Annotated in this window: 49 protein-coding genes and 3 riboswitches; of the genes, 8 read left to right on the forward strand and 41 right to left on the reverse strand. The window is 40.9% G+C overall.

Annotated elements, in window-relative coordinates; all coding sequences use genetic code 11:
- Positions 1-44 precede the first annotated feature (44 nt).
- Positions 45-1,427: an alanine/glycine:cation symporter family protein gene (locus DES38_RS06780; RefSeq protein ID WP_110251355.1), complete on the forward strand. Its 1,383-nt coding sequence runs from the start codon at positions 45-47 to the stop codon at positions 1,425-1,427.
- Positions 1,428-1,518: 91 nt separating this feature from the next.
- Here the strand turns inward: DES38_RS06780 and DES38_RS06785 are convergent, their stop codons facing one another.
- From DES38_RS06785 to DES38_RS06815, 7 genes are all read right to left on the reverse strand, one after another.
- Complete coding sequence (locus DES38_RS06785; RefSeq protein WP_110251356.1) at positions 1,519-1,725, reverse strand: YwbE family protein; 207 nt, start codon at positions 1,723-1,725, stop codon at positions 1,519-1,521.
- 15 nt (positions 1,726-1,740) lie between these two features.
- Positions 1,741-2,499 carry a DUF2087 domain-containing protein gene (locus DES38_RS06790; protein ID WP_110251357.1) on the reverse strand — a complete coding sequence of 253 codons (759 nt, stop codon included), beginning with the start codon at positions 2,497-2,499 and terminating at the stop codon, positions 1,741-1,743.
- Positions 2,500-2,614: 115 nt separating this feature from the next.
- Positions 2,615-3,352 carry an alpha/beta hydrolase gene (locus tag DES38_RS06795; protein WP_170114357.1) on the reverse strand — a complete coding sequence of 246 codons (738 nt, stop codon included), beginning with the start codon at positions 3,350-3,352 and terminating at the stop codon, positions 2,615-2,617.
- A 138-nt stretch (positions 3,353-3,490) separates the two neighbouring features.
- Positions 3,491-4,081, reverse strand: a complete 591-nt coding sequence (locus tag DES38_RS06800) for a hypothetical protein (protein WP_110251359.1) — start codon at positions 4,079-4,081, stop codon at positions 3,491-3,493.
- A 293-nt stretch (positions 4,082-4,374) separates the two neighbouring features.
- Positions 4,375-5,325 carry a hypothetical protein gene (locus DES38_RS06805; RefSeq protein WP_110251360.1) on the reverse strand — a complete coding sequence of 317 codons (951 nt, stop codon included), beginning with the start codon at positions 5,323-5,325 and terminating at the stop codon, positions 4,375-4,377.
- Positions 5,322-6,131, reverse strand: a complete 810-nt coding sequence (locus tag DES38_RS06810) for a MerR family transcriptional regulator (RefSeq protein ID WP_170114358.1) — start codon at positions 6,129-6,131, stop codon at positions 5,322-5,324. Before DES38_RS06810 ends, DES38_RS06805 begins: the two co-directional genes overlap by 4 nt.
- A gap of 336 nt (positions 6,132-6,467) precedes the next feature.
- Entirely contained in the window at positions 6,468-6,995 is a 528-nt protein-coding gene (locus DES38_RS06815) for a DUF421 domain-containing protein (RefSeq protein ID WP_245881980.1), read from the reverse strand.
- An 891-nt stretch (positions 6,996-7,886) separates the two neighbouring features.
- Here DES38_RS06815 and DES38_RS06820 point away from each other — a divergent pair.
- On the forward strand, positions 7,887-8,165 hold the full coding sequence (locus DES38_RS06820) for a DUF427 domain-containing protein (RefSeq protein WP_110251362.1): 279 nt from the start codon (positions 7,887-7,889) through the stop codon (positions 8,163-8,165).
- A gap of 408 nt (positions 8,166-8,573) precedes the next feature.
- On the opposite strand, the gene rlmD is transcribed toward DES38_RS06820, so the two are convergent.
- The 12 genes from rlmD to DES38_RS06880 form a co-directional block, all read right to left on the reverse strand.
- Positions 8,574-9,953 carry a 23S rRNA (uracil(1939)-C(5))-methyltransferase RlmD gene (gene rlmD, locus DES38_RS06825; RefSeq protein ID WP_110251363.1) on the reverse strand — a complete coding sequence of 460 codons (1,380 nt, stop codon included), beginning with the start codon at positions 9,951-9,953 and terminating at the stop codon, positions 8,574-8,576.
- 142 nt (positions 9,954-10,095) lie between these two features.
- Positions 10,096-11,073 (reverse strand): diacylglycerol kinase, encoded by a 978-nt coding sequence (locus tag DES38_RS06830; protein ID WP_110251364.1) that lies wholly within the window; start codon positions 11,071-11,073, stop codon positions 10,096-10,098.
- A 143-nt stretch (positions 11,074-11,216) separates the two neighbouring features.
- Positions 11,217-12,647, reverse strand: a complete 1,431-nt coding sequence (gene gatB, locus DES38_RS06835) for an Asp-tRNA(Asn)/Glu-tRNA(Gln) amidotransferase subunit GatB (RefSeq protein WP_110251365.1) — start codon at positions 12,645-12,647, stop codon at positions 11,217-11,219.
- Positions 12,647-14,125, reverse strand: a complete 1,479-nt coding sequence (gene gatA / locus DES38_RS06840; RefSeq protein WP_110251366.1) for an Asp-tRNA(Asn)/Glu-tRNA(Gln) amidotransferase subunit GatA — start codon at positions 14,123-14,125, stop codon at positions 12,647-12,649. The genes gatB and gatA overlap by 1 nt, the downstream gene beginning before the upstream one ends.
- A gap of 14 nt (positions 14,126-14,139) precedes the next feature.
- The gene (gene gatC, locus DES38_RS06845; protein WP_110251367.1) at positions 14,140-14,427 is read right to left on the reverse strand and encodes an Asp-tRNA(Asn)/Glu-tRNA(Gln) amidotransferase subunit GatC; all 288 of its coding nucleotides are present in this window, start codon (positions 14,425-14,427) and stop codon (positions 14,140-14,142) included.
- Between the two features lie 125 nt (positions 14,428-14,552).
- Positions 14,553-15,710 carry a CamS family sex pheromone protein gene (locus tag DES38_RS06850; protein ID WP_110251368.1) on the reverse strand — a complete coding sequence of 386 codons (1,158 nt, stop codon included), beginning with the start codon at positions 15,708-15,710 and terminating at the stop codon, positions 14,553-14,555.
- A 16-nt stretch (positions 15,711-15,726) separates the two neighbouring features.
- Positions 15,727-17,724 (reverse strand): NAD-dependent DNA ligase LigA, encoded by a 1,998-nt coding sequence (gene ligA, locus DES38_RS06855; protein WP_425450537.1) that lies wholly within the window; start codon positions 17,722-17,724, stop codon positions 15,727-15,729.
- A 14-nt stretch (positions 17,725-17,738) separates the two neighbouring features.
- Positions 17,739-19,964, reverse strand: a complete 2,226-nt coding sequence (pcrA, locus tag DES38_RS06860; protein WP_110251370.1) for a DNA helicase PcrA — start codon at positions 19,962-19,964, stop codon at positions 17,739-17,741.
- A 13-nt stretch (positions 19,965-19,977) separates the two neighbouring features.
- Positions 19,978-20,664, reverse strand: a complete 687-nt coding sequence (pcrB, locus tag DES38_RS06865) for a heptaprenylglyceryl phosphate synthase (RefSeq protein ID WP_110251371.1) — start codon at positions 20,662-20,664, stop codon at positions 19,978-19,980.
- A 188-nt stretch (positions 20,665-20,852) separates the two neighbouring features.
- The gene (locus tag DES38_RS06870; RefSeq protein ID WP_110251372.1) at positions 20,853-21,839 is read right to left on the reverse strand and encodes a Gfo/Idh/MocA family protein; all 987 of its coding nucleotides are present in this window, start codon (positions 21,837-21,839) and stop codon (positions 20,853-20,855) included.
- Positions 21,836-22,138, reverse strand: coding sequence for a YerC/YecD family TrpR-related protein (locus DES38_RS06875; protein ID WP_110251373.1), 303 nt, complete (start codon positions 22,136-22,138; stop codon positions 21,836-21,838). The genes DES38_RS06870 and DES38_RS06875 overlap by 4 nt, the downstream gene beginning before the upstream one ends.
- A 17-nt stretch (positions 22,139-22,155) precedes the next feature.
- Positions 22,156-23,196 (reverse strand): DUF3048 domain-containing protein, encoded by a 1,041-nt coding sequence (locus DES38_RS06880; RefSeq protein WP_110251374.1) that lies wholly within the window; start codon positions 23,194-23,196, stop codon positions 22,156-22,158.
- Between the two features lie 293 nt (positions 23,197-23,489).
- Between DES38_RS06880 and DES38_RS06885 the strand changes: the two genes are divergently transcribed.
- The gene (locus tag DES38_RS06885) at positions 23,490-24,806 is read left to right on the forward strand and encodes a 6-phospho-beta-glucosidase (RefSeq protein ID WP_110251375.1); all 1,317 of its coding nucleotides are present in this window, start codon (positions 23,490-23,492) and stop codon (positions 24,804-24,806) included.
- A 255-nt stretch (positions 24,807-25,061) separates the two neighbouring features.
- Entirely contained in the window at positions 25,062-26,348 is a 1,287-nt protein-coding gene (locus DES38_RS06890; protein ID WP_110251376.1) for a methyl-accepting chemotaxis protein, read from the forward strand.
- 233 nt (positions 26,349-26,581) lie between these two features.
- Here the strand turns inward: DES38_RS06890 and purD are convergent, their stop codons facing one another.
- The 18 genes from purD to mscL form a co-directional block, all read right to left on the reverse strand.
- Positions 26,582-27,832: a phosphoribosylamine--glycine ligase gene (gene purD, locus DES38_RS06895; protein ID WP_110251377.1), complete on the reverse strand. Its 1,251-nt coding sequence runs from the start codon at positions 27,830-27,832 to the stop codon at positions 26,582-26,584.
- 27 nt (positions 27,833-27,859) lie between these two features.
- Positions 27,860-29,392 carry a bifunctional phosphoribosylaminoimidazolecarboxamide formyltransferase/IMP cyclohydrolase gene (purH, locus tag DES38_RS06900; RefSeq protein ID WP_110251378.1) on the reverse strand — a complete coding sequence of 511 codons (1,533 nt, stop codon included), beginning with the start codon at positions 29,390-29,392 and terminating at the stop codon, positions 27,860-27,862.
- Entirely contained in the window at positions 29,389-29,976 is a 588-nt protein-coding gene (gene purN / locus DES38_RS06905; protein WP_110251379.1) for a phosphoribosylglycinamide formyltransferase, read from the reverse strand. The genes purH and purN overlap by 4 nt, the downstream gene beginning before the upstream one ends.
- Positions 29,966-30,994, reverse strand: coding sequence for a phosphoribosylformylglycinamidine cyclo-ligase (gene purM / locus DES38_RS06910; protein ID WP_110251380.1), 1,029 nt, complete (start codon positions 30,992-30,994; stop codon positions 29,966-29,968). Before purM ends, purN begins: the two co-directional genes overlap by 11 nt.
- A gap of 15 nt (positions 30,995-31,009) precedes the next feature.
- Positions 31,010-32,419, reverse strand: coding sequence for an amidophosphoribosyltransferase (gene purF, locus DES38_RS06915; protein ID WP_110251381.1), 1,410 nt, complete (start codon positions 32,417-32,419; stop codon positions 31,010-31,012).
- On the reverse strand, positions 32,395-34,623 hold the full coding sequence (gene purL, locus DES38_RS06920; protein ID WP_110251382.1) for a phosphoribosylformylglycinamidine synthase subunit PurL: 2,229 nt from the start codon (positions 34,621-34,623) through the stop codon (positions 32,395-32,397). Before purL ends, purF begins: the two co-directional genes overlap by 25 nt.
- Positions 34,607-35,290 carry a phosphoribosylformylglycinamidine synthase subunit PurQ gene (gene purQ / locus DES38_RS06925; RefSeq protein WP_110251383.1) on the reverse strand — a complete coding sequence of 228 codons (684 nt, stop codon included), beginning with the start codon at positions 35,288-35,290 and terminating at the stop codon, positions 34,607-34,609. The genes purL and purQ overlap by 17 nt, the downstream gene beginning before the upstream one ends.
- The gene (gene purS / locus DES38_RS06930) at positions 35,287-35,538 is read right to left on the reverse strand and encodes a phosphoribosylformylglycinamidine synthase subunit PurS (RefSeq protein ID WP_110251384.1); all 252 of its coding nucleotides are present in this window, start codon (positions 35,536-35,538) and stop codon (positions 35,287-35,289) included. The genes purQ and purS overlap by 4 nt, the downstream gene beginning before the upstream one ends.
- Positions 35,535-36,245, reverse strand: coding sequence for a phosphoribosylaminoimidazolesuccinocarboxamide synthase (gene purC, locus DES38_RS06935; protein ID WP_110251385.1), 711 nt, complete (start codon positions 36,243-36,245; stop codon positions 35,535-35,537). Before purC ends, purS begins: the two co-directional genes overlap by 4 nt.
- Before the next feature lie 23 nt (positions 36,246-36,268).
- Positions 36,269-37,567, reverse strand: coding sequence for an adenylosuccinate lyase (gene purB, locus DES38_RS06940; protein WP_110251386.1), 1,299 nt, complete (start codon positions 37,565-37,567; stop codon positions 36,269-36,271).
- A gap of 87 nt (positions 37,568-37,654) precedes the next feature.
- Positions 37,655-38,770, reverse strand: coding sequence for a 5-(carboxyamino)imidazole ribonucleotide synthase (purK, locus tag DES38_RS06945; RefSeq protein ID WP_110251387.1), 1,116 nt, complete (start codon positions 38,768-38,770; stop codon positions 37,655-37,657).
- Positions 38,760-39,251: a 5-(carboxyamino)imidazole ribonucleotide mutase gene (gene purE, locus DES38_RS06950; RefSeq protein ID WP_110251388.1), complete on the reverse strand. Its 492-nt coding sequence runs from the start codon at positions 39,249-39,251 to the stop codon at positions 38,760-38,762. Before purE ends, purK begins: the two co-directional genes overlap by 11 nt.
- A 150-nt stretch (positions 39,252-39,401) precedes the next feature.
- A riboswitch (purine riboswitch) is annotated at positions 39,402-39,500 on the reverse strand.
- Between the two features lie 82 nt (positions 39,501-39,582).
- Positions 39,583-39,822, reverse strand: coding sequence for an NETI motif-containing protein (locus DES38_RS06955; protein ID WP_110251389.1), 240 nt, complete (start codon positions 39,820-39,822; stop codon positions 39,583-39,585).
- Positions 39,749-40,393 carry a DUF2179 domain-containing protein gene (locus tag DES38_RS06960; RefSeq protein WP_110251390.1) on the reverse strand — a complete coding sequence of 215 codons (645 nt, stop codon included), beginning with the start codon at positions 40,391-40,393 and terminating at the stop codon, positions 39,749-39,751. Before DES38_RS06960 ends, DES38_RS06955 begins: the two co-directional genes overlap by 74 nt.
- A gap of 171 nt (positions 40,394-40,564) precedes the next feature.
- Complete coding sequence (locus DES38_RS06965) at positions 40,565-41,863, reverse strand: NCS2 family permease (RefSeq protein ID WP_110251391.1); 1,299 nt, start codon at positions 41,861-41,863, stop codon at positions 40,565-40,567.
- A 133-nt stretch (positions 41,864-41,996) separates the two neighbouring features.
- Positions 41,997-42,097, reverse strand: a riboswitch (purine riboswitch).
- A gap of 139 nt (positions 42,098-42,236) precedes the next feature.
- Positions 42,237-45,686 (reverse strand): FtsX-like permease family protein, encoded by a 3,450-nt coding sequence (locus tag DES38_RS06970; RefSeq protein ID WP_110251392.1) that lies wholly within the window; start codon positions 45,684-45,686, stop codon positions 42,237-42,239.
- A gap of 12 nt (positions 45,687-45,698) precedes the next feature.
- The gene (locus DES38_RS06975; RefSeq protein ID WP_110251393.1) at positions 45,699-46,400 is read right to left on the reverse strand and encodes an ABC transporter ATP-binding protein; all 702 of its coding nucleotides are present in this window, start codon (positions 46,398-46,400) and stop codon (positions 45,699-45,701) included.
- Between the two features lie 394 nt (positions 46,401-46,794).
- On the reverse strand, positions 46,795-47,178 hold the full coding sequence (mscL, locus tag DES38_RS06980) for a large-conductance mechanosensitive channel protein MscL (RefSeq protein ID WP_110251394.1): 384 nt from the start codon (positions 47,176-47,178) through the stop codon (positions 46,795-46,797).
- A 346-nt stretch (positions 47,179-47,524) separates the two neighbouring features.
- Between mscL and DES38_RS06985 the strand changes: the two genes are divergently transcribed.
- The 4 genes from DES38_RS06985 (at position 47,525) to DES38_RS07000 (ending at position 50,475) form a co-directional block, all read left to right on the forward strand.
- Positions 47,525-48,334, forward strand: a complete 810-nt coding sequence (locus DES38_RS06985) for a DUF4397 domain-containing protein (RefSeq protein WP_110251395.1) — start codon at positions 47,525-47,527, stop codon at positions 48,332-48,334.
- Positions 48,300-48,998 (forward strand): class F sortase, encoded by a 699-nt coding sequence (locus DES38_RS06990; RefSeq protein WP_146206359.1) that lies wholly within the window; start codon positions 48,300-48,302, stop codon positions 48,996-48,998. Before DES38_RS06985 ends, DES38_RS06990 begins: the two co-directional genes overlap by 35 nt.
- A 218-nt stretch (positions 48,999-49,216) precedes the next feature.
- Positions 49,217-49,870 carry an endonuclease III domain-containing protein gene (locus tag DES38_RS06995; protein WP_170114365.1) on the forward strand — a complete coding sequence of 218 codons (654 nt, stop codon included), beginning with the start codon at positions 49,217-49,219 and terminating at the stop codon, positions 49,868-49,870.
- Between the two features lie 371 nt (positions 49,871-50,241).
- The gene (locus DES38_RS07000; protein WP_146206360.1) at positions 50,242-50,475 is read left to right on the forward strand and encodes a hypothetical protein; all 234 of its coding nucleotides are present in this window, start codon (positions 50,242-50,244) and stop codon (positions 50,473-50,475) included.
- A gap of 883 nt (positions 50,476-51,358) precedes the next feature.
- Here the strand turns inward: DES38_RS07000 and guaA are convergent.
- From guaA to DES38_RS07025, 4 genes are all read right to left on the reverse strand, one after another.
- Positions 51,359-52,879 (reverse strand): glutamine-hydrolyzing GMP synthase, encoded by a 1,521-nt coding sequence (gene guaA, locus DES38_RS07010; RefSeq protein WP_110251434.1) that lies wholly within the window; start codon positions 52,877-52,879, stop codon positions 51,359-51,361.
- A gap of 80 nt (positions 52,880-52,959) precedes the next feature.
- A riboswitch (purine riboswitch) is annotated at positions 52,960-53,061 on the reverse strand.
- Positions 53,062-53,089: 28 nt separating this feature from the next.
- Positions 53,090-55,255 carry a transglutaminase-like domain-containing protein gene (locus DES38_RS07015; RefSeq protein WP_170114359.1) on the reverse strand — a complete coding sequence of 722 codons (2,166 nt, stop codon included), beginning with the start codon at positions 55,253-55,255 and terminating at the stop codon, positions 53,090-53,092.
- Positions 55,248-56,444, reverse strand: coding sequence for a DUF58 domain-containing protein (locus DES38_RS07020; protein ID WP_110251400.1), 1,197 nt, complete (start codon positions 56,442-56,444; stop codon positions 55,248-55,250). The genes DES38_RS07015 and DES38_RS07020 overlap by 8 nt, the downstream gene beginning before the upstream one ends.
- Positions 56,445-56,446: 2 nt before the next feature.
- Complete coding sequence (locus DES38_RS07025) at positions 56,447-57,388, reverse strand: AAA family ATPase (RefSeq protein ID WP_110251401.1); 942 nt, start codon at positions 57,386-57,388, stop codon at positions 56,447-56,449.
- Between the last annotated feature and the right edge of the window lie 283 nt (positions 57,389-57,671).

Here is a 57,671-nt window from a genome sequence, read left to right on the forward strand (position 1 = left end):
AAAAGGTGGGCACTCTAATAAAAACAATGTAGTGGAGGGGCAATATGAATCTTACGACTGTAATTAATGACATGAACAATATCCTTTGGGGACCACCAATGTTGGTCTTGCTTGTGGGTACAGGTATTCTCTTTACCGTTCGGCTTAAAGGCATGCAAGTACGGAAATTTAATTTAGCTTTTAAACAAACGTTTGGTGGACTCTTTAAAAAGAGTACGGCGGCGGATGCGGATGGTATGAGTTCCTTTCAAGCACTTGCAACCGCCATTGCTGCACAAGTCGGTACAGGCAACTTAGCTGGGGTTGCAACCGCCGTTGCTTCAGGTGGTCCAGGAGCGATCTTTTGGATGTGGGTTAGTGGCTTTTTCGGTATGGGCACGATTTTCGCAGAGGCCGTATTAGCTCAACTTCACACCGAGAGAAAAGACGGTGAGAAAACAGGAGGCCCTGCTTATTATATTAAGAAGGGCCTTGGCAGCAATGCACTTGCCATCTTTTTTGCAATCTCAATTATCATTGCACTTGGATTTATGGGGAATATGGTACAATCCAGTTCAATTGCGGAGTCTGTCTACGCTGCCTTTAATGTCCCAAATGTTATCACTGGAATTATCATTGCAGTGATTGTCGGGCTAATTATTGTCGGTGGGGTGTCCCGAATCGCATCCTTTACCGAAAAAATCGTCCCAATCATGGCCGCCTTTTATATCATTGGCTCACTTGTCATTGTATTTATGAACGCAGATATGATCTTACCCGCTTTTAAAATGATTTTCCAAGGTGCGTTTAACCCAACCGCTGCGACTGGTGGTGTGATTGGTGTCTCCGTTAAAGAAGCCATGCGCTACGGGATCGCGCGTGGGTTATTCTCTAACGAAGCAGGGATGGGTTCTACACCACATGCTCATGCGGTTGCGAAAGTTAAACACCCTGCTGAACAAGGATTGGTTTCAATGATGGGAGTTGTCATTGATACAGGCGTCGTGTGTACGCTGACTGCTTTAGTCATTTTAACAACTGATGCTTTTTCTAGTGGGCTATTTGGTGCGCAATTAACACAAGAAGGTTTCACCATTGGTTTCGGTAACTTCGGTACAACCTTTATTGCAATTTGTCTTTTCTTCTTCTCAATTTCAACCATTATCGGATGGTATTATTTCGGGGAAGCAAACATCAAATTTTTATTTGGCAGAAAAGGGATCACGCCTTATCGCTTACTCGTCCTTATCTTTATTGTCGTTGGTACGACAATGAGCGCAGAAATCGTATGGGAACTTGCTGATTTCTTTAATGGTCTCATGATTATCCCTAACTTAATTGCTTTACTTGGTCTTGCCTCTCTAGTCATTAAAGTTGCAAACGACTATGAAGATAAGTTCTTAATGAATCAACCAGCCACATATGAAAACCATAAAGCAAACGAATAAGCCTTCTGATTGGACGCTTTAAAATAGTAAAAATGAGCGAATGCATCGTATTTCTCTGACGCATTCGCTCATTTTTTATGATTAATACATTTTATTTTTCATCTGTTTCAAAGACTTCTTTGACTCGTCCAACAATCCCAGAAGTTAAACGCACCTTAATCCCGTGCGGATGTGTCTGACTGTTCGTTAAAATATCTTTAACAGTCCCTTCTGTTAAACGATTACTACGTTGATCTTGTTTTTGGACAACGTTAACCTTCACACCTGGTTTAATACGACTTCGCTTTGTTCCATCCATTGCAATCCCTCCCTTCTAAACGTTAACCCAATACGCAGAACCGTCTTTTGTTCGCTCCATGAACCCGTAACCGATTAAATAGCGACGAATGGTTGCTACATCATCAAAAATCATCATCAACCGTTCGTTAAGTTCAATTTCAGAATAACGTTTGGTTGGATCAAGCTGTTCAATAATTTTTGCTAGAACGATGATTTTCTTCTTTTCTTTCTTAGGCAGCTGCTTTAACTTTAATGGATTTAGTGAGATAAAAGCTGTCTTTAACGTTTGTTCTCGTTCTTTTTCGGTAGTCAAATAGCGCTCATCAACCATCTTCGCATGGGCATGAATCGGCACCATCTGGTCGGTTGTTGCGACGTCATGGTCTTGTTTTGCCATCATTAAGTTATACACTGCTAAGAAATGTTTGGCTTGCTTTGCTTTTTCTCGTAAAGTAAACCGTTGATGACGAACCGTTGAGGTTGATACCTCCAATTGTTTAGCCATTTCCTTATCATTTGCCTGGTGGTACATCAACTGCATCACCTCTTTTTGTTTAGCCGTTAAGCGATTATGGTTTGCCTCATCGAAAAGTAACGTTTCAAAATAATTGGTGTGACTGTTACGAACATGATGCTCCACAGCTTTTTCGGCTAACAACAAGCGATGATCGACAGGGTATACTTCTCCTTCATAATAGCTAGCCTGACAGACAACACACTGATAGTAATGGTTGACGTGATCATGCAAATAACCCTTCATTAAAACATCTAATTCCACCGTTTCGATATCCATTTGTTATCAAATCCTTTCCTTGCGCTATTTTCATTATACGCAAGAAAGTAAATTAAAGCAAACGAATTTTAAAATCGTTTGCTTTTAATAAAACGAAAGGGTTTACTGTTTACAATTAATTTGATAAGGCATTGACTAAGGTAGCAATTACTTCAGCTTGTTGTTGCTCACGGGAAATGGTGCTGACGCCATCACCTGTTTGGAAACCGTAATGACCAAACTGTGAATGGTTACCACCTTCTATTTCGACAAAATGTGTATCCTCAGGTAATAATGATTGCGTACGCTCATAAGCTTCCTTATTCATTATTTCATCATTTTCTGCATGCATTGAAATCACTGAAACGTTCGCTTCTGAGAGATCACTTGAATCACTCGGATATGCGCCCAGCAACAATAAACCTGCGATATTTTGGGGGTCTTCACTCAAAAAGATGGCGGCACTCGCACCACCTAGGGAATGTCCACCAATCCACCAAGGTAAATCAGACGGATACTCATCGTATAGCGTTTGGAACTGATCCGTATTAAGAATTGCTAAGTTAAGAGGGAACTCAGGTAAGAACACACGTATGCCTTGTTCACTTAATGCTTTTACAAAAGGTAGATAGCTTTCTGTTTCAACAAGCCCTCCTTGATAGAAGACAAAATTAGCTTTCACCTCATCCGGTTCAATCAGATAGCCCGAATCAACTTTAATTACAGTTTTATCATCACCAAGGTATTGTGCTTCATCCATGGCTTGATAGGTGGCTTGATTCAAAAATATTGCACCCACAATCAGCACCAGGATAACTAAACTGACAAAGATGATACCGGTCCATTTCAATTGTTTTCTCGTTTTTTGTTTCATTTTCTCACTCATTTCAGGCTTCGATAATTACATTATACGCATGCACAAACGTTCTTTCATTTTCGGCACATGATTTTCAAATGATCATATAGACTTCGTGCAAGAATTTGTGGATTAACTGCAGCACTAAAAAGTTGCTCAATCACTGCGTTGATCTTGTTTCATCTCTTTTAATTTCGCTTCTACCCGCTTCCTTTCTTCTTGGTATGCTTCTTCGACACCTGAGGTTGATGGAATAAATGGTTCCTTGTTCATATCGGTGCGCTTACCGTATTTCACCATTTCAAATATCAACCGTCCGTTATTAGGTTTCCCGTCGACTGTTTTCATTGGCAACACATCAAATAACACATAATAAAACGCATAAAAAATGAATCGGTTCCAAAAGGTCTCATAAGTTTCGATGACACCATTAGCCATTAATGCATTAATCACGATACCGAAAACCACATTCATTAAAATCGGCGCCAAATATACAAATACATAAGCGGCTTTGCTTTGATTTTTTAAACGATCGTATGAGTACCAACTATATAAATGATAATGCTTCCTTACATCAAAGAGCTTCCACTTAAACACACGTGGACCCGAGCCAAAGGTGATTCTTGGGTTTTCGGCGCCCACAATAGACCCTGCGATAACGTATCCCAGTTGTCGGAGCATAATCACGATTGGAAGAATAAAGAAAGCTGAAACAACTAATGAAATTAAGTCAGACAATCCAAACACGGTGTCTCACCCCTTTCTAAAATCCAAACGTGATTTTATTCAACCGCTATCAATTATTACCCGTTTCCACTTGGTCTTAATCCCCTGACGTACCGCCTCATCGCCTTGTTATAAATGATTAGCTAATAGCACTCGGTTTTTTCAAGCCCATTCAAATTGAATAAAAATGCACCATTTAAAAGACGATGGGCATGACTAAACACGCGTCTACTTTCGATACATGACTAAAAAGCAAAGTTACCCTCAAGTAACATTGCTTTTTAAATTGTCAGGCCACTCTTTGTTATCAAGGGTTAGTATCTGTGAGTCTCCTTCTCTCCGTCTTTTGTTGTGACATTGATAAGCACTTCAATGTCAGCAAAATCAACACCATCCAATTCACTCACGTGAAAGCGATCCTCATAATAATAACCTGATTCATCTGACGCATAGCTAGACAAGTCGATGTCTTCTTCTTTTATGTAGCGTTCAAGCGATAGGTCACTATCAATCTCACCTGAAGCTAGTGCCATATTGTACGCTTCTAATAGTTCGGGCGAATACTCTTCTTCAAGCTGATTCGTAATCGTTTCTTCTACGACTTGTTTGCCTTCATGCCACACTTCGAGACTGACACTTTCTACACCAAAGTTTGCTACACCAAAATCCTCGACCATCATTAAAAAACCAGCTGAAAATTCACCGTCTTCTAGACCGCTATGTGATTGTGATACGTACACACGATCTTGGGTTAATTGATCATGAATCGGCAACTCGATCTCACCCGCTGTCATCATCGTTTGCACACCATCGAAAGTTTCCTCATAAACAGTCAGCGTGTAATTAAAGTTTTTAAAAAGCGGAAGCGAAACACGATACGTCATTCCTTCAATGTGCTCCAATCCATATTCGCTTTTTTCCTGCTCATTAGCATCAGTTAAGACAAGGTTATAATGAGCATCTTCTCTAGCTTCCTTTAACGTTATAAATAGATTTGTTGTCACCATTCGAGTTGCACGATCCATTTCTACATACTGATAGTCAAATACGCTCACGTTACTGTCTGATTCTGCTATTGCCTTATCAAGTTCAGCAGGCAGCTGATATTCTAAATCTCTAATTTGTTGCTGTAACGCAGCTACTTCAATCTGTAGTTGTTGATAATCCTGGTTTACGTTATGCCAAAGGCTAAAGCCGAAACCGATCATTAGGATTAAGCTTCCTGACACTAGATAAATGATGAGTTTCTTTTGATTATTCTTCATTTTATCACCTCAATACTCTCTTTAAAAACTTCAGTATCGGAATTAATAAAGCTAAACACTACAATGATCAATGATGCTACTAAAAAGGATAACCCAAGCATCGCATTCATGCCTAGTCTAATGTAATTTCCCGCTTGAAAGAAATATCGCATGTAAAATATACTATCATTAAGTATCAACCCAGTCAGCACATAGGATGAGAGGTTGACAACATATTGTGAAATAACTTCTAGCGGTTTTCGTTCAAGGTGGGTTGTCCGAACCTTTCGCCTTCTTTCATATAATATTAGACTGAACAATATAAGTAGTGACTGAGCTAGTATGTATCTATGAATATTTGTTATACCTAGGTTCCTAAATAGAATGAGCGCTCCAACAATTAGAACGAATGAAACCATATTTAACCAACCAAAAATGCAATAGATATTTTGTAAAAACATGTAGGGTTGATCCGCTTTCACGGCAATAAAATCATCATCAATCTCATCTAATTGCACACCCGCTTTAAGTAGTAACAATTGCTCTTTCTTCTGATGATCATTAACCAATTGACGATCTATTGCTGATAATTTTTCCGAGATAATAGCATCTTGTTCATGTTTATTTTCAAAAAAACGCTCAATTTCAGTACGAGAGAATTCAAGACCCCTTAATTTTTTTATCGCTCTTATTTTCCCCAAGTCTACCTCATGATAATCACGATACCCATTACTTAGTTTTTCTGGATGAATAAGGCCTTGTTGTTCATAGTAACGAATGAATTTTTTTGATACGCCAGTTTTCTCAATTGCTTCTTTTATCAACATTTTCATCGCCTCCTTTAAATGATAATCTACTATGCGCCCTAAGGGCACAGTCAAGTCACAGTGAAAAAAAGTTTTTCGTAAGAATCATTCATACCATTCGTTACATATTGATAAGTTCTGTAGTTATCTCATTAGTTATAAGCATGATTTCACTTTGTTCTTATCGCTTCATTTGTTAGGTTTTCACTGAGTAGTCTTGGATAGCCTTTGTACTATTTTTAAACGTATATGTTTCAACAAATAGGAGTTCGCTCAACTATTAAATAGTTTATAAATCCTTTTCAACAGTTAGTCTAATTACAACGATAGCCACTGTTAGCTTACACATCACTACGATTAGCGCTGCATCGGTACGTTGGAAACAGCATCTAGATTATGTACCAAGTTTCCTTCATCTGTAATAATAGATATGACACCGTCTGTCTCAAGGACAATCGCTGAAATGCTGTCAAAGTCATTATGACCCGCTTTTCTAATCGCTTGTTCTAATTCACCTTTTAGAATTCTTTCTTGTAACATATTTCTTTCGATTAACTCGCCTTGGTAATATAGGAGGGTAGGCGCTGATTTTATGATCCGACTAACAGTTTTCAACCGAACAGCAGTAAATGTAATGACGTATTGCAAAAAGATCAGTAACGCCATCGCTAACATACCTTCGACAAGAGCAATCGATGGATTTATGATAATTGTTGCCAGCATCGAACCTAGTGCTATCGTAATAATAAAATCAAACGCATTCATCTTCGAAAGTGTCCGCTTCCCACTGATCCTAATCATGAGTATAAGTAAGAAATAGCTAAATACCCCAATGATTAATGTTCGTTTCATTGTCTCAAAATCTCCAATTATATAATTCATCATTTTCTCATTTCCCTTCTTAATTACTTGTTGAGTTAATCAATAGCACCATCAGACTCTGCTTTCACTAACATGCCATCGTTCTTAACAGATGAGTCACTTCCCTCACAACAACGAAGAATCCAAAGAATCACCACCTGGTTTCTCAAGTGCTGACACGACAAGTTCAAATCACTTTCTCAAATCTACCTTACGCTATCATCTTACCATAATATTGGATACTGCATCACCGTTTACATTATTTCTCTCTAGTTATTTGATGAGACACACACCTGTTATCTTTACAATGGAATTTAATTATTAAACAGACAACCTTAACTCTAGGGAAGTAATCCGGTCATTTAACTAATGAGACATGCGATTTAAATGGAGGATAGTGACTATGTTAGTAAAACCAAAGCGATTACAACCTGGGTGTCCCGATTCCCTCTTTGTAATTTATCGGGAATCCAAGTTGAAAGTGAACCACGATATTACCCAAAAGTGAACCTTATCTGTTTTATCGGTTTATCTAAAAAGATCTTCTTATATTTTATTCTAATGATACATCCTACAAGCAATTTGTAAACGAGAAAATGTCTACCACTTCTGCTTGAACAAGTAATGTACCAAATGCTTAATCGTTCAAGCGAAATCTTTTAATAACGCCCTTTTTTAATAACATTCACATGAAGCAGCCCGTCATTTGAAATACATCTGTTTTACCATGAAGTTTGGATCAGGCAAATATCAAAATGATTGACTTGTTTCGTTGGATAGTTCAGCTATCAAGTGTTAAAATATAGAAGATAGTTGCCTGTTCCTATACAATCATAATTCCCTTTACAAAATTCGCGCTAAGATTCTAACGAGGAAAGTATCACCAATCACTTTAATTAGAGAGGAAGGATTCTTATGAAAGTTATTTATCAAGACGTAACGTTGGCAGAGAGTAACAATACAGAAGTGGTTGAAGGCAACCACTACTTTCCAAGATCTGACGTAAAAATGGACCTTTTCACGAAAAGCACCAAGGAATACACTTGCCCTTGGAAAGGTGAAGCTACGTATTATCATGTCGAAGTAAATGGCCAACGCTTAGAAAATATTGCTTGGTCTTATGAAGATCCAAAAGAAAAAGCAAAGCAAATTGCTGGTCACATCTGCTTCGAAAAAAAACTAGTCACAGAATAACATTCAACATCAAAGAGTCACTACCCTTTCTTTACCATGAGTCTTTTAACACTTAACAGCAACTATCTGATTGTAATTCAGCACTTTGATGATGCGTAAAAGCTTAAACATTTATCCATCGTATCTGTTCTGTAGATTTCATAATTGATTACACACTAAAGAAACCCTGGAAACAACGCTTGCAGTAGATTTCCAGGGTTATCACTATCAATTTTTACGCTTTGCATATAAAAGCTTATTACTTCTCCCACTTTTCCTCTCCGCGCGCTAATAAATTTATCATTACGGGTGGGAGCATTATTTAAGGAATAATAGACAAAAGACCCTGAATTCGAAAATGTTTATTTTCACGGAATCGGGGTCTTAATCTGAAATGTTTATTTTCACTGAGTAATTACTATTTTAACTTCATAATTTTCTTGTCAGCAAACAGATTGTCTCAACATGAGAAGTTTGTGGAAACATGTCGACGGGCTGAATTTCTTTCACTTCATAACTGTGTTCTGTTAGATATTTCAAGTCTCGGGCTAGTGTCGCTGGGTTACATGACACATATACAATCCGTTCAGGTCCCATCGTGACCATCGCTTCAAGTAATGCTTCCTCGCAACCTTTGCGCGGTGGATCGACAACAATCACATCCGGACGAAGACCTTGACTTGTCCACCAAGGCATAACCTTTTCTGCTTGACCAACAACAAATTCAGTATTGCTTAACTGATTAATCTCTGCATTTTTCTTGGCATCATCAATTGCTTCTGGTACGATTTCCACACCATAAACTTTCTTCGCTTGTTGCGCTAAAAAGAGCGAGATTGTACCAATTCCACAATAAGCATCGATAACCGTTTCACTTCCAGTGAGCTGGGCCATCCGCAAAGCTTCGTCATACAAAACTTTTGTTTGATCTGGATTGACTTGATAAAATGATTTGGCTGAAATGGCGAATTTCACATCACCAATTGTGTCATAAATATAATCGTCACCATATAAACAGAAAGTCTGTCTTCCTAAAATCACATTGGTACGTTCACCATTAACGTTTTGCATGATTGAATTGACTTCTGGATAAAGGGATAAAATGCCATCAATAAATTGCTTTTTATACGGCATTTCTTTCGTCCGTGTGACTAGTACTAACATGACTTGATTTGTTTGTTTTCCGCGTCTTACCACGATATGACGTAAGGTTCCTTTATGAATCTTTTCATCATAAGCACGAATACCCACACGGTTCGCTACGTCTCTGACACCATTCACCATCTCATCATTGACTTCATCCGTAATGATGCAACGCTCCATACCCTCAATAATGTCATGACTCTTTTTACGATAAAACCCGGTGATTAATTCCCCATTCTTTTCACCCACAGGAATTTGCACTTTATTACGATAACGCCACGGGTGTTCCATTCCGATGGTTGGGTTCACGTCTATATCCGGCAAATGTGCCACTTTATGCATTACATTTTTCACTTGATTTTGTTTCATAACCAATTGGGAGGCGTAGTCCAGGTGTTGAAGTTGACATCCTCCGCATTGATGGTAAACCTCACACGGGGGTTCAACCCGATTCGGACTTACTTCAATTAAATTGCTTAGCTTACCGATCGCAAAATTCTTTTTCACAAAAATTATTTTAACATCAGCGACTTCTCCAGGGAGTGTATTCGGTACAAAGATGGGATAGCCATCTAATTTCGCTACACCACTTCCTTCATGAGTCATATCTATAAATGTTAGTTGCCGTTGTTCATTTTTTCTAACAGGTGCTGTTTTACTCATCATATCAACGTCCTTTTCTTTATAACTGTAGTAAGTGTAGCAGAAACCGCTCTGATTGAAAAGCAGAGCCCGTACCGGTATTTCCCGGGAAATGAAAAAGATTCCCCGAACGTTCAAGGAATCTCTTACTCGTCATTAGTAACAATTATTCTTCATCTGTTTTTTTAGGTGCCGTTAGATCATCAGGAAATGCAATTGCTTCAAGTGCCGCTGCTTGTTCATCAGCTTCTTCTTGTTCATTCGTCGGTAAGATATAGGTAATGTGCTGTGGCAGATTAGTAAAATGACCCGGTAACAATCCCCCAAACTCACCATCGACATTGAGCTGCATGGTCTCATCTGTCGTTACACGAATATCTTTTGCCTTTACATGAAAAACATTTTTGTCATGAAGATGTTGACCTCTTAGTGCCGCTGTAATCACGCGAATAAATTCTGCGAAATTTGTTTTTTTCAGGACAAATAAATCAAATAAGCCATCATTCATCGTCGCATCAGGCGCTAACTTTTCGAACCCACCCACTGAGTTAGAGTTAGCAATTAAGAACAACATGATTTCTCCTTCAAAAACTTCGCCATCATACGCAATTGTCGTATGAATCGGACGCAGTCTCGGGACCATTTCTGCCCCTTTCATCACATACGCCAATTGACCTAATACCGTTTTAAGTTTACTTGGTACTTCATAAGACACTTCAGTTAATTTACCACCACCGGCAATGTTAATAAAGTAGTGGTTATTTACTTTACCGATGTCTAACTTCTCCATCCGACCATTAATGATGCTCGTAACCGCCTTATCTACTGTCCGCGGAATTTTTAAGGCACGCGCAAAATCATTGGTTGTTCCGGCTGGAATGATTCCTAAAGCAGGTCGATACGCTTGTTCAGCCATCCCTGAGACCACTTCATTAATGGTCCCATCACCACCGACAGCAATAATTAAATCGAATCTTGCTTCACATGCTTGTTTAGCTGCGATGATCGCATTGCCTTTAGCTGTTGTTTGGTGCGCAGACGTCACATACCCTGCTTGTTCAAACCGAGCCAGTACATCAGCAAGCTTATTTTTAAACCCTTCACGCCCTGAGGTTGGATTGTAAATAATTCGTGCAGTCTTCATAGAAAATCCCCCTTACCCATTCTTACGCTCGTTCATTGTTTGTCTACATCAAACTTTATCATAGCACTTTTTATAGAGAAAGGCTATCAATACTCGACGTATTGATAGCCTAAAATTAACCTATTGTAATTCTCCTGCTTTACTTAACGTTTATTCATTTCTTGTAGTAGAATTTTATTAACCATCGGTGGGTTTGCCTGTCCTTTGGTTTGTTTCATTACTTGACCTACTAAGAAACCAATGGCTTTATCTTTACCATTTTTGTAGTCTTCAATCGACTGTTCATTTTGATCTAAGATTGCGGTAATGATTTCTGTTAACTGACCTTCATCTGAGATTTGCACCAATCCTTTTGCTTTAACAATCTCGTCTGGATCGCCACCTTTTTCAACAAGTTCAGCAAAAACTTTCTTCGCCATTTTTGATGAAATCGTGCCATCTTCAATTAACGTAATCATGCGTGCTAATGCAGATGGTGTCATCGGTAAATCATGAAGTTCCAGTTGCTGTTTATTTAAGTGCGCAGAAACCTCACCCATTAACCAGTTTGATGCTTGCTTCACATCTGCACCACTCGCAATGGTTGCTTCAAAGAAATCCGACATTTCTTTTGTGCTCGTCAGTACCATCGCATCATACGCTGGTAATGTTAAATCTTCAATGTAACGTTTTTTACGCGCATCAGGAAGTTCCGGGATTTCCGCACGGATACGCGCCTTCCAGTCTTCGTCAATGTAAAGGGGGACCAAGTCAGGTTCCGGGAAATAACGGTAATCATCTGAACCTTCTTTGACACGCATTAAGACCGTTTCTTTCGTCGATTCTTCATAGCGACGTGTCTCTTGTAAAATCTCGCCACCCGCCATCAATACTTTTTGTTGACGTTTTTCTTCAAACTCCAAGCCCTTTTGTACAAAAGAGAAGGAGTTAAGGTTTTTCAGTTCTGTTTTCACACCAAATTCTTCTTGTCCGACAGGACGAATTGAAATATTGGCATCACACCGAAGTGAGCCTTCTTCCATCTTACAGTCTGATACACCCGTATACTGAATAATATTTTTAATTTTTTCTAAATAAGCATAGGCTTCCGCTGGTGAACGTAAGTCCGGTTCAGAAACAATTTCAACCAGTGGTGTTCCTTGTCGATTATAATCGACAAGTGAATAACCATCATCACTGTGGGTAAGTTTCCCTGCATCTTCTTCTAAATGCAAGCGAGTAATACCAATCCGTTTTGTCCGACCTTCAACTTCGATATCAATGTAACCATGCTCACCAATCGGTTGATCAAATTGTGAAATTTGATAAGCTTTTGGATTATCCGGATAAAAATAGTTTTTACGGTCAAACTTCGTATCAGTAGCAATTTCACAATTGATCGCCATTGCTGCTTTCATCGCATAGTTGACAGCTTCCTCATTTAAAACCGGCAAAACACCTGGATATCCTAAATCAATTGGGTTAATGTTTTCATTTGGTTCAGCACCAAAGTGGTTAAAACTCGGGCTAAATATTTTTGAATCGGTTTTTAATTCAACGTGAACTTCTAAACCAATAACTGTTTCAAAATTCATTATTTTGCACCTCCCATAACTGGGCGTTTCTTATGATGTTCAGTTGCTTGTTCATAAGCATAAGCCGCACGGTAAATCATTTGTTCATCAAAGTGCTTCGCAATGATTTGCAAACCAATTGGCAAGCCCTCATCGTCACTAAAACCACATGGTAATGACATCCCTGGGACACCTGCTAAGTTAACCGGAATGGTTAAGACGTCATCTGCGTACATCAACAGTGGATCATCAATTTTCTCGCCAACTTTATAAGCAGGTGTTGGTGAGGTTGGTCCAACGATGATGTCGTAGTTTTCGAATACTTTATCAAAATCTTGTTTAATCAACGTTCGAACTTGTTGGGCTTTTTTGTAATAGGCATCATAGTAACCTGAACTAAGCGCAAACGTTCCAAGCATAATCCGGCGCTTAACTTCATCACCAAAACCTTCACTGCGTGTGTTTTTAAACACATCAATCATATTCTCCGCATGATCGGTCCGTTTACCATAACGAATCCCATCAAAACGGGCAAGGTTTGCTGATGCTTCTGAAGAAGCAAGTAAATAATAAGCCGCAACTGCATATTTTGAATGTGGCAATGATACTTCTTCAACCGTTGCTCCTAATGATTTAAATACTTCAATGGCTGCTTCAACCTTTTCGCGTACTTCTGGTTGAATACCTTCTTGACTCGATAAGTATTCACGCGGCACAGCAATTTTCAATCCTTCGACACCCTTTTTTAGGGCATCATGATAATTAGGGACATCCACATTGGCTGATGTTGAATCCATTTTGTCATGACCAGCAATGACGTTCAATACATAGGCATTGTCTTCGACCGTTCGCGTTAATGGTCCAATTTGATCAAGTGATGAGGCAAAGGCTACCAATCCAAACCGTGAAACTAGACCATAAGTTGGTTTTAAACCGACAACCCCGCAAAATGAAGCAGGTTGACGAATCGATCCACCTGTATCTGAACCGAGAGAGAAGAATACTTCTCCGGCTGCCACAGAAGCTGCTGAACCACCGCTTGAACCACCGGGAACATAATCGGTATTCCACGGGTTTCGCGTATCAAAATAACTTGAATTTTCAGTTGTTGAACCCATCGCAAACTCATCCATGTTTAACTTACCGATCGTAATCACATTCTTTTTGTTCAAACGTTCCATCACGGTCGCATCATACAAGGGGTTATCAAAGTTACTTAATAATTGACTCGCACATGTTGTCCGTAGCCCTTTAGTGACGATGTTATCTTTAATACCTGCTGGAATCCCAAATAAGGGATGGTTATTTTGATCAATCTCTTGATCTAATTGTGCCGCTTGTTTCAAGGCAGCTTCTTTGTTAAGGGTAATGAATGCCTTGACTTGATCGTCTACAGCATCGATTTGGTCATAAGAAGCTTGAACTAAATCCGTAACGGTTAGTTCTTTGTTATGTAGCTTCTGTTGTAATTCTTCTAATGTATAATCAAAAACAGACATTGACGTGCCTCCTATTATAAAATTGTTGGGACTTTAAACTGATTGTTCTGATGATCTGTCGCATTATTTAACGCATCTTCACGATCAATCCACTTACGTGGTTCATCTTTACGCATCACATTTTTTAAATCCAGTACGTGCGTGGTTGGTTCGACCCCTGTTGTATCAAGTTCGTTTAAAAGTTCTGCATAGTGAATAATATCACCTAATTGCTTTGTCATTGTATCTACTTCATCATCTGTAATCGCAAGACGGGCTAAATGTGCCACATGTCTTACTTGATCTTTTGAAATATCTGTCATTTATCTACACCTCCACTATTTATTCCTACCTGTCGTTAAACATACTTCTGATAATAGCAAACTTTTAAGCGTTTAGGCAACTATTCGTTAATTATTATCAGAAGATTTCGAGCAATACCTACAACTTAACGTTCATATACATGAACAAACGGTTCATCTTCACCACGTTTTCGAGTAATTAAGCTTTCTTGTTTATTACTCGACTTGATAATGACTTCAATATCAAAATAGCTTTGGAAGCTCTCCATTACTAACCCGTAAACATATTGGGTAAAACCTACAACTTCGGCCTGTCCTTGAAACTCGATCGGAATCTCTAATGTTAATGACTGAATTTGATCACCAATGAAGAATCCCTCACCAATGAGACCCACATAATTCGGGAAAAATTCGGCAATGTCTTGCTTAAAATCTTCTATTGTTGCCGATAAATCTGGATCTAAATTCCTTGCCTCTGTGGACGGGAAGAGAACATAATTATCATTAATCGTTTCCCAATCACCGACAGAAGATGATCCTCCTGAAACCGTTGTTTGAGCTACAAAGTTTCCTGGAACGAGTCCACTTCTTGGCGCCTCTCGGTAAATTGCCAGCATAATGGGTACATCAGTCAAACCATCTTTTTGTCTCAAACGCTCCACAACTGTATCCGCAATGCGATTCGCTTCCGTCATCATGGTTGACTCTGGAATATCCTCATAATATGTCGGACCGCCTACTTCCGTTTGAAAACTATAATTTGATTTCATCGCAATCCCAAGAGCAATCCCCGCTAATTGAACTGATTGATCATCCGTTCGCTTTAAAAAGTTTTGTTCTAAAATATGCGATAAATATTTTGGGTTTTCTCGCTCTTGCTCCAATTTCACATCGGTAGCCGCATCCGTTGCATAGTCAACCGATGGGTTTAAACCAAATGGAGCCGCTTCTGATTCCCGCTCCAACCAACTATACAGCTCACTCTGGCCAATCTGCTGTCCCTCTTGAAAGAAATGCGAATCCGGGTCAAATACATCAACTGCATGACGTCGCAAATCATTCTCAAGGGTTCGAATATCTAAGCGATTAGCCACTTGATTAGTCGTTACGCCTCGAGACTGACTAAGTCGATAGGGCAGTAACACTTGGTATTCTGAATCTGACACTTCATAACTTGGGATAATCGCTGTTTCCTGTTGTTCAGTTGGTAGTGTTTCGTCAACAACCTCTTCAGGATCATTAAAGTTAGGTGCACACCCAACCAAGAGGACCGAAGCGATTATATATAACAGTATACGTTTCATCAAATGTCCTCCTTTCTCACTCAGGCAACCGTTCAAGCAGGGTCGCCTCATCCCACACTTCAATGCCTAGTTTATTTGCTTTTTCTAATTTCGAACCTGCTTCTTCCCCAGCAACCAGTACGTCTGTTTTCTTTGATACACTGCCAGTTACTTTAGCGCCCAGCACCTCTAATTTCACCTTTAAGTCTTGGCGCGTATAGTGTTCAAGTGTACCGGTTAACACCATCGTCAAGCCAGTAAACGGCGTGGGTTCACTTGTTGCTCGTTTCGGTCCTTTATAGACCATATTTACTCCGCTCGCTCTTAACCGAGACAAGAGCTCTTCCACATGGGGCTCATTAAAATATTGCACCACCGAATCAGCCATTTTTTCTCCAATTTCATCAATAGCTTCAAGGTTCTCTTTAGTCATACTTGCTAATTGCTCAATCGTCTCTGCATGTTGCGCTAGCGTTTTTGCCGCTTTTGAGCCTATGAAGCGAATGCCTAATCCAAACAGGAGACGTTCTAATGAGTTCGTCTTTGACGCTTCAATTGCTGTCAAAAGATTATCCACTGATTTATCTCCCATTCGCTCAAGTTGCAACAACTCGTCCCGTTTCAAGCGATATAAGTCACTCACATCATGTACCAGTTCATGGTCATAGAGCTGCTCAATGACTTTCTCACCTAAGCCATCAATGTTCATTGCCAAGCGTGAAACAAAGTGGGTTAGCCCTTCTTTTAGTTGCGCTGGACAGCTAGGATTAATGCAACGAAGCGCCACTTCCTCATCAAGTCGGACCAACTCAGAACCGCAACTCGGACAGTGTGTCGGCATGTGAAAGGCTTCGCTATTTTCAGGACGCTCATCGACGATAACTTTCACAACCTCTGGAATGATGTCGCCTGCTTTTTTAATAATTACACGATCATTTAAACGAATGTCTTTTTCCTTAATGTAATCTTCATTATGGAGCGATGCCCGCCCAACTGTCGTACCAGCCACTTTAACGGGTTCAAGAATAGCAGTCGGTGTGACAACACCGGTGCGACCTACGCTAAATTCAATCGCTCGTAAAGTGGTTGCCACTTCTTCAGCTGGAAACTTGTAAGCAATCGCCCATCGCGGACTTTTCGCCGTTCTCCCCAAACGCTCTTGGTAACTAAGACGATCCACCTTAATCACAATGCCATCAATTTCATAAGTTAAATCAGCACGTCTGACTTGCCAATGTTCGATAAAGGCGATGACTTCATCAATGGTTTGGCAATCCTTCCACTCCGTATTTGTTTTAAATCCTAAGGAACGGAGATAAGTTAGATCAGCACTATGCGTTTCCATGCTGCGATTTTCCCACTGGCCAATCGCATAAAGAAAGATATCTAGATGACGCTTCGCAGCGACTTTAGAGTCAAGTTGACGCAAAGACCCGGCCGCTGCGTTACGCGGGTTGGCGAACGGCTCTTCCTCGTTTATTTCACGCGCTTTATTTAAGTGCATAAATGACGTTTTCGGCATAAAGGCTTCCCCGCGTGCTTCAAAGGTACCCGGCTCATCAATTTTAAGTGGAATACTATTAATCGTTTTTAAGTTTTGTGTAATATCTTCACCAATCTCCCCATCACCACGGGTAGCACCACGGACAAACTCGCCATCTTGATAGCGAAGCGATACTGCCAAACCATCAATTTTAAGTTCAGCCACATAGCTAACATCGTCCACATCTAGGCCTGCTTTGACTCGGCGGTCAAAATCACGAAGATCCTCTTCGTTAAACGCATTAGCTAAGCTAAGCATCGGACGCTCATGCGTCACTTTAGTGAATCCATCTAAGACTTTACCACCTACGCGTTCAGTCGGTGAATGGGCCTGTTTCTTCTCAGGGTATGCTTCTTCAAGTTTGATTAATTCTTGCAATAATTGATCATATTCGCTGTCGGGTACTGAAGGTTGATCAAGGACATAATACTCGTGACTGTACTTATTTAATTGGTCTGTCAACGCTTTTATTCTTTCATCTATGTTAGCCATATCAACCATTCTCCTTACGTTTCTTTCGTGATTGGTGCAAATTGTGCAATCAATCGTTTCAAGCCAACCGGTGCAGGGAAGGCAATATCAAGTTCTAAACTATCACTATCCCCTGATACTTTTACAACGGTACCAATCCCCCATTTTTTATGATTAGCTTTGTCCCCAGCTTTCCAAGCGGCATGTTCACTACCACTTGTTTTTTTCTGAGCGCGCCTCACCTTAGAGGTTGGCTGTTGCTTCTGTTGCAAGGCTTGTTTTTTCACCGGTAACCCAAACGGATCCTCACTGGTTTCATTTCCAGCAATCAATTCACTCGGAATTTCATCAATAAACCGACTCATCGGATTAAAGTTCGTACGACCATATAACGTCCGCATATTCGCGTGTGTTAAATATAACAGTTTTTCAGCTCGGGTAATTCCAACATAAGCAAGGCGACGTTCCTCGTTCATTTCTTCTTCATCAAACATTGACCGGCTGTGCGGGAACACATTTTCTTCTAAACCAATCAAAAATACGACCGGAAATTCGAGACCTTTGGCCGCATGTAACGTCATTAAGGTCACTTTGTTATCGGCATCCGGATCATCATCAATTTTGTCGATGTCGCTAATTAACGCCAGGTCCGTTAAGAAGGTGACTAACGTTTGGTCTTCATCACTCCCCGCTTCAAAGTGCTGGGTCACTGTTTTGAACTCATTAATGTTCTCAAGCCGTGTTTGTGCTTCTATGGTTCGCTCATTTTCAAGCATTGCCTCATAACCGGTCCGCTCAAGTACATCTTCAACGATATCCGTCGCAGATAGAAATTCCTGTTGCTGATGCCAATTCCAGACCATTTCACTAAAGTGACTCAACGCTTGCGTGGCACGTTTACTGAGACCGACAAAGTCAATCTCTTTGATTGCCGTCATTAAGGCAATGTCATGCAATTCTGCATAAGCTTGCAGTTTTTCAAGCGACGTCTTACCCACACCACGCTTAGGCTCATTGACGACCCGTGCAAAACTCACATCATCCTCTGGATTCGCAATCAGGCGTAAGTAAGCCAGTAAATCTTTAATTTCTTTACGGTCATAGAACTTCGTACCGCCAACCATCTGATAAGGAATATTTGCCTTCACAAAGGTTTCCTCAATCGAACGCGATTGTGCATTGGTCCGGTAAAGAATGGCAACATCCCGGTAGTGATATGCTTTTGTTTCAATGATATTATCAATTTCTTCGGCGACATAAAGCCCTTCTTCTTGCTCACTACGTGCTTTAAAGTAATTAATTTGGGTTCCCCCATCATTTTCTGTCCATAACTTCTTTGGTCGCCGATCACGATTGTTTTCAATCACCGCATTAGCTGCTTTAAGAATTGAATCTGTTGAACGATAATTCTGTTCAAGCAGCACCACTTCTGCGTTAGGATAGTCCTTTTCGAAATCTAGAATATTTTTAATATCTGCCCCGCGCCAGCGGTAAATTGATTGATCGGAATCACCAACAACACAGAGGTTCTTGTAGCGCTTAGCAAGTTGTTTGACTAAATAGTACTGGGCGTAGTTCGTATCTTGATACTCATCGACATGGATATACTGAAACCGGTGTTGATAATAATCGAGTACTTCAGGTACCCGGTCAAACAACGTAATCGTCTGCATAATTAAATCATCAAAATCAAGCGATTGATTTTTCCTAAGCGTTTGTTCATACCCTTTGTAAACATCAGCAACGACTTTTTCATAGTAATTTGCGGCATTTTTCTGATAGGCACTCGCGGTAACTAAATCATTTTTCGCCTGACTAATTAGCCCTAGCATCGCACGCGGTTCAAATTGCTTTGTATCAATATTTCGGTTCTTTAACACATTTTTAATCACGGTCAATTGATCACCTGTATCAAAAATCGTAAAGTTTTTATTGTAACCAATTTGGTCAATATCTCGACGTAAAATCCTTACACACATCGAGTGGAATGTTGATACCCACATGTATTGTGCCTCCGGCCCGACGAGTGCTTCTACCCGTGATTTCATTTCACGTGCTGCTTTATTTGTGAAGGTAATTGCTAGCACGTTACGTGCTGCGACATCCTTTTCTTCGAGTAAGTAAGCAATTCGATGCGTTAAAACACGTGTTTTGCCACTACCTGCACCAGCCATGATTAGTAATGGACCATTGGTGTGTTTAACTGCTTCCTTTTGTTTTGGGTTTAACCCTTTAAGTAAATCACGAATCGGTTGACTCAAATCTCTCACCGCCTTAAGTTATCTGTTTAATTTGCACTGTTTTGATTGCTTGTTTGAAATCGGTATATAAGCTGTTTCCAACCACAACCGTATCAGCATAAGCTGCCATTTTTTCTGCATCCGCTAAGGTATAAATGCCACCACCGTAAATGAGTTGTGTTTCTTTCAAGTGTGGACGAATTGCTTTTAACAGTTCGACGTCACCATAAGTTCCAGAATACTCTAAGTAAAAGAACGGCAAGTGAAAGACGTGTTCTGTCATCTTTGCATATGCAATCACATCTTCCTTATCTGGCAAGCGGCATTGTGCTTTTTTATAAGCCTTCGCCTCTGGGTTCATAATACAATAACCTTCAGCGCTTACTTGATCAAAATTTATCATCGGTCCGAAGGTTTTAATCGCTTCATGTTGTACATCCATCATCCATTTTTTATTTGTGGCATTTAGAACAAGAGGAATGAAGTAGTAGTCAAATCCAGGAGAAATTGCGTCTTTATTGGTAACTTCTAACACAACCGGGACTTCAAATCGACGAATATGTGACAGTAAGTCAAGGACACCATCTAAGGTGATCTGATCGGTTCCACCGACAATAATCGCATCGGTACCGGAAGTGCAAACTTGATCTAATTGTTCGTCCGTTAACGCTTTTGCTGGGTCTAATTTAAATACATGTCGCCATGTTGAGCTATCTAACATATCGAACCCTCACTTTATATTGAAATTCATCATTTTATTATAACAAAAACGGACATATGTTTGTTAAATTGCACTAAGAAAATCGAGAAAATCTCTAGCGCCATTCCTTTATCTGTAAAAAAAGAAAAACACATCCACGCTCAACTGCCCAGCAGTTTTACACCGATGTGTTTTTCATCTTTATGTTTTTATTTTTTGTCACTTGGGAAGACTAATCCGATTTTTGCGCGTGCTGTATCTAATACGTCCATCGTCTGCAGGGACACCTCAAAACGATTCACATTACTTTCGATTTCCCCTGCTTTAATGAGCGCAGCAAAGTGGTCTGCTTCATAGTACATTGAATTCGTTCGTTGATCCACACTAATATCACTTTCATTTCCTTCTTTATCAATTAACGTTAACCCAAGCATGTCACTCCATTTTTTTATAACAATCGAACCGTTCTCACCTTGCACCTCAGATGCTAGTCCGCTGTTGGTAATTTTAGAGAACATTAAATCCGCTTGAAAATCTCCATAATCCAGTAAAACAGTCCCTGCACCGTCTACTCCTGACGCTAACATATGCGCTGCGGCTTCAACGCGTTTTGGTGCGCCAAATAACTGTACAATCGGATAAATGGTATAAACGCCAATGTCCATCAAGGAACCGTTTGATAAATCTGGTTTAAAGGCATTAAGTATTTCACCTTCTTTATAGCGATCATAACGTGATGAATACTGACAGAAGTTGCCAACGATTCGACGAATCGGCGCAATCGCATCAAACATCTCCTTCAACTGTTCGAAGTTTGGTACGTGTGTTGTTTTCATCGCTTCCATCAACGTAACATTATTTGTTTTTGCTGCCTCAATCATTGCTTGAACTTCTCTTTGATTTGAAGCCATCGGCTTCTCAACGAGTACATGTTTTTTACCTTGTAAACACATTATTGCTTGTTCAGCATGAAGTGCCGTAGGGCTTGCAATATAAACCGCATCAAACGCTTTGCTTTGACTAAAGCCTTCCATGTCAGTGTAGGTTACATCACAATCATACTTTTCAGCAAACGCTTTTGCCTTTTCGGTTGTCCGTGAATAGACCGCACCCACCGTGTATTGTTTCGTTTGTAAAGCTGCATCCAAAAACCGATCAGTAATCCAATTTGTTCCAATGATTCCTAAACGTATCATTTGCCTTCCTCCTTATTTATCCGCGCTAACACCGTTTCATAACCGCCACTACCATAGGTTAAACAACGCTTTACTCTCGAAATCGTTGTGGTCGACGCATGTGACTCATCAACAATCGCATGATAGGTTTGTCCTTCTGATAGCATCTTTGCAACCGTTAAACGCTGCATCAATGCTTGAAGTTCGTTCATCGTGGCCAAATCATCAAAAAATTGATAGCATTCTTCTTTATTTTCTAATGATAAAATCGCTTCAAACAACTGGTCGAGCTGGTCACCGCGTAATTTGTCTATCTGCATCGTTACTGTCTCCCCCTTTATTCGACTGTGACACGTTCAATACCGGTTGACGTTGGAATAACATTAATCCATGTTTTACCAGGAACGAACCCAACCGCTTCTCCGCTTTGAACAGGAATAATCCGTCCATCTCTGTTTTCCCAAGCTACTTCTTTAGCCACACCTTTTTGGATTAAGAGCGCATCACCACCACTTGAGAAATCAATTTCACGACGGCCAACATCATCAGCAATTTCGTGATACGTTTCTAAAATAAAGACGTTATCTAAAGCAATTGGCGTACTGTCTGATAACTCAACCGTTTGACTTTGTCCGTTGTAGCGATGGTAGGTTTCTGTATCTGATTGATAAACGTACCGGACTGATTCATTCCCGTAATACAAGGTTACCTCATTTGCTGGGTTCCCCTCAAGACCGGTCATTTCTTCATCAGATAAGAAGGTTAATGGCTCGTAAGTGGTTTCCATTTCATACCCTTTTTCTTTTGCAGTTTCTGCAATCGCATCAAAGATAACGTAAGAGTTGTGCGGTGCAACCCGGAATGACTCGCGCTTAAACAGTTGACGGTCATTATCATAATACGCACCATTCAGATGGTCTGCCGCACCATTTTTTAACATATTTTCAATAAACGTCGCTGCGCCGTGGTAAACATATAGCGCATTATAGTCATCAGCCAAATTAAAGTAATAAGGTCGTGCGCTTCGTACCGGTCCGACAACCTCTGGTTGTTCGCTATGGAACATTGCCATTAATCTCGTTGTTTGTCCTTCAGATAAAATTTCAAATACCATATCGGCTTGAGATAAGCCAGACTGCGGTCTAGCACGCGGATGGTTATTAACCATAACGTTTATAAAACGTTGCGTGGGTACCTCGTCTGTTTCAATACCAGTTAGTGGGAAACGTTCTTTTTCCTCAACCTCGATTGGCTCTCTCTCTTTTTCCGTCGTATCGTTTTTACTGTGATCAGTTACTTGGCGTTCTGCATCTTCATCATTACTACACCCAACAAACACAAGCATACTTAACATCACTAACAGTATGTATCTTTTCATTCGCTCATCACCCTTCACTAAAATGATTGACTCCATTGTCTTCTTTAAGTATAACAAATAATCACACAAACCGGGTAACATAAATCAATTGTAGGCTTATCATCATGGTTTAGATACTTTTTATTAATGCTCGCGCATATGTTACAGGTTGTAACACATGCGAAACATATCACAACCAACGTGATAATCGACCGCTTTCTTCCATGCTCTATCCCATTTCTAATACATGTTATACACTTAGCTTAGCAGTACGATAATCACACAACTATCAGTAACACAGAGGAGGACATAGCATGACAAAACAACTAAAAATTGCAACGATTGGCGGCGGTTCTAGTTATACCCCTGAATTGGTCGAAGGATTGATTAAGCATTACGATGAATTTCCAGTTACCGAATTATGGCTTGTCGATATTAAAGCAGGCGAGGATAAGTTAAACATTGTTGGTGCACTAGCAATGCGTATGATAAAAAAAGCCGGCTTACCCATTGATGTCCATTTAACACTTAACCGAGAAGCAGCACTCAAAAATGCTGACTTTGTAACAACCCAGTTTCGGGTTGGTTTACTGGAAGCGCGCGGAAAAGATGAGCGTATCCCGTTAACGTATGATGTTATCGGGCAAGAAACCAACGGTGCAGGTGGTTTATTTAAAGGCTTGCGCACTATTCCAGTCATTTTAGACATCTGCCGTGACATTGAGCGTCTCTGTCCAAATGCTTGGTTAATCAACTTTACCAACCCTGCTGGTATGGTGACTGAGGCTGTTTTACGTTACTCTAACATTAAGAAAGTTGTCGGTCTTTGCAACGTACCCATTGGCATTGAAATGGGCGTAGCAAAGTTACTTGATGTTGACCACTCTCGGATTCGAATTGACTTTGCCGGGTTAAATCATATGGTATACGGCCTCGATGTATTTCTTGATGGTGTCAGTGTCAAAGATGAGGTCGTTGATAAGTTAACCGACCCTGAACAAACAAGTTTTGTGAAGAACATCGAAGGTATTGGTTATGATCCTGCCTTTATTCGTGCGTTAGGTGTGTTAACATGCCCGTATCACAATTACTACTACAAACACCGTGATATGCTTGAAAAACAGCACAAAGAAGCCAAAGAACAAGGGACACGAGCAGAAGTTGTCTTAAAACTTGAAAGTGAGCTGTTTGAACTTTATCAAGATGAAAACTTAGCCATCAAACCTCCTCAGCTAGAAGAGCGTGGGGGCGCTTATTACTCTGAGGCTGCGGTTCGGTTAATCACTTCTATTTATAATGACACGTGTGATATTCAACCTGTCAATACGAGAAACAACGGGGCGATAAAATCACTTCCAGATGAGTCAGCAGTAGAAATCAGTTCGGTAATCACAAAAGATGGTCCTAAACCGATTGCCATCGGCGACTTACCTGTGGCAACACGGGGATTGGTGCAACAGATTAAATCCTTTGAACGCCTTAGTGCAGAAGCAGCTGTGACTGGCAATTATGATTTAGCGGTCACAGCCTTAGCGATTAATCCATTGACGCCTTCTGATACAATTGCCAGAGCGATTGTCGATGAAATGATGGAAGCTCATAAACAATATTTACCGCAATTCTTTAAGTAATAAATCAGTTAGCTCACCCCCCTCATCGCGAACATGCGATGAGGGGGTTTCTTTTGCTTTATACATAATTGCTAGCAATAGGGGCACTTGAGAAAAACTAATATTTTGATGGATATGTGGCTTCTTTTTCCAGAAATGGTGACAACCATTAACCTGATCAGTAAAAGAATAACGCTAAAGTCATTTCACTTGCTTTTCTATGTCTAATCGGGCACGATAAAACATGGACAAAAAATACATAACGGAGGAACCATCATGGCTTACAAAAAAATTGCACTATGGAAAAGCATCAAGACTCATGCCATTCTTATTTTAGTTACTGTCTTACTGATCAACGCGGCACTCTCTAGCTTTATTTTATACCTTATTGAGATGACCGGCTTTGAGTTAGGAATCTTAGGCGCCTTCTTGTCGAACTTTATGAACATTATTTTAGCGACAATCTTGATAGCCGTCTTTCTTAACTATTACATCATTCGTCCAATCCGCAATATGGAACGAACCATTTATCAATTTGAACAGGGTGAACGCAAAGCTCGTGTCGCTTCTAGAAACTTTAATGAAATTGGCCGTTTAGCAGAGCGTCTTAACCAACTCTTTGATGAAATCAATGATTCAGAACAGCAAAAAAACCAAGAAATTATAACGATTGAAGACAAAACAACCCATTTAGCACAGCAACTCGACCATTTAACGGGTGCATTTGAAGGGTTAGGCTCATCATTTGAGAAGGTGACCGCAACAACAACCGATCAACTTAGCACCTTTGAAGAAACGTCGGCCTTGTCTGAAGAAACCGAAGACCGCTTCACTGAAATCACAGAAACGTTACTCCAATTAACAACGGACTTCAATGGGATGCAAGTCCAAACAGATCAAGGAACGAAACAAGTCACCGAATCATCGAAAGCAATGCGCCACATCGCAACCGAAGCAACTGAAACCAAAGCGCTTGTTCATGTCTTAACAGCCGAAATTGAACGCATTCAAGATGTTGTTACTTTGATTAATGATATTGCTGAACAAACCAATCTCCTCGCACTAAATGCTTCAATTGAAGCCGCTCGCGCTGGGGAACATGGTAAAGGCTTTTCGATTGTTGCTGATGAAGTACGTAAGCTTGCCGAGCGTTCAGTCGAAGCAACGTCAAGTGTTAATGAAACCGTTCAAGGTATTCTTAAACAGGTTAACTCATTTACGCAGCAATCGGACCAACAAGCCAATACCATCGACATAGAATCAGAAAAAATCTTAGCGATTAATGAAGGGTTTGCTGCGTTCACGAAGCAAATTAACCAATCTCTCACATCGTTTGATCAAATGGCACAAAATGCTAAAATCGTTCAACAATCAAGTCAAGAGATTGCAGCTGCAATGGCTGACGCTACCGAAAAATCCGAAGATACTACTACCAATATCGTTGATACACATGAGCAGATGCAAACGCATATCGACTCTATTAAAACGATTCGAAGTGAAATCTTCAATTTAAAAGCCTTATTCCAATCCGAAACGATGCAAGAAGTCAGTGAATCAAATTAAGACAAACCACTTGTTGCAAGTCAATGCCCCTCCACCTAACGGTCTCACGGCCGCTTAGATGGGGGGCTTGTGACTACTCAATAGTGCGAACGGTCTTTCCACCTCCTATGTGAGCGTGTTATGACCTTCTAAGACAGAAATTTCTTTCTTTGCTTAACGCGAGACCTGTTACCAGCCACACAAAAAGCAGGGATGAACAACGCATATATGTTGTTCATCCCTGCTTTTTTATACTAATGTTTGAAACCAATATCTGTGCGATAAAAGAAAGCATCAGATTGGTTAAATATTTTCAAGTAATCATTAACCGCTTGTTGGGCTTGCTCAGGGGTCGCTTTAACAGAGCCCACAAGTAGCACACGTCCACCGTTCGAGACGATTGCATTTCCATCTCTTTTCGTTCCTGCATGAATCACATAACTGTCCGCATCATTCGTTAACTCAGGTAAAGCAATCCCCGTTTGATAATTACCTGGATAGCCTTGCGCTGCAACAACCGTTCCAATCGCATAGCCTTGTTTCCAGCGTAAGTTAGGATCTTCACCAGCAGCTAACTTGATGATAACTTCCATCAAATCATTTTCAAGCAGAGGCAATACAACTTGCGTTTCAGGGTCACCAAGACGAGCATTAAACTCGATAACCTTCACGCCATCTTCAGTATCAATAAGGCCTGCATAAAGTACGCCAGAATACGGACGTCCTTCTTCAACCATTGCTTTTGCAACCGGTTTTAGTACCGATTCAACAGTGAAGTTGATTTTTGCCTCACTTAAATCATCAAGAGGGGCATAAGCACCCATTCCCCCGGTATTTGGTCCCTGATCACCATCAAAAGCACGCTTATGGTCACGTGCCGGGATCATCGGGTACACATTTTCCCCTTCCACAAAGGCAAATAACGAAAACTCTTCCCCGGCTAAATATTCCTCAATTACGACACGGGCACCAGCAGCACCAAATTGATGATCGATAAGCATCTCGTCAACAGCCGTATGGGCCTCTTGTTCACACATCGCCACAACTACACCTTTACCAGCTGCTAGGCCATCGGCTTTCACTACAATCGGTGCCCCGCGTTCCTTAATATAAGCATGCGCTTTATCTACATCAGTGAACGTTTGATAATCTGCTGAAGGTATCTGGTATTTTTTCATTAACGCTTTGGTGAAATCTTTGCTACCTTCAATGATTGCCGCTTCCTTTGTTGGTCCAAAGATAGCCAAACCAGCGGCCTTGAATTGATTAACAATCCCTTTAGCTAGCGGTACTTCCGGACCAACAATGGTCCAGTCAATCGCTTCACTTTTAGCAAATGCTAAAAGGTCAGAAATCGCATCATCCTTAATAGCAACACACGTTGCTTCATGTTCAATTCCTGCATTACCAGGCGCTGCGAAAACCTGACTAACCTTAGCTGATTGATTTAACTTTTTCACAAGCATATGTTCACGGCCACCACTGCCGACTACGAGTACTTTCATCTAAACTACCGCCTCATCTTTAATAGATTAGTGTTTGAAGTGACGCATCGCTGTCATCACCATTGCAATCCCGAGCTTATTACACGCGTCAATTGAATCTTGGTCGCGTTTTGAACCACCCGGTTGAATAATTGCTTTAATACCTGCTTTCGCAGCATTTTCAACCGTATCTGGCATAGGGAAGAAGGCATCAGAAGCGAGCACAGCATCTGTTGCTTGATCTTTTGCTTGATCAAAAGCAATTTGGGCAGCGCCTACGCGGTTCATTTGCCCAGCGCCTACACCAACCGTTTGATCACCTTTTGCAACAACAATCGCATTCGATTTTACGTGTTTAACAACTTTCCAAGCAAATAACAAACTTTCAAGTTCTGCTTCTGTCGGTTTTCGATCTGTCGCAACAGTAAGCATATCTTCTGTTACCATCCCCTCATCACGGTCCTGAATCAGCAATCCACCTAAAACACTGACAACCTTCTTCTTGTCACTTGAATGACGCTCCATATCTGTCTCAAGCAAGCGTAGGTTTGGCTTTTCAGTAAGAATGGCCAAGGCACCTTCACTAAAACTTGGTGCAATGACAATTTCTAAGAAGATCTCTTTTAGCTGCTTTGCTGTTGCTTCATTAACTTCACGATTAAGTGCCACGATTCCACCAAAAATTGAAATTGGATCACCCGCATAAGCTTTACTAAATGCTGCTTCAATCGTGTCACCCATGCCGACGCCACATGGATTCATATGTTTAACTGCAACCGCCGCTGGCTTTTCTGGGAATTCTAAGACAATCTCAAGCGCAGCATTCGCATCTTGGATGTTATTATACGATAACGCTTTACCATTTAATTGTTTACAGTTCGCAAGTGAAGCCCCTTTAACATTAGGCGCCTTGTAGAAAGCTGCTTGTTGGTGTGGGTTCTCACCATAACGAAGCACTTCTTGCCGCTCGTAGGTTAGCGATAATGTTTCTGGGTTTTCAAGCTTGGTTTGTTCAATAAAGTATTGAGCTATTAAACCATCATAATGGGCCGTATGACGAAAAACTTTTGCGGCTAGTGTTTTTCGGAAATCAAAACTTGCACCGTTGTTCAATTGCTTCAGCACCTCATCGTAATCACTCGGATCTACTACCACGGTTACGTCACGAAAGTTTTTAGCTGCTGAGCGTAACATTGTTGGTCCACCAATATCGATGTTTTCAATGGCTTCTGCTTCTGAAACACCTTCTTTTTGAATCGTTTCTTTAAATGGATATAAGTTCACAACAACGATATCAATATAGTGAATGCCTCGGGCTTTTAACTGTTCGGTGTGACTGTCATCGTCGCGTCTAGCAAGTAAGCCAGCATGAATGATCGGATGAAGCGATTTAACACGACCATCTAGAATCTCATCTGAACCGGTTACTTCTGAAACAGCCAGTGCTTTTAGTCCACCATCACGCAGCGCTTTTAGTGTACCGCCCGTCGATATGAGTTCATACCCTAAGTCAATTAACCCTTTTGCAAATGGTACCAACTTTGATTTGTCTGAAACACTTAATAATGCACGTTTTTTCAAGAAAAATCCCCCTTAGTTATTAATGTTTGAATCGTTTCTGGATAGAGTTTATGTTCCACTTGTTGAATGTTTGTTTGTAACATGGCTCTCGTATCAGCATCATCAATCGCTACACACGCTTGCGCGATGATTCGACCAGTGTCCATCCCCGCGTCAACATAATGAATCGTCACGCCGGTAATTTTTACCCCAGCTTCAAATGCTTGCCCGATTGCATCAAGACCTTTAAAACTCGGTAATAATGATGGATGAATGTTGATGATACGCCCTTCAAATGCATGAAGCAAGGTCGGACCAATCAAGCGCATGTACCCAGCAAGAATAATCCCCTCGACAGCTTTTATATGTAACGCTTCAACAATTTTTGATTCAAATGCTGCTTTATTAGTAAAAGCTTTCGGATCAAAGACAAATGTCTCCACCCCAAAAGCTTTAGCTTTATCTAATACTAACGCATTCGCTTGATCAGAGACAACAAGAACTACTTCTGCATCAAGTTCACCCTGTTCAATCGCTGCTTGTATCGCTACAAAGTTACTACCTGTCCCAGAAGCAAAGACGGCAAGTTTTGTTTTAGCCTTCAACTAGAGTCACTCCTTCTGAGCTGGTTACCTCACCAATGACATACGCCTCTTCGCCTAAATCCTTTAAAACATCTAGAACCAGCGTCGTTTCATGAGGGGCAACCATGACAGCCATCCCAATGCCCATATTAAAGACACCTAAAAAATCTTCAAACGTCTGGTTCGTTTGTTTTTCAAGATACTCAAAAATAGGTAGGCGTGGCCAACTATTTTTTGTAATAGCTACACCTAATCCGTTTGGTATTGCGCGCGGTAAGTTCTCATAGAAGCCACCACCGGTGATATGACTTAATCCTTTGATATCAACCTGTGTTTTTAAGGTTTGAATTGCTTTGACATAAATTTTTGTCGGCTCAAGTAACGCTTCACCTAATGTCTGCCCTAGTTCATCAACGTGGGTGGTTAAAGACAAATGTTGATCAGCAATAATCTTCCGTACTAGTGAAAAACCATTTGAATGGACACCGCTGGATGTCATGCCAATAATCACATCCCCCGCTTCAATCGTATTACCTGTAATTAGGTCTGGCTTATTGCCAATTCCGACGGTAAAACCAGCAAGGTCATACTCACCGGTTTGGTACATCCCTGGCATTTCCGCCGTTTCACCACCAATTAAGGCAGCCCCACTTTGAACACATCCATCTGCAATCCCTTTGACAATCTGTTCAATCTTTTCTGGTTCATTTTTTCCACAAGCAATATAATCAAGGAAAAAGAGCGGGTCAGCGCCTTGACTAATTACGTCGTTCACACACATAGCCACTAGGTCAATTCCGACGGTATCATGGCGATCCAGTTCAAAAGCAAGCTTTAACTTTGTTCCAACGCCATCTGTGCCAGAAACAAGGACGGGCTCATCATAACGAAAGGCTGAAAGATCAAAGAGTCCTGCGAAAGCGCCAACGCCTCCGAGCACTTCAGCACGATTGGTACGGTTAATATGTTTCTTCATTCGTTCGACTGCTTCATAGCCCGCATGGACATCCACACCCGCTTCTTTATAAATATCGCTCATTTAATATGCCCCCTCTTATGCTTTATAAACCGGATTTACAGTATCAGGATAAATCTCTGTTGGGTACTTGCCGGTAAAACAGGCGTTACAAACACCGTGCGTTTGTTCATCGCCTTGAACAACAGATGATTCCAATCCTTCAACGGATAAGAAAGCTAAAGAATCGGCACCAATTTGTTCTCGCATTTCTTCAACTGAGTAATTCGCGGCAATTAACTCCCCCTTGGTTGACGTATCAATCCCGTAGTAACAAGGATTAACAATCGGTGGTGAAGCAATTCTGACATGGACTTCTTTGGCGCCTGCTTCTTTTAATAGCGTAACAATACGACGACTCGTGGTTCCACGTACAATCGAATCATCTACCATCACGACGCGTTTTCCTTCGACAATACCACGGACAGGTGAGAGTTTCATTTTCACCCCTTGTTCACGTAGTTCTTGTGAGGGTTGAATAAACGTTCGACCGACGTAGCGATTTTTCACTAACCCAATTTCATAAGGAATTCCCGTTGCCTCTGAGTAGCCAATTGCAGCTGAAATGCTGGAATCAGGTACACCTGTAACAATATCAGCCTCTACGTTGGCTTCTTTTGCTAATTGTTTTCCCATGACTTTTCGACTGGCATGAACATTTAAACCATTGATGTTGCTATCAGGTCTTGAAAAATAGACATATTCCATCGAACAAAGTTTACGTCCGATTTCTGAACTGAAGCGACTTGAACGCAAGCCGTCCTTATCGATCACAATCAATTCCCCTGGTTTAACTTCACGCTCGTAGGTAGCGCCAATTAAATCAAAAGCACACGTTTCACTAGCAACAACATAAGCATCACCTAATCTTCCAAGTGACAGTGGGCGTAACCCACGTGGGTCAAGCGCAACAAATAATTGATCTTCAGTTAGAATTGTGAAGGCATAAGCACCTTTAATCATACCGAGCGCTTGTTTAATCGCTTCTTCAAGATCTAAGTGACCACTACGTTTAATTAAATGCGCAACCACTTCCGTATCAGAGGTTGTCGATAAGATACTTCCTTGTGCTTCAAGTTGTGACTTTAAAGCAAAGGCATTGACTAAGTTACCATTATGACAAAGCGCCATGCTTGATTTTTGCGAACGAAAGACAAGCGGTTGAACGTTCTCAAAGCCACCGCCACCTTGGGTTGCATAACGAACGTGTCCGATTGCACTACTCCCCACCAAACCTTTTACCTGACCTTCCTCAAACACTTCATTGATCAAGCCGGTGCCTTTATGCAAGTGTAATTCCTCGCCATCACTCGTAACAATGCCAGCACCTTCTTGCCCGCGGTGCTGAAGCGCATGTAAACCATAATAAGTCATTTCTGCTGCCTTTTTATGACCAAAGATACCAAAGACACCACATTCTTCATTTAAGCCTTTGATTTCAGTAAGCATGGAATAGCTCCTTTCCAAAGCGTTTCTAATGCTTGTACAGGTTCTGTTATAACTGCTTCCTTATTGACAGTCACACGTAACACACCGTTTTCTGTGACATGGCCGATCACGGTGGCATCTTCAATTAATGCTTCAACCTCAGCAACATCAGCTGGATCGACACTAATCACATAACGAGACTGCGTTTCACTGAATAACACCGTATTAACATCTCCCGATAAATCAACGGTTGCACCTAGGGTTGGTTGGTTAAAAAGGGACTCGGCAATCGCAACACTAAAACCCCCTTCGGATACATCGTGCGCTGACTTCACCAAACCCACTTGAATTGCTTTTAATAACGCATCTCCACGTTTACGTTCAAGATCAAGATCGATTGAAGGGGCATGACCAAAGTATTCATGCTCTAAAATATTTTGTAATTCACTTCCAGCGAATTCTGGCTTTGCTTCACCGATCATTAAAATAACATCCCCTGCTGCTTTAAAGTGCGAGGTGGTTATGTCTTTTGTTTTCGCATGCAACCCAACCATCCCAACGATTGGAGTTGGGAAAATTGCTTGACCTTGCGATTCATTGTAAAGTGAAACATTTCCACTAATTACTGGCGTATCAAGCGCTAGGCAAGCTGCTGACATGCCTTCAACACTTTTCTCCATTTGCCAGAAATTTTCCGGCTTATCGGGGTTACCAAAGTTTAAGCCATCAGTAATTGCCAACGGTTTAGCACCAGAGGCGTAAATATTTCGAGCCGCTTCAGCAACCGCAATCTTTCCACCTGTTTCCGGATCTAAATAAATATATCGGGAATTGCAATCCGTTGTTATGGCAATCGCTTTATCATAATCACGAATCCGAATCACCGCTGCATCCGACCCCGGGCTCACCACTGTATTGGCTTGGACCATTGAATCATATTGATCATACACATATTCTTTACTCGCAATCGTTGGTTGCTGCAGCAATTGTTTAAACGTTTCAGCCACATCTTCAACATCAGGCTGATAAGTTTTCATTTGTTGGAAAGCCTCATAGTAAGCAGGAACTTTTGACGGTTTATAGTAGACCGGTGCATCTTCAGCAAGTGAATCAACCGGGATATCACAGACAACCTCACCATGGTGAATGAGCCTAAACTGCTTATCGTCGGTTACTTTCCCAACCGCTACAGCTTCTAAACTATACTTTTTAAAAATATCGACAATTTCTTGCTCACGGCCTTTTTCGACGACGAGTAACATCCGTTCTTGTGATTCGGACAACATCATTTCATATGCAGTCATATTTGCTTCACGTTGCGGGATTAAGTTCATATTCATTTCCATTCCCATGCCCGCTTTACTCGCCATTTCAGAAGCTGATGAGGTTAAACCAGCCGCTCCCATATCTTGCATGCCAACTAACGCATCACAATGAATAGCCTCAAGACAAGCTTCAATGAGTAGTTTTTCCATAAATGGGTCACCGACCTGTACATTTGAGCGGCGATTTTCAGAGTCTTCTGTTAAATCCTCAGAAGCGAAGGTTGCACCGTGAATCCCGTCACGTCCTGTTTTTGATCCGACATATAACACCGTATTGCCTAATCCTTTAGCTACCCCTTGTTGAATATCCTTTCTATCAATCAAGCCGACAGCCATCGCATTCACAAGTGGATTGCCTTCATAACACGCATCAAACTGAACTTCTCCACCGACTGTTGGCACGCCAACACAGTTCCCGTAGCCACTGATCCCGTGGACAACTTCTTCAAACAAATATTTAACACGACCCGATGTTAGCGGACCAAACCGTAATGAATTCAGTGAGGCAATCGGACGTGCACCCATCGAAAAGATATCTCGAATAATCCCACCGACACCGGTAGCAGCTCCTTGGTAAGGCTCGACCGCTGATGGGTGATTATGACTTTCTATTTTAAAGACAATCCCTTGATCGTCTCCGATATCAATAATACCAGCTCCTTCACCCGGGCCTTGTATGACCTGTGGACCTTCAGTAGGAAACTTGCGCAAGAGTGGTTTTGACGTTTTATAACTACAATGCTCAGACCACATTACTGAAAAAATACCTGTTTCGGTGTAATTAGGTTGACGACCTAAAATCTTTTTAACCGATTGATACTCTTCGTCAGTTAAGCCCATCTCTTGGTAAAGCTTTTCTTTCTCAATCACTTCCGGGCTAATTTCATGCGTTTGTAACATAGCTGTCCCTCCAATTTTTCACGAGTGATGTGAACATTTTCAAGCCGTCCATACTTCCGAGAATCGTTTCAGTCGCACGTTCTGGGTGGGGCATCATGCCAAGTACATTGCCGGCTTCATTAATAATACCGGCGATATCTGCCACTGAACCATTGGGATTATCTTTATAGGTGAACACGATTTGTTGATTGGTTTTCAATTGCGCTAACGTCTCATCATCACAGTAATAATTCCCTTCACCATGGGCAACTGGAATCGAAATTTCTTCATCCATTTGATAATCGCTCGTAAACTGTGTCTGATTATTTTTCACAACCAATGTTTCGTGATGACAAATAAATTTGAGTTTCTCATTACGGAGAAGCGCGCCTGGCAACAGTCCTGCTTCCAGCAAAATCTGAAAGCCATTACAGACACCAAGAATTGGTGTGCCACGTTCGGCTTCACGTTTTAAGGAATCAACAATTTTAGAAGTAGAGGCAATTGCCCCACAACGCAAGTAATCACCATAAGAAAAACCACCTGGGATAAGAATTGCATCATATCCACTCAAGTGACTGTCTTGATACCAGACAAGCTCAGCTTCTTCACCGAGTGCATCCTTAGCAGCATGGTACATATCTCGGTCACAGTTAGAACCCGGAAAAACGATCACAGCAAACCTCACGAGACGACACCTTCCTCGACATCATACGTGTAGTTTTCAATAACTGGGTTAGCTAATAACTTTTGGCACATCGCTTCAACTTCTGCTTTCACATCGACGGCATCGTCCATATACATTTCAATCAATTTACCGACACGTACTTCTTTAACGCCTTCGTAACCCAGTGTAGCTAAAGAGCCTTCAATGGCCTTTCCTTCCGGATCTAAAACGCCCTCTTTTAATGTGATATGAATGCTAACTTTTTTCATGATAATTCCTCCAACCGTGTCAGTATTTTTTGATAAACAGTAAGAATATCGCCCGTGCCTTGTCGAAATACATCTTTATCTAAATGCTCGTCTGTTGTTAAGTCAACCAAGCGACACGTATCCGGTGAAATTTCATCAGAGAGAATGATGTCACCATTTAGTAGGCGCCCAAATTCAATTTTAAAGTCAATCAGCTTTACATTGATTTGTTTGAAAAAATCAATCAAAGCCGCATTAATCTTTAGCGCTGCTTCTTTGATAAAAGAAAGTTCTACACTATTGACATCCATCAACAGCTGCGCATGTTGATCATTGATCAACGGATCATTTAGCGCATCATTTTTATAAAACCACTCAACAAGTGGTGGATCAAATGCTGTTCCTTCCTTTATGCCTAACCGCTTTTCAAGTGTATAACTTGCTTGATTTCTGACTACCACTTCAAGCGGGATTATTTCTGTCTGGTACACTTTTTGCTCCGTATCATTTAAGGTTTCAATAAAGTGATGACGAATTCCCACTTTTGTCAAGGCTTCGAATACATGGGCGGTAATTAAATTATTAAACCGCCCCTTCCCTTGAAAGACTTCTTTTTTCTGACCATTAAATGCCGTTGCATCATCTTTATAACTTAAAATTAATTCCCCGTCTGTCTCTGTTTTATATACACGTTTCGCTTTACCTTCATACATTAACTCACGCATCAAAGCCACATCCCTTATGTTTTGATTTATTCCGTTAAGCCAATCCGATCAAAGATTTGATCGACATTTTTCAAGTGATACGTATAATCAAAGCAGTCATCAATTTGTTCACGAGAAAGTAAATGGGTGATCTTGCTTTCTTGCTCAACCAATGATTTAAAGTGCACACCTGTTTCCCATGCTTTCATTGCATTCGGTTGAACCAAATCATACGCTTCTTCACGACTCATGCCTTCGTCAATCAAGGAAAGCAATACACGTTGAGAGAAAATCACACCGAAGGTGCGGTCAATGTTGCGCTTCATATTATCGTCAAATACAGTCAGGTTCTTCACAATGTTACTAAAACGATTCAGCATATAATTCAAGGTAATTGTCGCATCAGGTAATATGACACGTTCTGCAGATGAGTGTGAGATATCACGTTCGTGCCACAAACTCACATTTTCATAAGCTGTTAACATATACCCACGCATCAACCGACTCATTCCCGTCATGTTTTCTGAGCCGATTGGATTCCGTTTATGCGGCATTGCTGATGATCCTTTTTGTCCTTTGTTGAAAAACTCTTCCACTTCACGGGTTTCTGTTTTCTGCAAACCGCGAATTTCCGTAGCGAACTTTTCAATCGATGTCGCTACTAAACTAAGGGTCGCCATATACTGGGCGTGACGGTCACGCTGCAACGTTTGCGTTGAAACAGGCGCAGGGCTTAAGCCAAGTTTCTCACAGACGTATTGTTCAACAAAAGGATCAATGTTGGCATATGTCCCAACAGCGCCTGAAAGCTTACCAAATTCAACATTGACACAAGCCGCATCAAAACGTGTTAAATTCCGTTTCATTTCTTCATACCATAGCGCCATTTTCAAGCCGAACGTGGTCGGTTCAGCGTGAACACCATGGGTACGCCCCATCATCACGGTATGTTTATGCTCAATCGCTTTTTCTTTTAAAATCTCAATAAAATTAACAATATCTTTTCGAATAATAACGTTTGCTTGCTTGATTAAGAAAGAAAGCGCCGTGTCAACAACATCTGTTGATGTTAAACCATAATGAACCCATTTCTTTTCCTCACCTAATGTTTCAGATACACTTCGCGTAAAGGCAACGACATCATGACGCGTTTCTTGTTCAATCTCAAGAATACGATCAATATCAAACGTTGCGTTCGCTCTAATTTTTTCCACGTCCTCTTTTGGAATAACGCCCAGTTCACTCCATGCTTCACAGGCTAATATTTCAACTTCTAGCCACGCTTGATAGCGGTTTTCATCTGTCCAAATCTTACCCATTTCTTCTCTGGTATAACGTTCAATCATAATTAAGTCCTCCTCAGGTTGCTTGTCTATCTCTATATTATATTTCAACTTATCAAAATCAAAGGTTTACTTCTAGCCGAACTCAACCTATATATTTAACTTCCGCCGTTTTTCAGCTAATTCTGTTGGTGTCTTAGCGACTAAGGTCAAGTGACCAACCTTTCGTTTCGGTTTAATCGCGTCTTTACCATACATATGAATATGTGCATCGGTCAATCTGCTTGGGTCAGTAAAAAAGTCGGCCAAGTTATCACCGAGCAAATTAACCATGATACTCGCCCCGTGAAAATACACGGGCAACAAAGGCAACCCACAAATCGCGCGAATATGTTGCTCAAACTGACTGACATTACAAGCTTCAATCGTGTAATGACCAGAGTTATGTGGTCGCGGAGCCAGTTCATTGACATAAATCGCTTCACCTTTAACAAATAGTTCAAGTGTAAAGGTGCCAACGACCCCAATAACTGCCGCAATCTCTTTTGCTGCTTGGATTGCTCGTTCACGTACCGTTTCACTTACGGCTGCCGGAACCGTGGTCGTATGAAGAATGTGATCTCGATGCACATTCTCACCAACCGGAAAAACAGCGAGTTCGCCTGTTTGACTTCTTGTGAACACAACGGATAGTTCACAATCAAATGCAACAAACGCTTCATAAATTAAACGGCCATGGCTTTTCAACAAGGCCATGACATCACTTAGACCAGACGCATCGATCAGTTTTACTTGGCCTTTACCGTCATAACCACCACGACACGTTTTGACAACAGCTGGATAACCAATTGTTCGAATGGCTTCGGATAAGGATGCTTCATCTGTGACAATTTGAAACGGACTAACCGGTTGATTTGCTTCTTGCATCGCTTGTTTTTCTCGTTCACGGTCCTGAGTAATTGCAAGTGCTTGCGTGCCTTGGGGTAACAGTCCTAAATCAAATAAATACTTCGCTGCCTCAAGATCAACATTTTCAAATTCATAGGTGACAACATCTACTTTTTCAGCCAAGCGCTTTACCGCCTCTAAATCATCATAATCAGCAATGATTTGTTCATCCGCTATCTGTGCCGCCGGGCAATTAGGGGTGGGATCGAGCACAATCAGTGAATAACCCATGTGCCGAGCCGTTGTCGCCATCATTCGGCCAAGCTGACCTCCACCGATGATGCCGATTGTATTCCCATAGATAAAACTATTTTTCATTGAGTTCTTCCCTCATTTCATGAACTGCTTGTTTCATTGTCGCTTGGTAACTTATTAAACGTTCTGTTAATTGATCGTCTTGTGTCGCTAAGATTTGCGTAGCTAAGATTCCCGCATTCTTCGCACCCGCTGATCCAATCGCAACGGTCGCAACAGGAACGCCACCAGGCATCTGTACGATGGAAAGAAGTGAATCAAGGCCATTCAACGCACGCGACTGCACAGGGACACCAATCACCGGAAGCGTCGTTTTACTCGCAACCATACCTGGTAAATGCGCAGCACCACCTGCACCAGCAATAATCACTTTTAACCCTCGTTTGCGTGCCGATTCTGCATACGTAAACATGTCTTCAGGTGTCCGATGTGCTGAAATAACCTCTTTCTCATAAGTCACACCTAAGTCATCAAGTACTAAACACGTTGCGTGCATGGTATCCCAATCAGAAATACTTCCCATAATAACACCTACATCAACCATGTTACCCCTCTTTTCCTTCAGCAATTAAAAAGCACCTCTTTATCTTCAGTCGTTAAAAAACGAGAGAAGATGAAGAGGTGCCTGACGTCAAATCTATCGACGGTAAACATCACTTCACTAACCTTTAAACGCGTTAAAGATTAATCAAATGATATTTTCATCTTCCCTCATAGTCCGTCATTTACGGTAACGGGTAGAAACTTTTGAGCCGTATTCTCAAATTATACGAGGAAATTTATATTTATGTTTCATGTGTTTAAGTGCATTCTTATCATAACAACAGACCACGTGTTAGTCAATAAAAAATCGAACAATAAATTAAATTAATAATCTATTGTTCGTCTTTAATTCGAATCGCTTCAAATATAATCATTTGTTCGACGACTTCAGTCGTAATTTGTCCATTTTCTGTTATTTCTTCAAAAACAGGTTGCTCCATCCGTTTGACCGGCGTATAACCAGCTGCTTTAATTCGATCTAAACATGCATCAATGGATTCATTCGTCTCTTTTGTGAAGCGTTCTTTCTTTCGTGTCGGCGTCTGCGATGCTTTCTGCTGTTGATTCTTCAACCGGTTCTTCTTGGTATTCTTCTTCTGCACTGCGTTTAATCTTCCCTTTCTTCACTTGTTTGACCCAGAAACCACCATTAATAGATTTCGGCTCATACGAAATAATAAAAGCTTTCGGGTCAATGTTTTTGATTAGTTCATAAAGGTTAAGTTCATACTTTCGCGGGGTAAGTATTTGCATCGATAAGCGATCACCATCCATACCATAGGCATACCAACTGGTCACGCCGTAGCCACGATCGCGTAATTGCTTGGTAAAAGTTAAGTCCGGATCTGAAGAGATCACATTAACGGTAATGTAACCAAGCGCCAACCGTTCTTCAATCTTCGAACCAACAATTACACCAATTCCGTACCCAAGACCATAAGCAAGTAAATTCTCAATCCGATCTAAATTATCAAGAACTAAACCTAAACCGAGTGTATAAACCATAATTTCTACGGTACCGATTGCTGCTGCTATATATTTCTGACCTTTTAATGTAAGAATGGTCCGTATTGTTGCGAATGACACATAAACAATGTTAATCGCAAGAATAATCAAAATCATGGTTATTGCATTATCTAACATAATTGAAAAACCTCCTAGCTAATATTGTATATTACCGTTAAGAGATTTTCCAATTAAACTTCTTATCTTAAGCAAATAAATGGTTGTTAGGGGACTTATGCTGAAAACACACCGTTTCGCTAGGACTAGCGAAACGGTGTGTTAAGTTAATGATCAAGCTCTGCACTTAGATTAGCTTAAGAAAATTAAGAACAATACGAAGATAACTGATAATGCCCACATAAGACCTGGAATCTCTTTTGCACGTCCACGTGCCGCCATTGTAATTGGATAAAAGGTAAAACCTACGGCAATTCCCGTCGCAATACTGTAAGCAAGTGGCATCATAATAATCGTTAGGAATGCTGGTACAGCAACTTCGATTTTATCCCATTCAATTTCTTTCAATGTTGACACCATCATGACCCCAACAATGATTAGGGCTGGTGCTGTTACAGCTCCGGTCACGACACTAAGGAGTGGTGAGAAGAATAGCGCAAGTGCAAAGAATAGCGCTGTAAAGACCGATGTTAAACCAGAACGCCCACCTGCACCAACACCTGCTGCTGACTCAACATATGACGTTGTTGTTGATGTTCCTAAAATTGCCCCTGAAACTGTCGCAACCGAATCAGATAGTAACGCACGACCTGCACGTGGTAATTCATTGTTACGCATTAAGCCTGCTTTTTCTGCAACCGCAACAAGTGTACCTGCTGTATCGAAAAAGTCAACGAATAAGAAGGTTAAAATTACACCGAGCATTTGTAACGTGAAGACATCTCCGAAGTTAGTGAATGCTTGACCAAATGTTGGTGCAATTGATGGTACCGAACCAAAGACTGCCGAAGGTAAGTCAATCAGACCAAAGACAATCCCTGCAACTGCAGTGATAACCATTCCGTAAAAGACCCCACCACCAACTTTTAGGGCGATGAGAACAACTGTCACAACAAGTCCAAAGATAGCAAGAGCTGTATTACCGTTCGTGAAATCACCTAACGTAACAAGTGTTGCTGGATCAGCGACAATAATACCGGCATTTTGAAAACCAATAAAAGCGATGAATAAACCAATACCACTACCAACCGCTAATTTTAATGTTGCTGGAATGCTATTGATGATTTTTTCACGAACACCTGATAATGTTAATACAATAAAGACGAGACCCGATACTAAAACCCCACTTAATGCAGTTTCCCACGCAATACCATATGTACCGACAACCGTAAATGCGAAGAATGCGTTAAGTCCCATACCTGGTGCTAAAGCAATCGGGTATTTTGCAAACAAGCCCATAACAAGTGTACCAATCACAGCTGAGAGTGCTGTTGCTACATATACAGCATCTGGGTCCATGCCCGCCGCTGCCAACATGTCTGGATTGACGAATAAAATGTATGCCATTGCCAAGAAGGTCGTCAGACCCGCCATGAATTCTGTTCTTACGTTGGTACCTAACTCTTTTAGATTAAAATACTTTTCTAACATTAAAACTCTCCCCTTCTGTTTTTTCGTCGCTAATAAAAAACACACCCATAGATTAATATAATCTTGAGTGTGCGATCTTCATCAGAAGTAACGTTAATGAGAGAAGAATAAAATAAAATGCAAAATTGCAAGAATCCTTCATTAACTTCTGCGTAGACAGACCATTTACGGTGGTCGGTAGAAACTCATGAGCCCTATTCTCAAGATTATACGACGAAATATATTTTGTTTTGAATACAAAACTTATCATACAAGTTTATTCAGAAGGCGTCAAGAGCAAAAGCGAATATTTTTAAAAAAAGAGATACCCAACGTTCGGGTATCCCTTTCCTTTTACACATTCTAACAATCGATCAAAACCGAACGTTAGGCTTTATTCATTTGACTTTAATGCTTCAATCATGTCGACACCTTTTAGTTTACGGTGCATCAACCACATTACGAGCGTTGAAAAGACTAAAGTAAGTACGGCTGCATAAAGATAACTCGACCAATGTAAGCTTGGGTTAAACATCATGTTATCCATCGATGCGGTATCGAGCACAAAGATATGAAGCAGTCGGCCAAACAGAGCACCAACAACGATCCCCATTAACGTTAAAATAATGTTCTCTCGATAAATATACATCGTCACTTCATTATCGTAAAAACCTAAGACTTTGATCGTTGATAGCTCCCTAATCCGTTCCGAGACATTAATGTTAGTTAAATTGTAGAGCACAATAAAGGCCAGACCTGCTGCCGCAACAATTAGAACAATGACAACAATATTTAAACTTTCCATCGAATCTTCGAACAGATTGAGCATGGATTGGTTAAAGCTTACAGTAACCACGTAATCTTGATCACTCAAGGTATCAGCTAATGCTTGTTCAAAATCAGCATCATACGTATACGTTAATAACTCGGCATTGTATCCAATTGAGCCCGATGCCATCGTCTCTTGATAAACGTCTGGACTCATGTAGAGGTAATGGCCAGCATAATTTTCTATAATCGCACCCACCTCAACTTGATACTCAACATTATCTGGATCGGTGAAGGTTAGCTCATCACCCGGCTCGATATCAAAGAGTGTTGCAAGTTTTTCGGTCACAATTGCGCCTTCTTTATCCAATTGATAGCTTTCACTTGATAAACGGTTCTCAAGTTGCACAAAATCAGGTAATCGTTCTGGATTTTCAGGTACGAATAACGTTACGTTTTGCGTCGTCGTACCTGTCTCACTTACTTCAAGTGCTTCTTGATAAACAGATAAAGCTGATTCAATCGCTTCTTCATCATTGATTATCGACCGGTAAGCTGATTTACTCGACTCATCCGCTTCATTATCAAGTGCGACAACAGCTTCGTATTGCATCACTTTACCAAATTGCAAGTCAACAATACCTTCAACTGCCCCTTTTAGACCAAAGCCAGTAATAATTAACGCTGCACATCCGCTGATCCCAATTACAGTCATCAGCATGCGTTGTTTATAACGGAATAAATTACGGGCGGTGACTTTCTGCATGAAATTCATCCGGCGCCATAAAGGTGTAAGACGTTCGACTAAAATACGCTTCCCGCTTTTCGGTGCTTTTGGTCGCATTAATACAGCTGGATTACTCTTCAAATCTTGTCTTAAGACATACCAGGCAGTGATTAGACTTGAGAATAATGCAATTCCGATTGAAATTAAAGCAAATGACCAGTAAAAACCAAGCGCAAGTGGCGGTAGATCGTAAAGAATCTTATAGGCATTAAAGATGACCTTAGGAAGTAGAGTGTAACCTAGCACTAAGCCCAGGAGTGCACCAATCATGCTGGCTGATAATGCATACAGGTAATACTTCTTCTGTATGTCACGATCAGAATATCCGAGCGCTTTTAACGTCCCCATCTCAACACGCTGTTCTTCAATCATCCGTGTTACCGTTGTTAAGGTAACGAGTGCAGCAATTAAGAAGAAAACCACAGGGAAAATTGTGGCCAAGTCACTCATTCGTTCTGCGTTATCTTCATATTCAACGAGTTGGCCATTATCGTGGCGAACATTCACATAATAGGTCGGTGCCTCTAATGTTCGCAATTCTTCCTCAGCATCAGCGATTTCAGTACGCGCATCACTGATCTCTTCTTCTGCCTCAGCTCTTTCTTCATTAAAGGTGGCTAGACCTTCCTCATAATCAATCTCACCTTGCTCGATATCCGCCTCTGCTTCTTCAAGTTCGGCTACCGCCTGATCATACTCATACCAACCTTGGTCAAGTTCAGTACGCGCCTCCTCAAGCTCACGCTCGGTTTGAGCGACCTGACGATCTAATTGTTCTCTTCCGTTTTCTATCTCTTGTTTACCGGCCTCAATTTCCGCAAGATTTCCTTCTAATTGGTCCTGTTGATTCATTAATTCATTGCGTTGTTCAGTCACAGCTTCTAAATTTGTGCGAATCTCGCTTAATGCTTCATTTAGACCCGTTTCAGCACCTGAGATAAAGGTATTGATTTCCGCTTCTGTAACCTCATCAGCAAAGTACCCGGTAAGTAAATCTGATAGAGCCACTTCATTGTACACAACGGATGACGTCTCATTAATCCAATCTTGACGCATTTGTTCAGTTATTAAATCCTCAGGGACTTCATATAATTCACGAAGTTGCTGATCTAATGACCGTAGTGCATCACGTTCATCTAATAACGCTGTTTCTTGTTCAACTAAAGTAATGTAAGGCTCTTGTAGTTCACGCAGTCCTGCTTCAACTTCAGCTATGCCGTCCCTGACCGCTGTTTCATTTTCTGAAAGACGCGCAGCTTGCTGATCAAGTTCAGCACAGGCATCTGCAATTTCTTCTTCAAATGCCTGCACGCCAGCACGATAGTCTTGTTCAGCCTGATCAAGCTCTACATAAGCGTCCTCTAGTTCTTGTTGTCCCGCCTCTAGTTCACCGCGACCATCTTCGAGCTCGGCTTCTGCTTCAACGAGCTCTTGTTCAGCATCTAGAAGCTCTTGTTCTGCTGCTTCAATCTCAGCACGGGCATCTTCGAGCTCGCGTTGACCTTCCTCACGAATTTCATCAATACGACCGCTACCGGCCGCAATTAATTGGGGTTCATAGTCTTCCTTATAGCTAAGACTTAAATCTTTATACGTCTCACCATACATCGATAAATCCGCTAAACGATCAAAGGTAACAAATAAATCTGTGTAGACCTCCATTTGAAACGCATCTTCATTAACGACGGCAAAAGCATCAATCTGTCCACGTCCAATTGTTGTTTGACCTCTTGAATCATTGGTAATATAACGTGGACTTGTGACAAAGCCGACAACGGTAAAAGTTGATTCTGCGACAGATTCAGATAAATCCTCACTTGACTGACCACTATAAATTGAGACCTCGTCACCTAATTGATACCGGTGCGTCAGCACATCGTTATGATCAAGCGCAATTTCATCAGCTGCTTCTGGCAGTCGACCTTCATTGACTTCATACTGGTTTATGTGATTGTCTTCGGCATAGCTGATTAGCTTTACGACCAGTCGATCGACACCAAACAGCACATCTTTGCTGTAGCCTGCTTCATATCGGTCAACCGCCTCGTCTGCTTCAAATAAAGCAAGTTCTTCTTCATCAATACCGTAATTCGACTGTACATGCATATCATACAATTGCTGCTCCGTAAAATATTGATTTGCTGTTTTTAGCATGTTTGGTCCAGTGGCCTGTAAACCCGAGAAGAAGCCAACACCTAGAAGAATTAAGGTTAGGATAGAAAGGAAGCGTGCTTTTGATGAGGTGATTTCTCGCCAAATCAATTTGTGTAATGCTGTTTTTTTAGCCATGATTGCTCCTTCCTACCATTCTATCTCATCCACAGAACGCGGATGTGGATTCTCGACAATTTCTCTTACTTTTGCATCATTTATGTAGATCACCCGGTTTGCCATTGGGGCAATTTGTGAGTTATGGGTAATCACAATAACCGTTGTATTAAAGTCTTGTGCAGTTTTTTGTAATAACCGCAAAATTTGTTTTCCGGTTTCGAAGTCAAGAGCTCCCGTTGGTTCATCGCACAACAATAGCTTCGGATTTTTAGCAAGCGCTCGCGCAATTGCAACACGCTGTTGTTCACCACCAGATAACTGCGCTGGAAAATTATCTTTTCGTCCTGTTAACCCTACACTCTCCATGACCTCGTCAACATCTAAGGCGTCTGGTGAAATCTGACTTGCAAGTTCTACATTTTCTCGTGCTGTTAAATTAGGCACTAAGTTATAAAACTGAAAAACAAAGCCGACATCATCACGACGATAGGTCGTTAGCGCCTTCTTTGAATACTTACTAATATCATTACCATCGACTAGGATTTGACCCTCATTCGGTGAATCCATCCCACCTAAAATGTTTAAAACCGTTGATTTACCAGCACCACTTGGTCCAAGTATAATTGCAAATTCTCCTTGTTCAATATCAAAGGTGATGCCGTTGTTGGCAACGATAGTATTTTCTCCCATTTGGTAACGTTTATATTCATCAATCACACTTACATAACTCATAACTTTCTTCCCCTCCAGGCTGTTCGATTATGTAATGACAAGCCCCTACTATGCTTTTTGCCTGCTACTCATAGTCTTCATCGTGTAAAACTAATACGTTACGGCATGAAACACGGGTAAAATCATCTACACTTAGTATATCATAATTCTTTCTTGTGACAGTTTGATTTTGCTTAGTCGGGGATAGAAAAGCACAGATAAAACATTTACAGGAATGGCCTATCCTTATCAGATCTTATCCGATTCCCCTCCGTTTTGCGCGCCGTTTTCATAGAAAAAGCAAAAGCAAAAAGAAACGATTAAGTTCGTTTGTACAGCTATCTCAATGATATACAATAAAGCTCCGAATAACTGAATCTGTTTATCAGTTACTCGGAGCTCTATCTCTGTTTACTCAATTTGTTTTTAACAAGTCACGAATTTCAGTTAGTAATTCTTCTTCTTTTGTCGGTAAAATTGGCGCTGCTGGTTTTTCAGCTTCTTTCTTCTTCAGTTTTGTCAAGAGATGTACCACGCTAAAAATAACAAAAGCGACAATTAGGAAATTCACCACTGCTTGAATAAACAGACCGACCATAATCGGCGTTTGATTAATCGTTACGGTGATTGCACTGAAGTCAGGTGCACCAAAAATTGCCGCTATAATTGGCATAACCATGTCATGTACAAATGATTGAACAATCGCATTAAATGCCGCGCCAATAATAACTGCAATCGCAAGATCAAGTACATTTCCACGGAGTGCAAATGCTTTAAACTCTTTTAAATAATTACTCACTAAACTTCCTCCTCCAGATAAATGGCTTTAATACTAGTAGTTTAATCGATTATGACGCCTCTGTCGATGATGATAAACAGTATTTCCATTATTCCCGTTAAGCCAGACAAAAATCATCCGCTCACATTAAAAATCTATACAAATATTTATACATAACTTATACAACTATATGTATAGTAAACTTACATATATTCCTTTTTTGCTTATGCCCATTGATTCATTTTCTGAATTTTAAGACAAATAATGTTTTGACTTCAAAGTAACTTGGTATAGTACAGGTGTAAAGCAGAATAGCAATCTTTCCCCACTACTGCTTTACAAAAATAAAAAACAGGAGATGATTAAGATGAAAAAAGTAAAAGTACTGTCGGTTGTTGCCTTAAGTTTATTACTGTTGTCATTGTTTAATTTACCTGTCTTTGCTGATAATCATGGTGAAGGGGCTATGGTTCGTGTTTTACACGCATCGCCAGATGCACCAGCGGTTGATGTCTATGTGAATGGAGAAGTTGCTGTTGAGAATGCTGCTTTTAAAGATATTACCGGGTACCTTGAATTACCAGCAGGAGAACATGATGTTGCGATTCACGCAGCCGGTGCTGAGGAAGCTGTCTACGAACAAGCATTAACTGTCGAAGCAGGTACACATTATACTGTTGCTGCGGTAGACTTACTTGAGGGGGATAACTTCCGCTTAGAAGCCTTTGTTGATGATAACACAGTGCCAGATGGAAAAACTAAAATTCGGATTGGTCACCTATCACCTGGTGCACCAGCGGTTGATGTAGGCTTAGTTGGTGGTGATGCACTAGTTGAAGGCGCAGAATTCTTTGCAGTCACTGATTACCTTGAACTCGATCCAGCAACGTATGACCTCGAGATACGTGCAGCTGGTACAGCAGATGCTGTGTTAGACCTATCTGGTACGACACTTGAAGCAGATACTGTTTACTCTGCCTATGCTGTCGGCGCGGATGCAAGTGCACTTGATGTCGTGCTCGTTGCCGATGATGCTTACGAAATGCCAGACCAAATGCCTCAAACTGGTTTCGGAACAACAACAAATGGTATTTCAAGTTCATTAATCATGAGTTTAATCGCCTTTGGGGGCCTTGTACTCTTTGTTGCAACTAGAAAACATGCGTTCAATCGATAAATTAATCATTTTGGGTTTAAGCGTGATGCTTCTGCTTAGTTTAAGTCAGTTCATTGCTGAAACCGTCGAAGATACTGCTTATGCCGCTACCTTAACAAGTCAACAGGCTAACCAGCGCACAGTCTTTCAACCGACATTCAAGTCTGATGGTTGGGACCGTTCAGAAACTGCATCAGTAAGAACACTTGCATTGACACCAGTGAGGTCGGGCCCCGCTGGGGTGATACCCCACCGATTAACAATCCCGTCACTTCACATCGATGCAGCAATTGAACGTGTCGGCATAGCAGCCGACGGTAAAATGGGTGTCCCTGATGACGGTGATAACGTCGGTTGGTTTGAAAAAGGACCACAACCCGGTGCCAGTGGTCAAGCCGTTTTAGCTGGACATGTCGATGACCAAGGTGGTGCCGCTGTCTTTTATCACCTCAGTGACTTAGCGCTTGGTGATGTTGTTCATATTCATGATGATAAAGGACAGCAAGTGACCTTTAAGGTAATCGACAAAGCTGTTTATCCGTATGACACCACAGCAGTTGCTGATGTTTTCGGCCCCAGCAGCGATACACGTTTAAACCTAATCACCTGCACAGGTGAGTTTGATCAACAAGCGCGGACCCACCGGGAACGCCTAGTTGTTTTCACTGAACGTGTAACTCATTAACACACACCAATCAACCTTAATCAATACTTGGGTTGATTGGTGTTTTATGTTGAGTGACCCAATCCACCAACTATAGGATTGATTTTTCACTTTATTAAATCCTATTTACTAACGCAGGACCACTCAACCAAAATAAAAAGGGCCTATCAAGTGAAGGTAAACGTCAGTACATGTTATACTGTATAAGTAAAATAACTAACATCAAAGGAGTTTTTTAAATAGACACAGTAAATGACAAGACAATCATTACAGCACTTCACCGATTGGTTGATCATTACGGTCACCAAAATTGGTGGGAACATGATAATAAGATCGCTGATTGGGTTGCGATGATTCTTATTCAACAAACGACTGAACAGAACGCAAACCGTGCACTGGACAATTTAGCCCCCTACCTATCTGTGGACCAGTTACGAGAGATGAGCCTTGAAGCACTACAAACGCATATCCAACCTGCCGGCTTCTATAAACAAAAAAGCAACTACATCAAGGCATTAATGAATTGGTTTCATGCACATGGACGTTCACTTGATAAATTTGATCACTATTCAACGACTGAATTAAGAAAAGAACTGCTTACAATCAAAGGCGTAGGCGATGAAACTGCTGATGCGATGCTTCTTTATATATTCAATCGAAAAGTCTTCATTGCTGATCAGTATGCGATGCGTTTATTTGACCGCCTCGGTTTTGGTCATTTCAATAAGTACGCTGTCATGCGTGCTGCCTTTAATCACTTAGTGAAGGATATCTCACTGAAACAATGTAAAGAATGGCATGCAGCCATCGATGTCCATGGAAAAGCCTTTCGCAAAAATAAGCAGTTAGATGAAACTTGGTTAATTACCCCCACTGTGGCTACCGAAGAATGAACTTTACCATAAGAACATTACTCATATTATTGCGGTGGAACTTTTAAGCTTTATAGCTGTATTTTTGTTTAGCTGTTACTACTCATCTTTTTTAGCTAAGGCCTGCTTTGTTACCACGAGATAACGAATACAGTTAACCACAGCGACACCGATGAAATTAGCAACGCAATGATACGTTCTGAGATGGAAATGATCCCATTGATCCATAACCTCGCATTGCTTACAGCTATTCATGCAGGGCATCAAACCAATACTCATGTACAGCTTTTCACTACCGCTAGTAGGACGTTTTAAGCTGTTCTAAGTTAATCCCTTGCGCTAAGTACGGTAGAACAACAACTTAATTAAGAAACTATTTAAAACGAGGTGAAATGATGTACAGCGTTCATTGGGTTGTACCAATCAAAAACATTGATGAAAAGCACGGAGAATTTAACACACTTGAAGAAGCACAAGCCTCTGTACATGCGTTTTGGCAAAGTAAAAATTTTAAGCCTTTATACATTAGAGAAACACTTCTAGACACTAATGGAGCGTCTATTAAATGGGATTATGGCTCACATGTCGCCTTTTATGAATTTATTTTCCATTCCACGACTAATTAGTCTAGACCCAATCAGCAAACCTTTACGCTCATTAGGTATAACCCCTCACTCCTAGCTGTTAACGAACAACTATTAAAGAAAGCTGACCCTCATTCACGAGCGGTCAGCTGCTTTTGCGACTTTTATCGCACGTTGATTTATATTGATATGTTAACGGTTGAATGATAAAGACGGATAGGAAAATCCAACTCACTGATAATAGAAAGTCTAGTATCCCCTCCACTAAAGTGCTAATCATAATAAGAGGAATAACTATAACAAGCATAAAGATTAGTGTTGATAAACGGGTCCTGTAAAGTTTATTCTGACAGAAAGGGCAAGTAACGTTGTTCGTATTTTTTTGTTTGAATAAAAACTTCATTTGCAGCTTTTTATCGCAACACGGACAAACTTTATTCATATTACACCACCTTCTTAATAAAGAACTGCTTATTTACTCATCATACAGAAAGTGCACAAAAAAGTCTCGTAATAACAGCGATGTAAATATCAATAAACACTTCGCGAACGCCAGATCGAGTATGCACTAAAAAAGCAGATTGGTATGTCAACACAAAACTGTACAACTTTTTATAAATGTATCTATTACATTGCTAGCTTATTGTCGCTTGACTAATCTGCTCGCATGCCATCGATCCTGAAAACCAGATAATGAAACCATCTAGATCCGCCCGTCAGGCTCGCAGGATCGCCTCTCCAAATAAAGTACGCATCGCTTAAGATGAAAACTGGTCCGCTGATTCCCGAAACTGAAACATGTAGTAACTTCAACAAGCAATTCACATTGATGGGCTATAGGTTAAGTGAAAACCTTTTTAATATCATTCAAACAATAATAAAGCGCCAACCCCTCTAAACACGAGGGCTTGGCGCTTTACGTTTACTATTCCCACTCAATCGTTGCAGGTGGCTTAGAGGTAATATCATAGACAACGCGATTAATATGATCCACTTCATTGACAATTCGTGTTGAGATTTTTTCTAAGACGTCCCATGGGATTCGAGCCCAATCAGAAGTCATTCCATCGATTGACGTGACGGCACGAATACCGATTGTATAGTCATAAGTGCGTTGATCTCCCATCACACCTACACTACGAATATCAGGCAAGACGGTGAAGTATTGCCAAATGTCACGATCAAGACCTGCTAACTTTATCTCATCACGAAGGATTGCGTCAGATTCGCGAACGATTTCCAATTTCTCTTCAGTGATTTCGCCGAGCACCCGGATACCAAGACCTGGACCCGGGAATGGTTGACGCCAAACAACACCCTCTGGCACACCAAGTTCTAGTCCTAGCGCGCGCACTTCATCTTTAAAGAGGGTACTTAAAGGTTCAATCAATTCAAATTGCATGTCTTCAGGTAAACCACCAACGTTATGGTGTGATTTTATTGTTTGTGCTGTTTCTGTACCTGATTCAACAATATCTGTGTAGAGTGTCCCTTGCGCTAAATAATCCATATCTTTTAAGCGTTCTGCTTCGTCATCAAAGACGTAAATGAATTCATTCCCAATAATTTTGCGTTTTTCTTCCGGGTCACTCACGCCTTTAAGTTTTGATAAGAAACGCTCTTTCGCATCAATACGAATGATATTCATATTAAAACCATCACGGAATGTTTCCATTACCATATCGCCTTCATCTTTGCGCAATAAGCCATGGTCGACAAAGATACACGTTAATTGATCACCAATCGCCTTATGAATTAAAGCCGCCACGACAGATGAATCCACCCCACCACTAAGGGCACATAAGACTTTCTTGTCGCCAACTAATGTTTGAATCTTTTCAATTTCTTGATCAACAAAGTTTGCCATTGTCCAGTCACCCTTGCAGTCACTGATATGAAAAACAAAGTTTTTTAAGATATCATTTCCGTAAACGGTATTACGCACTTCTGGGTGGAACTGAACGCCGTATATCGGTTTATCTTTATGACGCATTGCTGTTACTGGCGTTGACGGATTCTCTGCTTCTACCAAGAAATCTTTAGGTGGTTCAACAATTTTATCACTATGGCTCATCCATACGGTTTGCGTATGTGGGGTACCTAAAAACAATTGTGCACCCTCATTAATAGTAATATCTGCTTTACCATATTCACGGTGTGTCGAACGTTCCACTGAACCACCGAAGTGATCAGTGATGAGCTGCATGCCATAACAGATGCCTAATACAGGAATACCCAGATCGAAAATCTCCTTATTTAATTTAAAGCTGTTGTCACCATAGACACTATGAGGACCACCAGAGAGAATGATTCCTTTTGGGTTCATTGCTTTAATTTCTTCTGTGGTTAAGCGGTGCGAATGCAACTCACTGTATACCCCAAACTCGCGAATACGTCGTGTAATTAACTGGTTATACTGACTTCCATAATCCAATACTAAAATCATTTCATTATCGATTTTCAACTTGACACTCCCTTTTCTATACAAAAATAAGCCTCCGTCAAAAAAAAGACAGAGGCAGAATAGTGTAACGATTCCGCCTCCATAGTCAGGAATTTTAAGGATTCCCGGTAGATACTCTCGAACCTTATTATCGAGGATATACAGAGGTAATTTATAATAATGTTTCTATTCTACCAACCGTTAACGGTTGGGTCAAGCTAAGATTCGTTTGATTAGCTGTAGATAATCTTCTTTCAGATGGTTTGCGGCAACGATTTCTTTCTCCTCACCATATAAAACCTGTGTATAAGCTGCAGTCAGTCGTCTCATCTCCGCTGTTTTAAAATAGTCATCGACACGTGCACTAAAAGTTAATAATGTTTCGGTTCGTTGTTTAATTATCGACTTAAACGCAAGGATAAACAACAAAAACTGATAGGCATGCTCAAATTGCTTTACGTGATTAAAAGTTGGGTAGCGTTTATTGATATACCAAAGTACCAGTGTTAAACGCTGTTTATAAACCACTATAAGCAGTAGTCCTGTAAGTAATAAGACGATGCTCAGTAACCAAATCACACGCCACCTTGTCTCATCTCTCTCCTGAGACGCCGCTGTTTCTTCTTCCGTTGTTATTTCTTCTGATTCTTCTACCTGTTGATTATTTTCTTCTGTTTCTGAGGTTTCTTCACTTTCATCAGTGGATGGTTCATCCGTTGTTTCATCATCCGTTGCTGAATCTGTGTCCGTATCATCAGCCTCAGTTGTGGTTTCCGTCACTAACGGTGACGCATCAAAACCAATGGTCGGTTCGAATGGAACGAAACCAGCATTATTGAAATACACTTCCACCCAGCTATGAGCGTTGTCACTACGGACTTGATAAACGTCTTCCCGACCATCTGTCACACGTTCACCTTGCGTAAAGCCTTTCGTCCAACGCGCTGGCACACCTGCCGCTCTTAGTAAGACGACCATGGCGGTTGAAAAGTTATCACAATAACCTACTTTTGATTCAAACAAAAATTGATCAACATAATCTTCATCCAACTCTGGGACGGGGATATCCGTCGTGCGGTATTGAAAACCTGATGTTCTAAAGTAACGTTCAATTGCAATTGCTTTGTCATATGGGTGACTCAAACCAGCTGTGATTTCATCAGCAAGCTGATAGACACGCTCCGGTAAACTCGACGGTAGCTGCAAGAGATGTCGCCATTCCGTTGGCACCTCTCTAGACCCCATGCGCAAGTGATCCTCAGTAAAGTAGAATGGATCGTAATTCATCTGAATCACAGCTTCCGTTGGATCCGTATCAACCGTCCGAATTACTTCCTGCTCAATATTAATCTCATATTGGTGTGTATCGCTTTCCTCTACACCTGTTAAATAATAGGGATAAACAACTTTATCAAAGGTAGCTGCTTCAAAATAGTTAAGTTCGAATTGTGCTTGATTGTTATCGAACGGTGTCATTGGCATAAAGTCAGGCGGTTGTTGCGCTTCCCAGCCTTTTCCGGTATAAATATCTTTCGATTCAATTCGCCAGTAATTTGGGTCGCTAATTGTGGCTTCAAATAATAGGGTATCATCATGATTAAACCCACCCCCAAGTTGGGTATCATCTTCGCCATATCCAACTGTGCGCTCTACCCCGTCTTCAAAGGGCGCAGTCAAAAACGGGACGGGATCAGGCCATTGTGGTGTTAAATACGGCAATGACTGACTAATAAATAAACTGGCGATAAGAACGATGCTAAACGGGACCAGAAGACGCAGGAGAAAACTGCTGCTTTTAAGAGGCAGTCCTAACCGACGTTGCAGCTTTAAATAACCATTTAAAATCAGCAACAGACTGACAAAAAAGACCAGTAAATACGCTGTACTATTTGCTTGAAACACCGTGAAAGTATCCATTACCGTTAAATAGATAAGCGTTAATACTGTATACACAAAAGCACGTCGCATCACAATGACCCAAAAATAAATCAAGTAGCTAATTATCGCCATTAAAACAAGCAATAAAACCATCTGAAAAACATCGGTGATTTCTGCCCAATGCCGGTCAATCACAGCTTGATAATTGATTACCACTTGTTCACGTAAAAAACCCCGCCAGCTCCTAGAGAATAAAGGTGCCGTAAAATAAAGGCGGTCAACCATAAAAAAAACCGCAAGCCCTTTAATAAATAATGATGCCAAGATAGGTAACTGCAAGAATGTCACGACAAAGGTGAATCCGGTAAATAACAACAAAGGCATGTAATACTGAAAAGCATCAAGTGCTTGAAGCGGCTCTAACCAGAGCCATAATAAACCAAAACTAATCAAATAAATACATACATCAACCCAGGTACGGGTCATTTTCTTTTCACGCATTGGTCCGGTCACCTCCAAATAAGGTGGCATAATCAAACGGATAGACCCGGAGCCACTGTTTTAATCGCTCAAGTTGGTGTTTTTCTTCACTTGTCAACGCATCTAACGCTTTTGTTAAGTAAACATCAAAAAAGTGACGCTGCTGGTAGTGGGTGGCTATTTCATCAACAAGTGTTTTCGATAAGACGCTTGTTAATAAGACGTGTTCACCTGTCGGTAATTCCGTGATTGGATTTTCCCCTGTTAATGCTAGCTCTGCTAACTGTTCTTCCGTGTGCATTAATGAGGCTTGACTATCCAAGCAAATATCTAGCTCATTAATAAAAACAATAGATAGAACCTCGTGTCTTTTCTTAGCTTCACGGATGAACCAATATAAGAGCGTTAAGATCCATTCGTTTTCCTCAACGGTTTCACTTGGATAAACCATAATATTGGCTTCTTGAGTGGTTAAGGGATCGAATGTTTTCGTCATCAACATATCGGTTTGAGCTGATTTCTTCCAATCAATCCGACTCATTTTATCGCCGGGTAAGTAGGCACGTAGGCCGGCAATGTGATCGGTCTGATCACGAAAACTACGTTTTTTACTCGCCATTCCGATTACTTGGCGCTCTTCAATTGGTCTCGCTGATGATAAATGATAAGGGTAAACGGTTAGCGTCTGATTCACAGCTGCAGAAAAATCTCGCTTCACAAACAAGAAAGGGTCGGTCAACGAAACATCGACACGCTGGAAATGATGGGTACCACGCACCAAGCTATCGAGCTGTATGTCTTCGTTATAGCGCCGACCAAGTAAAGCAATCCGTAAGGTTTCAATTACGGGATCCCGTTTTGTCCAAGGTGCTATCTCAAAACTTTTTTCTCCGTCAAAACGATAAGTGATTGATGGTGGTAAATATGTTTTTAAGTGAAGATACATAAATGGCAGGGGCAGCTTTAACCTGACGGACACCTTCAGCGTAACTGTCTCACTTGCAATTTTACGCTCGTCTGGAAGTTCTAAATGAACCTGGATCCAGCGCTGCGGATAAATCGTTAAAAGAAATAAGTAGAACACCACAAACAAACTGACATAAAAGATAAACCAACTTAACGGTCCACCTTGAAACATCGCGTAACTGTAAGTCAAACCGAGGATAAAACTTAATTGTAGCCATTTACTAAGTAAGCAGCGAAAACGCATCGTTACGCATCCCTTCTCAGCGGCACATCGACCGTTTCACTGACCGCTTTAAGAACGGTAACGGGCGTAAGACCTTCGTACAATCCCCGGTCCGTTAGGATCAAACGATGCGACCAGACGTAAGGCATTAAATAAAGCACGTCGTCAGGTAAGACATACGTACGTCCTTTCGTATAGCTTAGCGCTTTAGCCGCTTGCATCATACTAATCGCTCCACGTGGACTCACGCCTAATTTCACCCCTGCAAAACCACGTGTTGCATGAGCTAACTTAACGATATAGGTTTGAATGGTCTGATCGACATGAATCGCTTCAACTTCCTGCTGCATCGTAACGACATCGTCTTTCGATAACAAAGCTGCTAAATCTTCAATCGGTTTATGGTTTTTATTTAAATTCATCAATTGGATTTCTTCTTTTAACGTAGGGTAGCCCATTTCTAATTTCATTAAAAACCGGTCAAGTTGTGCTTCTGGCAATGGGTATGTCCCTTCGTATTCAATAGGATTTTGGGTCGCCATCACAAAGAAAGGCTGATCAATTTTAATGGTTTGACCATCTACCGTTACGCTCGACTCTTCCATCGCTTCAAGTAAAGCTGATTGGGTTTTCGGACTGGTTCGATTAATCTCATCAGCTAAAACAATATCACCCACAATCGGTCCTTTTCGGTATTCAAATTGCTGTGTTTTCGGGTTAAAGACTGACACTCCCGTTACATCAGTTGGCAATAAATCCGGCGTAAACTGTATCCGACTAAAGTGACAGCCTAGTGTCTTGGCTAGCGCTCTTACTAGCATCGTCTTTCCAACACCAGGTACATCTTCAAGTAAAACATGACCGCCTGCTAATAAGGCTGTTAAGCTTAATTGTGCAATATCTCGCTTACCAATAATGACTTGTTCAATATGATTTAAACATGCATCGACTTTTGCTTGACTCATCCTGTCTTCACGCTCCTCTACTACCTCTAATACTAGCTTAATTACGTTTAAAATTAAACCAATTTCACTCAATAAACCTCTACTATTTAACAACAATTAATTTTACTCACGTTATCCTGTTATTTTATCCAAAGGTCTACCTACACCAAATGCTTAACCGGAACATTCTTCTTATCATTCAATTAAAAACGCTGTTCACTTCTAGTGAACAGCGTCAATCCCTTTAGCTATCTTTCTCAGTCATAGCCGTACTTAATTTTCAATAGCGGAATGTTTTAGGTTA

The sequence above is a fragment of the Streptohalobacillus salinus genome (assembly GCF_003201605.1).
In the GTDB taxonomy this organism is placed as follows: Bacteria; Bacillota; Bacilli; order Bacillales; family Amphibacillaceae; genus Streptohalobacillus; species Streptohalobacillus salinus.

Coding starts and splice junctions, on each gene's coding strand:
- purE (WP_110251388.1), bottom strand. CDS start 39,251: ATGGTTGATGTAGGTGTTATTATGGGAAGTATTTCTGATTGGGATACC.
- DES38_RS06960 (WP_110251390.1), bottom strand. CDS start 40,393: ATGTTAGATAATGCAATAACCATGATTTTGATTATTCTTGCGATTAAC.
- gatA (WP_110251366.1), bottom strand. CDS start 14,125: ATGTCTGTTTTTGATTATACATTAGAAGAATTACAACAGAAGCTACAT.
- purB (WP_110251386.1), bottom strand. CDS start 37,567: ATGATTGAACGTTATACCAGAGAAGAAATGGGTAAGATTTGGACAGAT.
- ligA (WP_425450537.1), bottom strand. CDS start 17,724: ATGGCTAACATAGATGAAAGAATAAAAGCGTTGACAGACCAATTAAAT.
- DES38_RS06870 (WP_110251372.1), bottom strand. CDS start 21,839: ATGATACGTTTAGGAATCATTGGAACAAATTGGATTACTGATCGGTTT.
- DES38_RS06820 (WP_110251362.1), top strand. CDS start 7,887: ATGAAAGTTATTTATCAAGACGTAACGTTGGCAGAGAGTAACAATACA.
- purL (WP_110251382.1), bottom strand. CDS start 34,623: ATGTTACAAACGCATGAAATTAGCCCGGAAGTGATTGAGAAAGAAAAG.
- guaA (WP_110251434.1), bottom strand. CDS start 52,879: ATGATTTTAGTATTGGATTATGGAAGTCAGTATAACCAGTTAATTACA.
- DES38_RS06880 (WP_110251374.1), bottom strand. CDS start 23,196: ATGAAAAGATACATACTGTTAGTGATGTTAAGTATGCTTGTGTTTGTT.
- purF (WP_110251381.1), bottom strand. CDS start 32,419: ATGCTTACTGAAATCAAAGGCTTAAATGAAGAATGTGGTGTCTTTGGT.
- DES38_RS06850 (WP_110251368.1), bottom strand. CDS start 15,710: ATGAAACGTATACTGTTATATATAATCGCTTCGGTCCTCTTGGTTGGG.
- DES38_RS06885 (WP_110251375.1), top strand. CDS start 23,490: ATGACAAAACAACTAAAAATTGCAACGATTGGCGGCGGTTCTAGTTAT.
- rlmD (WP_110251363.1), bottom strand. CDS start 9,953: ATGATGAGTAAAACAGCACCTGTTAGAAAAAATGAACAACGGCAACTA.
- purD (WP_110251377.1), bottom strand. CDS start 27,832: ATGAAAGTACTCGTAGTCGGCAGTGGTGGCCGTGAACATATGCTTGTG.
- pcrB (WP_110251371.1), bottom strand. CDS start 20,664: ATGTTAGATAGCTCAACATGGCGACATGTATTTAAATTAGACCCAGCA.
- purK (WP_110251387.1), bottom strand. CDS start 38,770: ATGAAAAATAGTTTTATCTATGGGAATACAATCGGCATCATCGGTGGA.
- DES38_RS06830 (WP_110251364.1), bottom strand. CDS start 11,073: ATGAAGACTGCACGAATTATTTACAATCCAACCTCAGGGCGTGAAGGG.
- DES38_RS06985 (WP_110251395.1), top strand. CDS start 47,525: ATGAAAAAAGTAAAAGTACTGTCGGTTGTTGCCTTAAGTTTATTACTG.
- DES38_RS06785 (WP_110251356.1), bottom strand. CDS start 1,725: ATGGATGGAACAAAGCGAAGTCGTATTAAACCAGGTGTGAAGGTTAAC.
- DES38_RS06780 (WP_110251355.1), top strand. CDS start 45: ATGAATCTTACGACTGTAATTAATGACATGAACAATATCCTTTGGGGA.
- purS (WP_110251384.1), bottom strand. CDS start 35,538: ATGAAAAAAGTTAGCATTCATATCACATTAAAAGAGGGCGTTTTAGAT.
- gatC (WP_110251367.1), bottom strand. CDS start 14,427: ATGACAGATATTTCAAAAGATCAAGTAAGACATGTGGCACATTTAGCC.
- DES38_RS07000 (WP_146206360.1), top strand. CDS start 50,242: ATGATGTACAGCGTTCATTGGGTTGTACCAATCAAAAACATTGATGAA.
- DES38_RS06810 (WP_170114358.1), bottom strand. CDS start 6,131: ATGTTGATAAAAGAAGCAATTGAGAAAACTGGCGTATCAAAAAAATTC.
- purM (WP_110251380.1), bottom strand. CDS start 30,994: ATGAGCGATATTTATAAAGAAGCGGGTGTGGATGTCCATGCGGGCTAT.
- DES38_RS06805 (WP_110251360.1), bottom strand. CDS start 5,325: ATGAAGAATAATCAAAAGAAACTCATCATTTATCTAGTGTCAGGAAGC.
- DES38_RS07020 (WP_110251400.1), bottom strand. CDS start 56,444: ATGCGTTTTCGCTGCTTACTTAGTAAATGGCTACAATTAAGTTTTATC.
- DES38_RS06815 (WP_245881980.1), bottom strand. CDS start 6,995: ATGATGAATTATATAATTGGAGATTTTGAGACAATGAAACGAACATTA.
- DES38_RS07015 (WP_170114359.1), bottom strand. CDS start 55,255: ATGCGTGAAAAGAAAATGACCCGTACCTGGGTTGATGTATGTATTTAT.
- DES38_RS06875 (WP_110251373.1), bottom strand. CDS start 22,138: ATGCAGATAGACAAATTACGCGGTGACCAGCTCGACCAGTTGTTTGAA.
- DES38_RS06965 (WP_110251391.1), bottom strand. CDS start 41,863: ATGTTAGAAAAGTATTTTAATCTAAAAGAGTTAGGTACCAACGTAAGA.
- DES38_RS06795 (WP_170114357.1), bottom strand. CDS start 3,352: ATGAAACAAAAAACGAGAAAACAATTGAAATGGACCGGTATCATCTTT.
- gatB (WP_110251365.1), bottom strand. CDS start 12,647: ATGAATTTTGAAACAGTTATTGGTTTAGAAGTTCACGTTGAATTAAAA.
- DES38_RS06970 (WP_110251392.1), bottom strand. CDS start 45,686: ATGGCTAAAAAAACAGCATTACACAAATTGATTTGGCGAGAAATCACC.
- DES38_RS06975 (WP_110251393.1), bottom strand. CDS start 46,400: ATGAGTTATGTAAGTGTGATTGATGAATATAAACGTTACCAAATGGGA.
- DES38_RS06790 (WP_110251357.1), bottom strand. CDS start 2,499: ATGGATATCGAAACGGTGGAATTAGATGTTTTAATGAAGGGTTATTTG.
- DES38_RS07025 (WP_110251401.1), bottom strand. CDS start 57,388: ATGAGTCAAGCAAAAGTCGATGCATGTTTAAATCATATTGAACAAGTC.
- DES38_RS06890 (WP_110251376.1), top strand. CDS start 25,062: ATGGCTTACAAAAAAATTGCACTATGGAAAAGCATCAAGACTCATGCC.